Source organism: Streptococcus sp. SC1 (assembly GCF_030272855.1).
In the GTDB taxonomy this organism is placed as follows: domain Bacteria; phylum Bacillota; class Bacilli; order Lactobacillales; family Streptococcaceae; genus Streptococcus.
Genome location: NZ_JAQCMU010000002.1, coordinates 288,358 through 346,028, shown reverse-complemented (window position 1 = coordinate 346,028; position 57,671 = coordinate 288,358). Strand labels below are relative to the sequence as shown.

The window sequence follows — 57,671 nt, the reverse complement described above, 5'->3', positions numbered from 1 at the left end:
TGCAGCGATTAACTATGCGATCAATTTGTTAGTTGTTTTTGTTTTTGCGTTGATTAATGGCGTATCAATCACGCCAGGATGGCTAGTTATTATCCCGCTGTTTCTGGAATTAGTTTTGATTTCAGCTGGTTTTGCCTTTATGTTGGCGACACTTTTTGTTAAATATCGTGATATTGGACCTATTTGGGAAGTGGTTTTGCAGGCAGGCCTGTATGCGACACCGATTATTTATTCACTGACTTATATACTGAAGGGTGGGCATGTTTTGGTCGCTAAACTGATGATGCTTAATCCAATGGCTCAGATTATTCAAGATCTTCGTCATTTTATCGTTTTCTCAGGCAGTACTCGGGGCTGGGATTTGATGGATCATTACTGGATTGCTCTGATTCCTTATTTATTGCCAGTAGTGATATTTGGGCTTGGATATTATATCTTTAATAAAAATGCTAAGAGATTTGCGGAGATTTTATAATGTCAAATAATATTGCAGTAAAAGTTGACCATGTCAGTAAGTTTTTTAAACTGCCAACAGAGTCAACACAAAGTTTAAGGACAAGCCTAGTCAACCGTTTTCGAGGCATCAAGGGTTACAAAGAGCAGAACGTTCTTAAGGATATTTCCTTTGAAGTGGAAAAGGGAGATTTTTATGGAATTGTTGGGCGAAACGGTTCTGGCAAGTCCACTCTTCTGAAAATTATTTCAGAGATTTATATTCCCGAAAAGGGAACAGTGACCATTGATGGCAAGCTAGTTTCCTTTATCGAGCTGGGTGTTGGATTTAATCCAGAGCTGACCGGCCGCGAAAATGTCTATATGAACGGTGCCATGCTGGGCTTCTCAACTGAAGAAGTAGATGCCATGTATGACGACATCGTTGAATTTGCTGAGCTGGGTGAGTTTATGAATCAAAAACTCAAAAATTATTCTAGCGGGATGCAGGTTCGTTTAGCCTTTTCAGTTGCTATCAAGGCTCAAGGGGACATTCTGATTTTGGATGAGGTTCTGGCTGTGGGGGACGAAGCCTTTCAGCGCAAGTGTAATGATTATTTCATGGAACGGAAGCATTCGGGAAAGACAACTATTTTAGTAACTCACGACATGAATGCTGTTAAAAAGTATTGTAATAAAGCTGTTTTGATTGAGAACGGCTTAGTCAAAGTTGTCGGAAATCCTGATGATGTAGCTAACCAATACAGTTTAGACAATGCAAGTGACACCAAAGCCATGAACGAAGATTATGTCGCTGAAACGGAATCTGTTGCAGTTTCCGATTTAGAGGTTCGTCTATTGAGCTCTCCTCAGACAGCGCCAACTGAAGAAATTGAATTTGAGATTAGCTATCAAGTCAATCAAGATATGCCAACCTACATAGCCTTTTCACTGACTGATATTGACCGCACAATTTGGTTGTATAATGATAATTCAATGGATAATTTGACAGAAGGAACAGGCAAGAAGACATTTAAGTACAAATGCCATCTTTCCCAAATCAATCATGCAAAATTGAAATTGCAGGTTTCTGTACGTGATGAAGAGAATCAGATTTTAGCCTTTGCAGATTCTAAGAATACTCCAGTCCTTATCATCAGCCGACGGGATATTGAAGATGACGATACCTCTGCAAAAGACTCAGCAACGGGATTGATTCAGCGTAATGGGGTCTGGGAAATCTCTCAATAAAATGATAAGGTGTTTTCATGGAACGAATATTACTCTATGTTCATTTTAATAAATATAAGCGCGTGAGTAATCATGTCTTCTACCAATTAGAACAGCTCAAGCCCCTGTTTTCCAAAATCCTTTTTATTTCAAATAGTCATATCGAAGAAGTAACTAAGAAAAAGTTGCACGACGAATTTGGGATAAGCAATTTGCTGGAGCGGGAGAATCAAGGCTATGATTTCGCGGCTTGGCGGGATGGAATTAGCTCCGTAGGTTTTGAAGAGCTCAAAAACTACGACTCTCTGACTCTGATGAATGATACTTGCTTTGGTCCACTCTGGGATTTGGAGCCTATTTATAAGCGTTTTGAGGCGGATACTCAGGTTGATTTTTGGGGTATGACCAACTTTCGAAAAACAAAGTATTTTGAAGAACATTTGCAGAGCTATTTTGTTACCTTTAAGCAGCAGATATTGAGGGCAATTTCTTTTCAAGAATTTTGGACAAAAGTAAAAGATTTTACTGATGTTCAAGATGTGATTAACCACTACGAGACGAAATTTACCCAATATTTTACAAGGGCAGGCTTTACCTATCAAGCTTTATTTGATACTCGTCTAGAAGAAGTAGCGGATTTAATTCATCCAGACTTTACTTATTATAAGCCTTTTACTATTCTTGAGAAAAAGGTTCCCTTTTTGAAAGTAAAAGCTATCACTGGCAATCCTTTTTCTGCGAGGTATCTGCTGGAAGAAATTAAAGAGAGAACTTCTTATCCTGTTTCTTTAATTTCTGAGCATATATTTGAATATATCGGTCCAGATGCATCCTGCCTTTTGCAGGATAAGCAGCTTTCGAAAGACGATCAAAATAACTCGCCAGAAAAGTCTGTGCTGCTCCATATTCATGTGACAGACCTTCAAGTCTTCGAGCAATTTAAAGAAAAATGGGAAGATCTCTCTCTACAATACCAATTTATGGTGACGACAGCTGACGAAGAAATCTTTGATCAGATTTTGGAAACTGTATCAGACCGTTATCAAGTTCTTCTAGGCAAAGAAAAAAATTCTATGCAGGCGATGCTTGAACAGAGCGACTTATTACAGAAATTTGCTTTCGTTGGGCATATTTCTACTGTAAATTTAGTAGATAGAATACCTCAGCTTGATAATGTGATGCGTAGAGAACTGATGGAGATGATGTTTGAAAATGCCAATGCTAGTATTAAAGCATTGGAACAAGATGCTAAGCTTGGTCTCGTTATCCCAGATCTTCCAAGTTTAGTCAGATATGGCTTGTTTGAGCAAAAAACATATCGGAAAGAAATGGCTGCAATTTGGCAAGAGCTCCATTGCCAGAAAAATTTTGATTTTGAACAATATCCTGTTTTCACTAGGGTGTATGGTAGCTTTCTTTGGTTTAAGCCTTCTGCTCTGATTAGACTTTTTCAAAACGACTACCAGTTATCAGCTCAAACTGAACCTCAAGTTTTAGAAAGTTTGTTAGTTTATTTGGCTTGGGAACAGGATTATGATTTTAAAATCATGTCTGGAACTCCATTGCCTGCTCTATTAGACTTACAAAGAGAAGCAGAACAATTAATCCAGCAGAAAGGACAACTGGCTCATAAGAGCCTAGCAAAAAAAGTTAGAAGGTATTTATCGAATCTTTTTAAAAGTTAGATAATAGTTTCTGTAGAAAGAATAATGAAATTTTTAGTCAATTATTATAAGCAGATTTCCTATTTGCTTATCAGTTTTTTAGTTTTGGATACCATAGCTGTTGCGACTTTATTCTTATTTCAAGTAAATAAGGGTTTAGATAATTATGCCAGCCTCGGTTTGGTTTTTCTCGTTTTAATAGTGGTTTTATTTGGTGTAGGTCAGATTGTTGCCCAACTGCTAAATCGAAAATTATTAGTTTGGTCTTTTCTCGTTTATGGAATCTACGCCCTGTTTTCTTATTTGCTGACGGTGACGCAGCATGTGAATGATTTTGATTTTAAAGCAGAGAATGTTTTCAGTAATCACTTTGTAGAAGTTAACGGTTTACCTTACTTGCTGCTAATATTTTTATTTGCTTATCTCATTAACCGCTTTTCTTCTCTACAAAAATATCATTCCCGAAGCTTTCTATCTGTTGATGAATTTAATATTGGTTTTCTAGAGATACTTTTTTTGTCCCAATCTTTTCTTCTCTTATCGCTAACAGATAGTAAGATGACCGCTATTTTTCAGCAACAGACTTTGTTGATGAATTATCTTTCAGATAGCGGCTTTGAAATTTCTCAGGATTCGATTTTTAAGTTAATTGGTTTTATTATTTTACTCTTTTTCTTATTTTCGATTCCTAGCTTTTTAGCGGTAAAGGGATTGATAGATATTTCGAGAAATAAAGGAAGCCTTTCAGTCGCAGTCTTAAGTAGCGCAGCTTTTTCTGTTATCTTTAACTACACTATCCAAAATAGTATTCGAGCGGATGTTTCTGTGTTAGAACTTCATTTATTTACTGGGGCAAGTCTCTTTCAGATAGCAGTCTTTTTTGCACTATTTATTTTTATCTATCTTGCTTTTAATCAAATTTTTCTACCCACAATTATCATATTGGTGATAGGTGTTAGTTCAACGATTGCCAGCAGTTTGAAATTTCAATATCGACAAGAACCAATTTTGCCAAGTGATATTAGTTGGTTAAAAGATCCGAAGCTCTTATTTGATTTTCTTGGCGGTAATTATGGGATCTATGCGATTGCTAGTGTGGTAGCTATTGGTTTTTTCTATTGGTTTTTCCGTAGGAAAATTTTACATGGAAAAATAATCGCCATGGTAAAAATTCAACTTATTTCACTGGTTATTCCTATTGTTTTTTTCTTAGGTGTTTTACAGATATTCTCTTCGAAAGAGAATGGCAAAGTTGCCGATAATATTCCAGTTGTGTCCATTTTGAATAATTACCATGATTTGACTTGGTTTGGTAATACAGTTAATTCGCAAATGCGGTCGGTTTCTTTTGTTTGGTTTACTCAATTATCTGATAAGCCTATGATTCAGCCGGCGGGATATTCTAAAGAAAAAATTCAAGAATTAGAAAAGAAATATGGGTCACTAGCTGATTCTATCAATCAGGAACGTAAGCAGAAAATAGAAGAACAGACGGTCATTTATGTTCTTAGTGAGAGCTTTTCTGACCCAGCACGGATTTCTGGTGTATCTATGTCACAAAATCCGATTCCAAATATTCAGGAAATCATGTCTAAGACTACCAGTGGGTTGATGCAATCAGATGGCTATGGTGGTGGAACTGCAAATATGGAGTTCCAAACGCTGACTGGTTTACCATTTTATAACCTATCACCCTCTGTCTCTGTCATTTATACAGAAGTTGTACCAAAGATGAACAAGCTTCCGGCAATTAGTGATTCTTATTCTTCTCAAAATCGTACAGTGATTCATTTAGCTTCACCAAGTAATTATTCCAGAAATATCATATATAAAGATCTGGGATATGATACCTTTATTCATTATGGAACTCAAGGATTACAGGGAGATCATATTGGTGGAAACTATAGTGATAAAACGACCTATAATCAAGTTCTAGACCGTCTAAAAACAGACCAAAGTCAATTTTTCTCAGTTATGACGATGCAAAACCACATGCCTTGGACGGAAGTTAATCCGATTTACATGTCTGCTAGTTACTCAGGTTTCACGGAGGCAGGAAATAAATCCTTATCCAGCTATGTAAGGATGCTCTACCACACAGATAATGCGACCAAGGAGTTTCTAGATAAGCTTTCTAAAATTGATAAAAAGATAACAGTAGTTTTTTATGGTGATCACTTGCCAGGTCTATATCCTCAATCAGCTTTTAAGGATCATCCCGAAAATCAATATTTGACCGATTACTTTATCTGGAGCAATTATGAGACACCTAAGTTGAACTATCCTTTGGTTAATTCTAGTGATTTTTCAGCCCTACTACTTGAGCAGACAAATTCGAAAGTATCTCCTTACTACGCCTTATTGACTGAGGTTCTCCATAAAGCCAGTGTGGACAAGAAAGCACTGGATTCATCAGCTCAGGAAATTGCAGATGATTTGAAATTGATCGAGTATGATATGGTTGGTGGGAAAGGATATCTTTCGAAGGATTTCTTTGCTGTACCAGCAAAATAAAAAAATAGAATAGGTTTACCAATTCTATTTTTTATTATTTTATGCTAAACTAGTAGTGAGGGGGTGAAGATATGATAAAGTTTTTTGGAAAAGTCCGCTATCATTGGCAACCAGAAATGTCAGTGTTAGTGATTTATTGGTCTTTGTCAGTCATTCCGATTTTTATAGGACTGGCCTTGATGTACGAAAGCTCCAGTGTTCCGACTCTTGTCCTCTTTTCATTCTTTTTGTTTATGGTCTTACTGGCTATCGGTGTGCATAGATATTTCACGATTTATGATGACGGTATTTTGCGCATTATTACGGCAAATCCTTTCACGCCAATCAAGATTGATATTTCAACGATTGAGAAGCTAGAGGTAACAAAGACGTCTATCACCCTTCATTTTACAGGGAAGAGTCGTAGCAGGACCTTCTGTATGCGGAAGTGGCCCAAAAAATATTTTGTCAACGCCCTAGCTTTAAACGATCATTTTAAAGGCGAAGTGGAATTAGTAGACAATCTGACTCTTCTAGATTATTTTGAGGTCTACTATGGTGACCAATCTAAGAAAAATTAGTCTTTTAGTAGGGCTCGGGTTGGACAGTTTTTAATAGCCTCGAGAATCTCGGGCTGACTCTCAACCTCTTTTTCTAAGAGCTGGTCGTCTTGATAAAATTTGACAATGCCATTATCATGATAATCAAAGAGATCTGAGTAGGTCTGGCAGAGTCCGCAAGCAATGCAACGTTCGGGAATGAGTGTAACTTTCATACTCATATTGTAATAAGATTTTTAGAAAAACTCAAGGAGGAAGTCATGGAAAAAGAACCATGGGAAGCAGATGTATATGATAATGGAGCAGAGAAATTGAATCGCAGAAAGAAAAGTCAGGCGAGTCGAGTTGATCGCTGGCTGACCATATTAGCGGCTATTTTTCTAGTGATGGTCATTGCTATGGCACTCTTTTTCGCCTATCTATCTACTGGTGGAAGTAATAAAAAGACTGTTATGGATGGATTTTATGGCACTTCTAATGCAGCTGCATCTTCAAGTAGCAGCGCGGAACAACTAGCTCCATCAGAACAACCAAGTGAATCAGAAGAAAAGCCAACTCAGTCTTCAGAAGGTACCTTGACTGTTCAGCCTGGTGAAGGAGAGGCTGCGATTGCAGCGCGTGCAGGTATCTCTATTGCAAAATTGGAGCAATTGAATCCGTCGCACATGTCTACTGGTTCTTGGTATGCCAACCCAGGTGATATTGTTAAGATTCAGTAGGAGCGGGTTATGAAACAGATTCAGATTGCGATTGATGGACCTGCGTCAAGTGGAAAATCCACTGTTGCAAAGATTATTGCCAAAGATTTTAATTATACCTATTTGGATACGGGTGCCATGTACCGTGCAGCCACTTACCTAGCTTTACAAAATCATTTGACTGAAAATGATGTAGATGAGATCGTAGCTTTGCTCGAGACTTATTCGATTAGTTTTGGTCGTTCGGAAAATGGTGAGCAGCTAGTGTTTGTAGGAGATGTTGATGTCACTCATCCAATTCGAGAAAATGAAGTAACCAATAATGTGTCGTGGGTAGCAGCTATCCCGGAAGTGCGTGAAAAATTGGTTCATTTGCAGCAGTTGATTGCTGCACAGGGCGGCATCGTCATGGATGGCCGTGATATTGGAACGGTCGTCTTGCCAGATGCAGAGTTGAAGATTTTCCTAGTTGCTTCAGTTGAGGAAAGGGCAGAGCGCCGCTACAAAGAGAATCTCGAAAAGGGGATTCCAGCTGATTTGGAAACTCTAAAAAAAGAAATAGCGGAGCGGGACTACAAGGATAGTCATCGCGAAGTATCACCCTTGAAACCAGCGGCTGACTCCATTCATTTTGATACGACAGGCATTGGAATTGCTGAAGTTGTCAAATTTATTGAAGAAAAAGCGAAAAAAATTATTGACAAATAAAAAGAAACTTGGTATGATAGTGGAGTTGAGAAAAGCAGAAGTGAGAACTTCTCGCCTTGCGACTAACGTTGTCTGGCTCTACAGGATTCAGTTTCAGTAATGAAATACTATCATGTAGTGCGGGTTTGCGTTAGCAGGTCCGCACTTGTTTTTCTCTAAAAATAAAAAAAGAGGTGAAAACCATAGCAAAACAAGACTTATTCATCAATGATGAAATTCGTGTGCGTGAAGTTCGGTTGATCGGTCTTGACGGCGAACAATTAGGTATTAAACCGCTTAGCGAAGCGCAATCTCTTGCGGATGAAGCAAATGTCGATTTAGTCCTGATTCAGCCACAAGCTAAACCACCTGTTGCGAAAATTATGGACTATGGCAAGTTCAAGTTTGAGTATCAGAAAAAGCAGAAAGAACAACGTAAAAAACAAAGCGTTGTCACTGTGAAAGAAGTACGTCTCAGTCCTACCATTGATAAAGGGGACTTTGATACAAAACTTCGTAACGCACGCAAGTTCCTTGAAAAAGGAAATAAAGTTAAGGTATCCATTCGCTTTAAAGGCCGGATGATTACCCACAAAGAAATTGGAGCTAAGGTCTTGGCAGACTTTGCTGAAGCAACTCAAGATGTTGCGATCATTGAGCAAAAGCCTAAGATGGATGGACGTCAAATGTTCATGCAAATGGCACCGATTAGTGACAAAAAATAAACTGTCAAAAAGTTAGAAAAAGGAGATTTTATCATGCCAAAACAAAAAACACACCGCGCATCAGCTAAACGTTTCAAACGTACAGGTTCTGGTGGCTTGAAGCGTTTCCGTGCTTACACTTCTCACCGTTTCCACGGAAAAACTAAAAAACAACGTCGTCATCTTCGTAAAGCATCTATGGTGCATGCAGGAGATTTCAAACGTATCAAAGCAATGCTTACAGGTCTTAAATAAGAGATTTTGTAACAATTATCTAGGAAATATTTGGAGGAAATAAAACATGGCACGTGTTAAAGGTGGCGTTGTATCACGCAAACGTCGTAAACGTATTTTAAAATTAGCTAAAGGTTACTATGGAGCAAAACACATCTTGTTCCGTACTGCAAAAGAGCAAGTAATGAACTCTTACTACTATGCATACCGTGACCGTCGTCAGAAAAAACGTGACTTCCGTAAATTGTGGATCACTCGTATCAATGCGGCAGCTCGTTTGAACGGACTTTCATACTCACAATTGATGCATGGTTTGAAATTGGCTGAGATCGAAGTGAACCGTAAAATGCTTGCTGACTTGGCTGTTAACGATGCAGCAGCTTTCACAGCTCTTGCAGATGCAGCTAAGGCTAAACTTGCTAAATAAGAATACAAAAAGTTGAAACATTGTTTCAACTTTTTTCTTGTCAGGATGACAATCGCCAAGTGTTTTAGTATAATATAATGAGAATGGATGGAGGACTGAATGATGATGTCAAATCGGCTAGCTTGGGATGAATACTTTGCAGCACAGGCACTTTTGATTGCCAATCGTTCGACCTGTAAGCGTGCCAAGGTCGGTGCGGTCTTAGTCAAGGATAATAAGGTCATATCGACCGGCTACAATGGCTCCGTTTCAGGAACAGAGCACTGTATTGATCATGAGTGTTTGGTCATCGATGGTCATTGCGTGCGAACCTTGCATGCAGAGGTCAATGCAATTTTGCAGGGAGCTGAGAGGGGCGTTCCTAAGGGATTTACGGCTTATGTGACTCATTTTCCCTGTTTAAACTGTACCAAGCAACTGCTTCAGGTTGGCTGCAAGCGCGTGGTCTACATCAACCAATATCGCATAGATGACTATGCCCAGTACCTTTACAAGGAAAAGGAAGTGGAACTGGTGCATTTGCCGCTAGAAGATGTGAAAGAGGCCATTGCTCAGACAGAGTTGGTATAGTTTGCTTGAAATGTTTAGCACTAATCATCCGCTTAGATCGAATAAATCTAAATGATAAAGTTATAGTTTTGAACTATAACTTTTCTTTTGAAAATGATTCAGCATAATTTTGAAAATCATGATATAATGGAGAGGTTATATAGTCCCGATAAGATGGTAGGAAACTTCTATCAGTACTTTGTAACTCGCAAACAATGACGGCTCCAAAGTTACTCGTCATTCAAGGGTTGCCGCTATATTGCGGTCACCCTATGCGCCTTACTAGCTCAGAAATAAAAAGGTATCGTTTTTATTTCTTTCGCGTCGTAACTCGTAGGTGACAAGATTTTCATCATTTTGGAGTTTGTTCATTTGTTTAATATTTTTTAAGGGGGGACATTTCTATGTCAGAACGTAAACTTTTCACGTCTGAGTCTGTATCGGAGGGGCATCCTGATAAGATTGCAGACCAAATTTCCGATGCTATTTTGGATGCTGTCTTGAGTCAGGATCCAGACGCCCATGTGGCTGCTGAAACAGCCGTTTATACGGGCTCGGTTCATGTTTTTGGTGAGATTTCGACCACAGCTTATGTGGATATCAATCGTGTGGTTCGTGATACCATTGCAGAAATTGGCTACACCAATACAGAGTATGGCTTTTCAGCAGAGACGGTCGGTGTTCATCCATCTTTGGTGGAGCAGTCGCCAGATATTGCTCAGGGTGTCAATGAAGCTCTGGAAGTTCGTGGGAATGCGGATCAAGATCCATTGGACTTGATTGGTGCTGGCGACCAGGGGCTTATGTTTGGCTTTGCAGTGGATGAAACACCAGAGCTCATGCCATTGCCTATTTCTCTCAGTCACAAACTGGTGCGTCGTTTGGCAGAACTGCGCAAATCAGGTGAATTGTCTTATCTGCGACCAGATGCCAAGTCTCAGGTTACGGTCGAATACGATGAAAATGATCGCCCAATTCGTGTAGATACGGTAGTTATTTCTACCCAGCATGATCCTGAAGTCAGCAATGAACAGATTCATCAGGATGTTATCCAAAAGGTGATTGCTCAGGTGATTCCAAGTGAATACTTGGATGGTCAGACCAAGGTCTTTATCAATCCTACTGGACGCTTTGTTATCGGTGGTCCTCAAGGAGACTCTGGCTTGACAGGCCGTAAGATTATTGTGGATACCTATGGTGGCTATTCTCGCCATGGAGGTGGCGCCTTCTCTGGTAAGGATGCAACCAAGGTCGATCGCTCTGCCTCTTACGCGGCGCGTTATATCGCTAAAAATATCGTAGCTGCTGGTTTGGCTAAAAAAGTAGAAGTGCAGTTGGCCTATGCTATTGGGGTAGCTCAGCCCGTTTCAGTTCGCATTGATACTTTTGGAACTGGCTTAGTTTCTGAAAGCAGACTTCAGAACGCTGTCCGTCAGATCTTTGATTTGCGTCCGGCGGGGATTATCCAAATGTTGGATTTGAAACGACCAATCTATCGGCAAACTGCTGCTTACGGTCATATGGGTCGAACAGACATCGATCTTCCTTGGGAACGCACAGACAAGGTAGCTGCTCTCCAAGCGGCTTTGCAATAAAATAGTAGCTCTCGGTTTAAACTGAGGGCTTTTTTGTCTAGGAAAATGGATAAAACTATGATATAATAAAGAGTAATACCGTGAAAGAGCTAAATTTTAAAACATGAAAAAAATTGTAATTAATGGTGGTCGCCCTTTAAAAGGAGAGGTGACTATTAATGGTGCTAAAAATAGTGTTGTGGCCCTTATCCCAGCTATTATTTTAGCTGATAATATTGTTACTTTAGATGGTGTACCGGCGATTTCGGATGTTGATAGCCTCATCGAAATCATGGAAATCATGGGAGCGACTGTCAAGCGGTCTGGAGATTGCCTAGAGGTTGATCCTAGAAACATCAAGAATATGCCGATGCCATCTGGTAAAATCAATAGTCTACGAGCTTCTTATTATTTTTATGGAAGTTTGCTAGGCCGCTTTGGAGAAGCGACAGTTGGGCTTCCTGGGGGCTGTGACCTTGGTCCTCGTCCGATTGATCTCCATCTCAAAGCTTTTGAAGCAATGGGCGCTCACATGACCATGGAAGGCAATTACATGAAATTGTCAACAGGTGGTAAGCGCTTGGCTGGAGCTAGTATCTACATGGATACCGTTAGTGTCGGTGCTACGATTAATACGATGTTGGCAGCAGTCAAGGCTGAGGGGCGCACGGTGATTGAAAATGCGGCGCGTGAGCCAGAAATCATCGATGTAGCTACGCTACTTAATAATATGGGAGCTCATATTCGTGGGGCTGGGACTGACATTATCACGATTGAAGGTGTAGACAGCCTTCATGGAACGCGCCATCAGGTGATTCCGGATCGGATTGAAGCTGGGACCTATATTTCTTTGGCGGCGGCAATTGGACAGGGTGTTCAGATCAATAATGTCCTTTATGAACATTTGGAAAGTTTCATTGCGAAGCTAGAGGAAATGGGTGTGCGCATGACCATTTCAGAGGATAGCATCTTTGTAGAAGGGCAGAAGGATTTAAAAGCTATTAACATCAAGACTTCGCCTTATCCTGGCTTTGCTACGGATTTGCAGCAGCCGATCACTCCGCTTCTGCTGACAGCTCATGGCCATGGAAAAATCGTTGATACCATCTATGAGAAACGGGTTAACCATGTCGCTGAATTGGCAAAAATGACTGGTAAAATCTCAACCGCTAGCAATCAGATTGTCTATGAAGGACCAAATCAGCTGCAAGGTGCTTCTGTGAAAGCAACGGATTTGCGTGCGGGTGCAGCCTTGGTTATTGCTGGTCTGATGGCTCAAGGCCGAACAGAGATTACCAATATTGAATTTATTTTACGCGGTTATTCCAATATTATTGAAAAATTAAGAAGTCTGGGTGCGGACATCCAGCTCATCGAAGAATAAGCGTTCATCGCTTATTTTTTATAGGGGAAGCCTATGAATTTGTGGACACAGTTAGCAGCTTTTTCTTTTATTGAAACGGAGCATTCCTTTTTACGCCCGATTCTTTTTGGAGATGCAGAATCCCTTTATAAAATTGCTTCCAATCCGGATAATACCGAATTTATCTTTCCGACTGAAAGTAGTTTACAGGAAAGTGAATATGTCATCGCCAATTATTTTATGAAAAATCCCTTGGGAATCTGGGCAATTTGCGATAAGGAAACGAATGAAATGATTGGTTCCATTAAATTTGAAAAAATGGACGAAATAAAAAAAGAAGCTGAACTAGGATATTTTTTGAGGAAAGACTACTGGGGACAGGGCCTGATGACCGAAGTTGTCCGAGAATTGGTTTTTCTTTCATTTACGAAATTCGATTTTAAGCGTCTGACTATCATTACGCATGAAGAGAATATTGCTAGTCAGAAAGTTGCACTGAAAGCTGGTTTTAAGCTCTTCCGTCAGTTTAAAGGAAGCGACCGCTATACGAGAAAGATGAGAGATTACACCGAATATCGCTACGAAAAAGGAGATTTCAATGAGTAAACACCAGGAAATTTTGGCTTATCTTGAAAATCTTCCAATTGGCAAGCGAGTCAGTGTTCGGAGTATTTCAAATTACTTGGGGGTCAGCGACGGAACTGCCTACCGAGCGATCAAGGAAGCTGAAAATAGAGGAATTGTCGAGACCAGACCCAGAAGTGGGACTATCCGAGTGAAGTCGAAAAAAGTTGTTTTAGAGCATCTGACTTACAAGGAAATTGCGGATATTACTGGATCAGAGGTGCTTGCTGGCGAAAGAGGACTAGAAAAAGAATTTAACAAGTTCTCCATCGGAGCCATGACCGAGCAAAATATCCTACGTTACTTAAACGAAGGCGGTCTTCTTATTGTCGGGGATCGAACGCAGATTCAGATTTTGGCTCTTGAGAATGAGAATGCCGTGCTGGTAACGGGAGGCTTTGAAGTTGATCCAGAGGTTTTAAAACTGGCCAATCGTATTGAAATTCCAGTCCTAAGAACCAAGCATGATACCTATACCGTGGCGACCATGATTAACCGTGCCCTGTCCAATATCCAGATTAAAACTGATATTTTGACAGTAGAGCAGGTTTATAGAGCCAGTCACGAATATGGTTTCTTGCATGATACAGATACCGTTCGTGACTATCTGGACTTGGTTCGTCGTAATCGTACCAGTCGTTTTCCAGTCGTCAATCAGCATCAAATGTTGGTTGGTGTTGTGACGATGCGGGATGCGGGAGATAAATCTCCTTTGACTACCCTGGATAAGGTTATGACCCGAAAAATCTTCATGACAGGTCTTTCAGCAAATATTGCCAATATCAGTCAGCGCATGATTGCAGAGGATTTTGAAATGATTCCGGTGGTACGTAGTAATCAGACTCTCCTTGGGGTGATTACACGTCGGGATATTATGGAGAAAATGAGCCGTTCACAGATTTCCAGTCTACCGACCTTCAGTGAGCAGGTGGGCCAGAAGCTTCATCGGCAAGAAGATATTTTTTCTTTCACTGTCGAGCCTTTCATGCTGGAGCAAAATAGAGTCTTGGCTAATGGCGTCCTGACGGAAATTATCACTCGGATTACGCAGCAGTTGATGACGAGGAATAGTCAGAGCTTAATCGTCGATCAGATGATGATTCATTTCTTTCAGGCTGTTCAGATTGATGATGTCCTGCAGATTCGACCACGTATTATTCATCAGACGCGGCGGACAGCAGTGATTGATTATGATATCTACTTAGATTCGCTCATCGTTGCCAAAGCAACGATTACTGTAAAAATTACTTAGTAAAGAGGTTAATAATGATTACTATAAAATCACAACGTGAGATTGATTTAATGGACAAGAGTGGAGATTTCTTAGCTTCTGTTCATATCGGCTTGAGAGATTTGATCAAGCCAGGTATTGACATGTGGGACATCGAAGAATATGTCCGCAAGCGCTGTAAAGAAGCCAATGCTTTGCCCCTTCAGATTGGCGTAGAGGGCAGCATCATGGATTATCCTTATGCGACTTGTTGTTCTCTCAATGATGAGGTGGCCCATGCCTTTCCTCGCCATCAAAAATTGGTAGAAGGTGATATCATCTGTGTGGACATGGTTGTTGGCTTAGTCGACAAGGATGAGCTGGATGTATCTAAGTTGGACTTTAACAATGTAGAGCAGATGAAGCAATATACAGAAAGCTTCCGTGGCGGTGTCGCAGACTCTTGCTGGGCTTATGCTGTTGGACAGATTAGTCCAGAAGCGCAGCAGCTTATGGATGTGACCAAGGAATGTCTCTACCGAGGAATTGCAGCTGCACAAGTTGGTAATCGCATTGGAGACATTGGTGCAGCCATTCAAGAATACGCTGAAAGTCATGGCTATGGAGTGGTTCGTGATTTGGTTGGTCACGGGGTTGGTCCAACCATGCATGAGGAGCCAATGGTGCCGCATTACGGCCGTGCGGGACGTGGCCTGCGTTTGCGGGAGGGAATGGTTCTGACTGTCGAGCCCATGATCAATACAGGTACTTGGGAAATTGACACAGACTTTGAGACCGGTTGGGCGCATAAAACCCTAGATGGCGGTCTTTCTTGCCAATATGAGCATCAATTTGTCATTACCAAAGATGGTCCTGTGATTCTAACCAGCCAGGGCGAAGAAGGGACTTATTAAGTATAGAGGGCTGGGCTTGTCTCGGTCTTTTTGAATAGGAGAGAGATGTGACAGGATTCATCAAAAAGATAAGAGAAAATGAATTTCTCAGAGCGTTTTTCCATTTTTATCAGGCGTCGGAGGCAGATATTACCAGCATTGCTGTGGCCTACTATTTTCTGATTTCGATTTTTCCTTTGTTATTGATTGCGGCAAATATTCTGCCCTATTTTCAAATCCAGCCAGATGAGCTATTGGTTGCGCTGAAAGACTTACTGCCGGAGTCATTGTATCTGACGATCGCCAAGGTTGTTCGTGATGTGCTGACCAAGCCATCGACAGGTTTGCTGAGTATTTCTATCCTGTCTGCCCTGTGGACTTTTTCCCAGAGTATGACTTTTCTGCAAAAGGCTTTTAACAAATGCTATGGTACGAAGCAAGGGCGGGGGCTTATCTGGGAGCGGATCTTTGCTTTTATCATGAGTCTAGGCTTGCAAGTCTTGCTAGGCTTGTCGCTCGTTTTGACCATATTCGGTCGAATGCTGGTTGGCTTTCTTTATGATTTCTGGCACTTTGACCGCGGCCTCTACCAGCAGTTGCTGACCATGACAGAGCCTACGATTTATCTGATGCTCTTTCTCTCGCTGATTCTGCTTTATTTTTCTTTACCCAATGTGAAAATTCCTAAAATCCGCTATGTTCTACCAGGTGCGACCTTGGTTCTCGTTGTCATCTATAGCCTCATGAACCTTTTTACTGTTTATATTGAAGCTTACCTGGATCGCTTTTTAGATGTGCGTTTTGTCGGCTCAGTGGTGGTTGTGATTATTATGTTTTGGTTTATCCTGATTGCCAAGGTGCTGATCATCGGGGCTGTCCTCAATGCAAGCATCCAAAGCCGCTTCGTATCGCACTTTGAAAGTCGTAGTGGTGAGCTTATTCTGAGATTTGATGACGAAGGACAAGCAGATAAGGATACAGATGTATAATAGGTGAAATATGAAACAAACAATTTTTAATGCCTCGTTAGAGGAAAGTATGAATTTAGTGACAGATCAGTATATCAAAACTTCATTTGAGGATTTCAATGAAAAAGGTTATGAGGGAAAGCTTTTAGGATTTGTTACAATACAATTTATCCTATTTCTAATCTTTCTTTTTAGTATTTGGGTTGATTCTCAAAATTTGCAGTTTTTATTTATGAAAGTAAGTCTCATAAATGGTGCTTTATTGGGATTAGGATTTGTAGGGTTTGTTGGCTATTTAATTGATCTAACCAAAATAAAAAATCAGTCAATCCTATCCTATTATTACTTTAATAAATGGGTTGGTTTTATGACTTTTCTTCTTCTTTTGCAATGTCTAGTAATAGGTATAGCTGGAGCAGGAACGATAATAGGAATGATTTTATCTGGCGCATTATATACGGTTGCTTTTATTCTGTACTTTATTAGACTATTTCAAAATTTTCAGAAGAATACGCTCGAAATTTTATATCAAGAGTCTACTTACTCAAATAGAGGAGCAGATTTTCTCGACCGTTTTGTTGTATTTGCAAAAAGGTACGGAGGGCTTATCCTATTCCTAATAGTTATTTTCCGTATCTTTTTCCCAAACTCGGATCTTATTCAGCAAAATGGTACCTTTCGTTCAATTTTTGTAGCCATTAATCCAATAATATTTGTCCCCTTCCTTTACTTTCTGTATGTTTTAAGTGTGAACAATTTTCAAGGCTACTATCTCAAAAAATATTTGGAAGATTACCGCCAGTTATCTGACTACTCCATAGAAGACTGGTATGGGAAAGAATCGAAAAGATACAAAGAGTCGTTGGATCAGGAAGTTTAGTCAATGCTGGCTTACCCACTCGATTTTTATGGTGATGGTACCTCCTTTTACAATGGAACCTGAACCAAATAGGAGAAAATAAATGGATAAGATACAAAAAGATATTAATGAAGCACTAGAAACAGCACGAAGATTAAACTTAGTAAAGGCGATTTTTGGACTATCTCTATATTCTCTTATGGTTATGATTGGGACGTCTTTACCGATAAGTTTATTTCGAATGGCTAGTGAAGCTGGGCATGACCCAGCTATACCACTGACATCAATGGTTACACAGCTGACATCAGTAGAAAAAGGGCTCATTCCCCCAGATAGTTTCTTTGGCTTTCTTTTTTTGCTTTGTTGCGGTCATTTTACTTGTTTTTATATTATTTCTAAAAGAAATCGCATTAAAGCATACTTAATGACTCAGATTTTTCAATTATTTTTGCTCGTAATTTCATATTATAGTTGGTTTATAGCTGCCTTGTATTTAATCCCCCTAGTTGCAATTCGTATCGTCTACTGGATTGGATTTGTATTATCACTGATTTACCTTGTTTATATCCTTGTCACAAAGCAGCGTGCTAGAAAAGATTATTTTGATTCTCTAAATATCAAAAAATTTTTGAATGTTATTTTATTCTTATGGTTGTTGATGTATGGAATCAATCTCTTCACCAACGGACTCAATCATTTTCTGGCGTATCTCTTGCTTGCTTTATTGCCAATTTCACCTGTTCTCTTAGGACTATTTTTGGTATCATTTTTCAAATCCAATGTAGTAACGCTAGAGAACTTGAATACAGTCAATAAAAATCAGGAGAAATACCGTGAAGAGTATGGCTATACCATCGAGGAATGGTATGGGAAAAAGTCAAAAATGTACAAGGAACATGTTAAGAAGCAACGAGGCATTAGTAAATAAATATCTATCCGAAAATTTCCATCTGGTTTGACTTCAGGTGGTTTTTCTATGCTCTTCTCAAGCTGATTTGATATTGTAGTATTACATGATGTGAGTAATAAGGCTACACTAATGGATTTTAAAGGTGAAGATTGTACTCGAGAGAATCTAGCTAGTGATTGTACTGACCTTTATCAAAATATATCAAGAGGTTGCTTAACAAGCAATCAGCTAACCTTCCCAGTATCTATTTCTAACAAAAAGTGAGGCTAAGACTTGTTCCTAGCCTCTTTTTTGATGGTGTAGATAAGGGAAAGGCAGAAGCGTTCTGTGCAGGGGTTTAGTTCTATATAGAATTTTTCTAAGATAAGTATTTCTAAATGATTTTTATTGCATTTGCAATAAAAATCTGCTATACTATCTTCAGAAGGAGGAGGTATGTCAATTTTACGTGAGATTGGAATCATTGCTCGGGCTTTGGACTCTATCGCTAATATTGAGTTTCGTGACATAGATTTGGCGCGGGGGCAGTATCTCTATCTGGTGCGGATTGCGGAGAATCCTGGGATTATCCAGGAGGAGCTGTCAGACTTGCTCAAGGTGGATCGCTCAACGGTGGCTCGTTCAGTCAAGAAGCTAGAAAGTAAAGGTTTACTGGAACAGCGGCCAGCTGCCAATAACCGCAAGAACAAGGAATGGTTCGTCACTGAGAAGGGGGCAGTTCTCTATCCTTTTATCCTAGCGGAAAACGAATATTCGGAGCAGGTTTCGTTGGAAAAATTTTCAGAAAACGAGCGGAAAGAGTTAGAGAAGTTGCTGGTTCGCGTCCGAGAGAATATTACCAAGGACTGGGAGCTGGTCAAAAAAGGCCAGAAAAGAAATTATTGAGGTAGAACATGAAAATTACAGTTGAAAATGAATTTTGGGCTTTGTTTCCAGAAGCTCAGATTAGTGTTTTAGTGGTCAAGGGACTGGATAATAGAGTGGATGAAAGTAAGGATCCTTATTTCAAATCCCTGCTGGATAAGGGCGCAAAGCGAGCAGCAGACTTTATTCCAGATGAGAATTTCACTCAGAATGATGTCATTCAGGAGTGGCGGCAGGCTTTCAGCCAATTCAAGACTAAAAAAGGAGCGCGTTCCTCTATCGAAGCCCTACTCAAGCGGGTCAGTCAAGGACGGGAATTCAACCCAATCAATCCCTTAGTAGATATTTATAATAGTGTTTCCCTCTCTTATGCCGTTCCTTGTGGCGGAGAGGATTTGGACAAGGTTGCTGGAGGCCTTTATCTGGGTAAGGCCAAGGGTGGCGAAGCCTTTTTCCCACTGGGATCTGAGACTGATGCACCAGCTTTACCGGAAGAAATCATCTACTATGATGAAGAGGGAGCAGTCTGCCGTTGCCTTAATTGGCGAGAAGCGCAGCGAACCATGTTGACAGAAGAGACCAAGGACGCCATCTTGGTTATCGAAGCCATCAATGGAGAGCAGGCGGCGCGTGCCAAATCAGCTATGACTGAACTCCAGACTCTAATTGAGGACTATTTTGGGGTCAAGGGTGATATTACCTACTTGACAGCTGAAAATCCCAGCTTGGAAGTCTAAAAATTAAAACATCTGGATCAGAATTATCTGGTCCAGATTTGTTTTTATAGGAGAAATAAGCCGAGCCATCTTATTTTGCCTTGTTTTTGAAGACAAAAATTTTGCTGAAGACATAGTTGAGAACGATAATCAGCACTTGAGCTATCAAGGTTTCAATGGTGTTGACCATCTTAATATCGTTGTGAACGAATTGACCAATAATCTGCGGGAAGCTAGTGACAAAGATAAAGGTTAGCAGCAAGTTCAAGGCCATAGTTGCCAGTCGGGCTGTGAAAAATTTGACCAATCGTACTGGCCAGCCCTGTCTTTTTTGCTTGAAAACGATGGTATCGTTGGTCACAAAGGCAAAGAGAATGCCCAGAATATCACCGATTATCGTAGCCAGTAGTTCGTTTCCTGTCAGTTCATAGCAGAGCATCCGACTGACGACAGAGACAAGAGTGGTTGCCACACCAAAGAAAAGATAGGATAGAACCTCATTGTCAAAGAATTTTTTAATCAAAGTTTTCATAAGCATAGTCTATCACATTTCTAGGATTTATGCTATACTAGTGAAGTTGTCGATTTTTGGGAGATGATTTTCCCGTCTGACGCAACCCTTGGCGCTTAACTTCTTTCGCCAAGCATATTACACGCGCTCATGCGCTAAAGGAGAAAACATGAAACAAGAAAACTTGTCAGTTCGTGATTTGGTTCAGATTGCCATTGTTGCTGCTATTTATGTAGCCCTTACGATTACGCCCCCTTTAAATGCTATAAGCTATGGTGCTTACCAGTTCAGAATTTCTGAAATGATGAACTTTATGGCCTTTTACAATCGTAAATACATCCTGGGAGTGACCATCGGCTGTATGATTGCCAATCTATATAGCTTTGGAATCATTGACGTCTTTGTCGGCGGTTGGTCAACTTTAGTCTTCCTATCATTAGGTGTCTACCTTTTCAGTCGCTATAAGGATCAATACCTGATTAAAGATTTGCTTCGTTTGGATCATTTTTATTTTGCGATTTTCTTCTCTATTTCGATGGTGACGATTGCAGCAGAGTTGTATTTCTTACAGGGCTTGCCATTCTTCCTGACTTGGTTTACAACGGCTATTGGAGAATTTGCTTCTTTGATTGTTGGAGCTATCATTATTAACCAGATTGCTAAAAGGATTGATTTGACAAAATAAGACAGCAGAGAGCGGAATTTCCGCTCTTTTTATGTCTTCTTTTTTAGTGAGAATTCGGGACAAATAGAGGAAGATTTTGTGTATTTGTGATAAAATAGAAGTATGAAAGAAAGAATGTCAGAATTAGTCAAATTGCTCAATCGATACGCCCATGAATACTATACGGCAGACAGGCCAAGTGTATCAGACAGCGAGTATGACAGACTCTATCGTGAGTTAGTAGAGTTAGAAGAAAAGTACCCAACTGATATCCTACCTGATAGCCCAACGCATCGGGTGGGTGGGAAGATTTTAGAAGGATTTGAAAAATATCCACACCAGTATCCTCTCTTTAGTTTGCAGGATGCTTTTTCACGTGAAGAATTAATGTCTTTTGACCAGCGGATTCGCAAGGAATTTCCCCAGGTTTCCTATATTTGTGAGCTCAAGATTGATGGGCTTTCTATTTCCCTGACCTATGAAAAGGGAATCTTGGTAGCAGGGGCGACTCGGGGAGATGGCTCTGTTGGTGAAAATATCACGGAAAACCTCAAGCGGGTCAAGGATATTCCTCTGACTTTGAAAGAACCGCTGGATATTACGGTTCGTGGAGAATGCTACATGCCCAAGGCTTCCTTTGATGCGGTCAATCAGCTGCGGCAGGAGAATGGTGAGCCTGAGTTTGCCAATCCTCGAAATGCGGCAGCAGGAACCTTGCGCCAGTTGGATACAGCGGTTGTGGCCAAGCGCAATCTAGCAACCTTCCTCTACCAAGAAGCCAGTCCGACTGAGGCTGGCAGCCAGGAAGCAGTCCTGAATAAGCTGGCGTCTTTGGACTTCTCAGTCAATCCGATTCATTTTCTAGCGGATTCGATTGATGGCGTTTGGGAATTTATTGAAAAGATTGCTCAGGAACGGGATAGTCTGCCTTATGAGATCGACGGTATTGTCATCAAGGTCAATGACCTGGCGGTGCAAGAAGAACTTGGCTTTACGGTCAAGGCACCTAAGTGGGCCATCGCTTATAAGTTTCCAGCTGAGGAAAAGGAAGCCCAGCTTCTGTCTGTTGACTGGACAGTCGGTCGGACGGGAGTTGTAACTCCGACAGCCAATCTGACACCAGTTCAGCTAGCGGGAACGACAGTCAGCCGAGCAACCTTGCACAATGTGGACTATATTGCGGAGAAGGATATTCGTCAGAAAGACACAGTTATCGTCTATAAGGCAGGGGATATTATTCCTGCTGTCTTGCGCGTGGTGGAGTCCAAGCGGGTCTCAGAGGAGGCTTTGGAAATACCAAGTCACTGTCCGAGCTGTGAGAGTGAGCTGGTGCATTTCGAGGACGAAGTGGCTCTGCGTTGTATCAATCCGCTCTGTCCAGCCCAGATCAAGGAAGGCTTGATTCACTTTGCCAGCCGGGATGCTATGAATATTACTGGCCTTGGTCCAGCAGTGGTCGAAAAGGTCTTTGATAAGAACTTGGTCAAGGATGTGGCTGGAATTTATCGACTTTCTGTAGAAGATTTGCTGACCTTGGACGGCTTTAAGGAAAAATCAGCGAATAAATTGTATAATGCCATTCAAGCTTCTAAGGAAAACTCAGCAGAGAAATTGCTCTTTGGTCTGGGAATCCGTCACGTGGGAAGCAAGGCTAGTCGGATTTTGATGGAGAAATTCCACGATATGATCAAGTTGTCACAGGCCAGTCAAGAGGAAATTGCTTCTATTGACAGTTTGGGGACAGTTATCGCTCAGAGTCTGCATTCTTACTTTGAGCAGGAAGGCAGTCAGCTTCTGCTGCAAGAATTACAAGAAGCTGGCGTCAACCTAGACTATCTAGGGGAGAAAGTGGCAGCCGATGCCGCTCTCGCTGGCAAAACAGTCGTATTGACCGGAAAATTACAAAAATTAACACGGAATCAAGCTAAAGAAAAATTGTTGAGCTTGGGCGCAAATGTTGCTGGAAGTGTGTCTAAAAAGACAGATTTGGTGGTGGCAGGTAGCGATGCAGGCAGCAAATTGACCAAAGCTCAAGAACTTGGGATCGAGATTCGAGACGAGGACTGGCTAGATAGCTTATGAGGCTGAGTATGGAAAATAAAATAAAAAAAGCAAGATTAATTTATAACCCAACTTCTGGGCAGGAAATTATCAAAAAAAATATTGCCGAAGTCTTGGATGTCTTGGAAGATGTTGGCTATGAGACCAGTGCCTATCAGACGACTCCAGAGCCTTTCTCTGCTCAGCGAGAAGCTGAAAGAGCAGCAAGAGCAGGTTTTGATTTAGTTATAGCAGCTGGTGGAGATGGGACCATCAATGAAGTAGTGAATGGGGTTGCGGGCTTAGATGTGCGCCCCAAGCTGGCTTTCATCCCAACTGGTACTACCAATGATTATGCGCGTGCTTTGAAAATTCCGATGGGAGATCCAGTAGCGGCAGCCCGTATTATAGAAAAGAACCAGACGATTCAGATGGATATCGGCCGGGCTTATGGCAGCAAATACTTTATCAACATTGCGGCGGCAGGCACGCTGACAGAGCTGACTTACAGTGTCCCTAGTGAAGTCAAGACCCGTCTAGGCTATCTGGCTTATGTAGCCGAAGGAGCCAAAATGCTGCCACGCTCCAAATCCCGTAAGGTACGGATTGAGCATGACCATGGTGTTTTTGAGGGCAAGATTTCGCTTGTCTTTGCAGCCTTGACCAATTCTATCGGAGGCTTTGAAAAACTAGCGCCAGATACAAAACTGGACGATGGAAATTTCACCTTGATTCTTGTAAAAACGGCTAAGTTGTTTGATATGCTTAGTCTCATCATACAGGCAATTAATGGTGGCCAACATGTGACGGATGCTAATGTTGAATATCTGAAAACCAGCAAATTGAAGCTAGAAGTATTAGATAAAAAAGCACCCTTTATGTTGAATCTGGACGGTGAGTACGGAGGAGATACACCAGTAGAATTGGAAGTTTTACACAATCATCTGGAGTTTTTCGCCAATATAGATGAAATCGATGAGAGCGCTCTTTCCTTAGAAAAATTAGAATGAAGAGATAAATGAAAATGCTAGACTATAAGGTCATTGTCCATTACCACAATCCTAAGGGAGATTACTTTTCTTATGATTTGTGGCAGTGGCAGACAGATCAGTGGGGAAAAGAAGCACCTTTTTCTAAACTAGATTATTTTGGTATCCAGGGAGAACTATCTTTTAAAAGTTGGGAGCCTCTTAGTCAGGCTCATGTGATTGTCAAGCGTTCAGACTGGTCCAGCCAATCTTGCGACTACCACATTGATTTATTGCCAGTTCATTTGCCTACAGAGGTTTGGTTGATTGAAGGAGATCATCAGGTCTACTATTCCTTGCAAGCGGCGACGACGAGCCACCAATATTCGCGGCGACGTCCTCATAATTTCGATGTGGCCATGCGGTCGGATTATTTTGACGAATGCTGGGGCTACCAAGGTTGGCTTGGGCACCGTCTGCAGGGGCAAGTAAATGAATTTAAAGTTTGGGCTCCGACAGCCAAAAAGGTTGAATTGGTAGTTTATGAAACTTCCTATAATCAAGCAGCTGTTTATAAAGAATTCCCTATGGAAAAGGGCGAGATTTACTCGCACGATCATGCTAAAAATACAATCGGAGTTTGGTCGGTAGAAGTGCCGGAAGATTTAGCTGGTAAGGCCTATCAGTATCATGTTCATTTTGAGAACCAGCATTTTTTGACGCGCGATCCTTATACAATCGCTACCAGTCCAGATGGCAAGCGTTCAGCTATTGTTGCTGAACAGGACAAGACTGTTGCTGGTTTTAAGGTATGTCAAGGCAAGGAGGCAACTTGGCGTTTAGATAATCCGAATCAGGCGGTCATCTATGAGATGCATATCCGAGATATTAGCAAATCGCCCAGTTCTGGTGTCGCAGAGCATTTGCGAGGGACTTTTTTAGGTGCTTGTCAACGTGGCACTAGAAATAGTCAGGGAGATCAGACTACTTTTGATTACATTCGCAATCTAGGTATCAATGTCGTGCAGCTCCAGCCTGTTTCTGACCGACACAAGGACTATGACGAAAATGGCCAAGTTACCTATAACTGGGGCTATGATCCACAGAACTACAATGCACCAGAAACCAGTTTTTCTTCTAACCCGGATGATCCAAGTCAGGCCATCCGAGATTTGAAAACCATGATTCAGGCTTACCACGATGCAGGGATTTCTGTGACCTTAGATGTGGTTTACAATCATATTTATTCCACCTTTGACTCAGCCTTTCAGTCAACAGTTCCCGATTATTACTACCGGATGAATCCCAACGGTTCTTTCCAAAATGGTACCGGAGTCGGCAGCGAGACGGCCAGTGAGCATGAAATGTTCCGCAAATTCATGATTGATTCCCTTCGCTACTGGGTAGAAGAATTCAATGTGGATGGCTTCCGTTTTGATTTGATGGGAATCCATGATGTCACCACCATGAACATCATCCGAGAAGAAATGGATAAAATTGATCCACGGATTTTGCTTTATGGTGAAGGTTGGGATATGGGGACAGGCCTGATGCCAGAGGACAAGGCTAAGAAAGACAATGCTTATCAACTGCCGCGAATTGGCTTTTTCAATGATACTCAGCGCGATGCGATAAAGGGTGCTGAAGTCTACGGTGGGCTCAAAGCTGGTTATGTGAGCGGACAAGCGACTGAGGATATCATAGCAAAGGCCATTTTGGGTAGCAGTGAGTTGGGCTCCTATTTGACACCGAGTCAAGTTCTTAATTATGTGGAGGCGCATGATAATTTCAACCTGCATGACTTGCTGGTTGACTTGCACCCAGATGATGATGAGGTCACTCGGACCAAAAGAATTGAGCTGGCAACAGCTATGAACTTGCTTATGCAGGGAATGGCATTTATGGAATTGGGCCAAGAATTTTCCCGCACGAAACTAGTAGGAACAGGCGAAGAGGGCCAAGTCCTGCCTAGCGATCGTGACAGAGCAATGAATAGCTACAATGCTCCCGATGCTGTCAACCAAGTGAATTGGGAATTGATTAGCCAACATCAGGAGAGTATTGACTATATCAAGCAAATCATTCACTTAAAGACAAGTCAGAAGGAATTTTCTTATCAAACCTATGAAGAGATTTACAAACATGTCTTTGTAAGAGAAGCCTTTGCCGGCAGTGGTATCGTCATTTTTAAGATTAAAGATGAAAAACATTATGAAATCATTTTTAATGCAAGTGGACTGCCCTATTACCTTGAGAATGCGGATCATCTAAGTTTATTGGTCGGAAATAGTCGTCATAAGAGACCCTTCTATGTGGAGAATCTGACCGCTTCCGTTTTTGAAGTGATTGCATAGTATGAATAAAAATAAGAAAAGATTGAAGACGGCTTTGCAGCTCATGTTTTCAATCTTTTTTGTGCTTCAAAAATAAAAACTCTCCCCAAAACATTTTTCAATGTTTTAGGAAGAGTTGAGTAGCCTCATAGATTAGGGACTGGCACTTGAACTGGAGGAGCTAGAAGAGCTGGAGGACTCTCCGCTAGTTCCCTCTTCGCTGCTAGTGCTAGAGTGAAATTGTTCTGGGTGAAGTACTCGATAGCTTGGTGAATTAAAGAGATCCACAGAAGACACACCGCCACGTTTGGAATAAAGGCTAGTCGATTGATCACCTTTTTCTTTCTCAATGGCCTTGAGGGCTTTCAAAGAGTTGATGTAGTTGTAATCATCAGGATTGACTTTTCCTAGGTTATTGCCTGTGTAAAAGCGGAATAGGTCTCCTGTCTGAATAGCATCGCTCATTTTCAGCTGTGTATTTGCGGCTGTTCGGATAGCCTCTAGTTCAGCTGTTGTTGACTCGTCTGGCAGAGTGATCTCCTCACCAGTTTGTGTGTTGTAAATGCGGCCGCTATAACTTGTGTATTTTGGTGTTACAAAGTTATTGGTTGATCGGAAAGCCACGATTTGCTGGTGCTGAGGTGAGAGGAGGTCTTGCCCGACTTGAAGGTAATTTTTAGAGTCAATTCCCAATAAATGCTCCAAGGTTGGCAACATATCAATTTGTCCACCAAAGGTATCGATAATTTTTCCTTTTTCCATTCCAGGTATCACGACCATGTATGGCACTCTCTGCAACATGGCATTGTCGTAACTAGACCAAGTCTCAGAATTTTTATTGATCAAAGGTGCCAGAGCTGGATTACGGGAATTAGAAATTCCATAGTGGTCTCCGTAGAGGACAATGATTGAATTTTCATAGAGTCCAGCTTCTTTCAGGTAGTCAAAGAAGGCTTTGACAGCTGAGTCGAGGTAGTTTGCTGTTGCAAAATAGCCATTGATGGTTTCGTCTTTGGTGTCTGCCAGTGGGAAACCAATCTCATCGCCAATCAAGCTGGTCGTATAAGGATAGTGATTAGAGACGGTGATGTATTTGGCATAGAAAGGCTGCTGCAAATGTTCCAGATACTTGATGGAATCTTTGAACATAATCTTATCATTCAAGCCATACTGGAAGGAATTGGTCTCGTCTTGCTTGGTAAAGTAGGACGCATCGAAGAAATAATTATAGCCCCATTGCTTGTAGGCAGTGTTACGGTTCCAGAAGCTACCTGTATTTCCGTGGAAGACAGCAGATGTGTAGTCTCCATTTTTTGATAGAATAAAAGGTGCTGCCTGTTGGGTATTGGTACCGCCGTAGTTTACCATGAAGGAGCCCTGGTTGAGACCAAAGAGACCTGTTTCAATCATGGTCTCCGCATCGGAAGTCTTTCCAGCCTTAACCTGATTAAAGATATTTGAAAAAGCTAAAGTTGAGTTGGAGTGGTAAAGGGAGTTGAGGAAAGGCGTAACTTCGTATTCCTTGCCCTCCATCTGCAGTTTATAATCAATCAGAAACTGCTGGAAGCTCTCTAGATGGACATAGATAACATTACGGCCTTTGGCAATGCCGTAGTATTCAGAGTTTGGCTCAGCATAGTGGGATTGGATATATTGTTCAACAGGCTCTAGATCCTTGGCAGAGGCTTTGGAACGCTCTTTATTAGCAGCATAGGTTTGATTAGCGCTGTAGCCGAGGAAGGCAGGAAGACCAAGGGCACGAACGACATAGTAATTTGAAAATCCGCGTGTCAGGAGCTCAGGACGATCAATTTCTGCTAGGAAAAGATTAGCCGAAAAGAGCATCGCTGACAGGGATGTCACGGCAAAGCTGGCGCGGAAATTAAACCTACGATGATCCAAGCGAATATACTTTTTATAAAAAAGCCAGCCTAGAATTGGGAAATCAATGATATAGATAGCATCCCAAGGGCGGAAGAGCTCCATGGCTGCTGCCCCGAGGCCTGCAGACACCTTGCTAGAGGCCAACATGGTATTGACTGTCACAAAGTCGGTAAACTCACGGTAGTAGATGGAGTTTGAGACCAACCAGACAAAGAGCATGATGTAGATAGCCGTGCTGACACAATAAAAAAGCTTAGTCGGCTTGATATAAAGGGCGAGTCCAATCAGTAAAAGTCCAATTGGGAAAGGGTTAATCAGAGCCAGAAAAATTTGATAGGCTCCTTGAATATCTAAATTAAAATCAACGGTATAAGCCCACATGGTTTTTAACCAGTAAATCGTGAGCAAGCTCAAGACGAAACCGAGCCTTGTACTCATAAAATTGAGTAAATTCTTGGTTATTTTTTTCACAGAAAGATACTTCCTTGTCTTATTTCCTAAAAATTCTCTTCTTCTAAGTATATCACAATTTTTCAAGTTGAGGAAAAATTGAGGTGATTTAGTGTTTAGTTTATTTTATTTGTAAAGTAATTTAAATAAGGGTAATTATTCCCTAGCTTAAAGATTGTTCGCAAAAATATCTAAAATTAAACAGGCTTTGTTTCAATATTAATGATGGAAAGTGGGAATAGGGAAGCTTATTTGAAAGTCCGCCTGTTAAAATAAATATTTAATATATAAAATGTTGAAAATTTCTTCTACTAAAACAAGTATTATTTGAAAATAATAAATATGCTTTGAGAATTTTCACAATATTTGGTATAATAATGCTTATGAAGAAACTTACTGTTAATAAACAGACAGAGGAAAAGTTGAGAAAAGGAATTTTAGTTCTAGATAAGAATGATTTTCCAACTCTTTCATTCACCGACCAATGTGTGGAATTGCATAGTCAGCAGGGGAAGTTCTTGGGAACGGCTTATCTCTCCTTACAAAATAAGGGACTTGGCTGGCTGATTTCCTATGCTAAGGTAGAGCTGAACTCAGCTTTCTTTCAGCATTTGTTTGAAAAAGCTAAAGACAAGCGTTTCTATTACCGTCATGCGGAGGATACGACAGCCTATCGCCTGTTTAACCAAGAAGGTGACGGTTTTGGCGGTTTTACGGTTGATATCTATGAGAAATATGCTGTTTTCTCTTGGTACAATTCCTTTGTTTTTTCAATTAAGGATCAGATAGTGGCTGCTTTCCAGCAGGTATTTCCTGAGGTCGCTGGAGCTTACGAGAAGATTCGCTTCAAGGGCTTGGACTATGAGTCTGCCCATCTCTACGGAGCAGAAGCGCCAGCCTATTTTACGGTTTTGGAAAATGGCGTGCGCTATCAAGTCTTCATGAATGATGGCCTGATGACTGGGATTTTCCTGGACCAGCACGAAGTGCGGGGGAGTCTGGTTGACGGCTTAGCTAGCGGAAAAAGCCTGCTCAATATGTTTTCTTATACAGCAGCTTTCTCGGTGGCAGCTGCTATGGGCGGTGCCAGTCAAACAACTTCGGTGGATTTGGCCAAACGTAGCCGCGAGCTTTCCCAAGCGCATTTTGAAGCCAATAGTTTGGATTTAGAGCCGCATCGTTTCGTGGTCATGGATGTTTTTGATTATTTCAAATACGCCAAGCGTCACGAGTTGAAGTATGATGTGATTGTCCTTGATCCGCCGAGCTTTGCTCGCAATAAGAAACAGACTTTCTCTGTTGCGAAAGATTATCATCGTTTGGTGGCTCAGGCCTTGGAAATCTTGAGTCCGAAAGGAACATTGATTCTTTCGACCAACGCAGCTAATGTTTCTAAAAGTAAGTTTAAAAAAGAAATTGAAAAAGGATTTGCAGGAGTTCCTCACCGCTATCTAGCGGAATATGGCCTACCAGCAGACTTTGTATACAATAAGAAAGATGAGAATAGTAACTACCTCAAGGTATTTACAATTAAGGTGGACAAATGAAATTAGTCGTTTCAATCATGCCCAGAAGTTTAGAAGAGGCTAAAGCAATTGATGTGAGTCGTTATGATGATGCTGACATTATCGAATGGCGCGCGGACTTTTTGCCGAAAGAGAGCATTCTCAACGTTGCTCCTGCTGTTTTCGAGAAATTTGCTGGTCGTGAATTGCTCTTCACGCTGCGAAGTCGCGGAGAAGGTGGCGAAATTGAACTGTCAGATGATGAATATGTTGCTCTTATCAAAGAAGTAGCCAATTTTTATTCGCCAGACTATGTTGATTTTGAATACTATTCGCATAAAGATAAATTTGAAGAAATGCTCGAGTTCCCAAATTTAGTTCTCAGTTATCATAATTTTGAGGAAACGCCTGAAAATATGATGGAAATTTTGTCAGAATTGACGAGTTTGGCACCAAAAGTGGTCAAAGTTTCTGTCATGGCGCATAATGAGCAGGATGTCTTGGATCTGATGAACTACACTCGTGGATTTAAGATTTTGAATCCTGAGCAAGAGTATGTGACGATTTCTATGGGAAAAGTCGGAAAGATTTCTCGCTTAGCTGCAGATTTGACAGGTTCCAGCTGGTCTTTTGCCAGCGTTGAACAGCCGAGTGCACCAGGTCAGGTTTCCCTCGCAAACATGAAGGTTGTTCGGGAGATTTTAAATGAAAATTGATGGCCATACTCGTCTAGCAGCAGTGGTTGCTAAGCCGATTAAGCATAGCATTTCACCATTTATTCATAATACTGCCTTTGAGAAGACTGCTGTCAATGGTGTCTACCTTGCTTTGGAAATTGGAGCAGAGGATTTAGAGGCGACCATTACTAATATCCGAAGGTATAATATGTTTGGGATAAATTTGTCAATGCCCTACAAGCAGGAAGTCATCCAATATCTTGATGAATTGGCTCCCAGTGCCCGTCTTATCGGGGCTGTGAATACAGTGGTGAATAAAAATGGTACATTGATAGGATATAATACGGATGGCAAGGGATTTTTTAAGAGCTTGCCGTCTTTTGCTATTCAGGGCAAAAAAATGACCATTTTAGGTGCTGGAGGAGCCGCGACAGCTATTATCGCTCAAGCTGCTTTGGATCAGGCAGAAGAAATCTTTGTCTTTACTCGGCAGTCTTCCTATGATAAGACTGTCAGCAAGATGGCAGTTATCAGCCGCCAGACTGAGAGTAGGATTCATGTATTGAACTTAGAAGACTTGGCTACCTTGCAGGATAAAATCAACCAGTCAGACCTTTTGGTCAATGGAACAAGTGTGGGTATGGATGGAAAAACTTTGCCATTAGCTGAAAGTATTCAGCTGCCGAGCCAGATTTTAGTTGCGGATGTGATTTACAAACCTTTTGAAACACCTTTTTTAAAGTGGGCTCGAAGTCAGAAAGTAGTGGCAGTGAATGGTCTGGGTATGTTGCTTTATCAGGCCGCAGAAGCTTTTGAGCTTTGGACAGGACAACCCATGCCTTGTCAGGAAATTTGGCAGCAGCTAGAAGCTCTGTATAAATAGTCACTCGTACTCAGCTCCTCTATGGTTGGAGCAGGAAAAACAAGGAGGCGCTTATGAAATTGAATGTAAATCTCCCCCATCATCCCTACGATATTTTCATCGAAAAGGGGGCTTTGTCTCAGGCTGGCAGCTGGCTGAGTCAGCTTTGGCAGCCTCAGAAAGTAGTCATCATCACGGACAACCGAGTCGCTCGACTCTATGCGGAAAAGGTCAAGCTGAGCTTAGAAGCGGCTGGTTTTGAGGCCTTTGTCTTTGACTTTTTGGAGGGCGAAGCCAGCAAGAACTTAAAGACGGTCAACAAAGTCTATGAGTTTTTGGTCAAAGTTGGTCTGACCCGCAGTGATGGTATCGTGGCCTTGGGTGGAGGCGTTGTTGGTGATTTGGCAGGATTTGTTGCTTCGACCTATATGCGGGGCATTCATTTCGTGCAGATTCCGACCAGTTTGACAGCTCAAGTGGATTCTTCTATTGGTGGTAAGACTGGTGTCAATACACCCTGGGCCAAGAATATGGTCGGGACTTTTACCCAGCCTGATGGAGTTCTGATTGACCCTGAAGTCTTGCAGACCTTAGGGCAACGTGAATTGATTGAAGGCATGGGCGAGGTGGTCAAGTACGGCTTGATTGAGGATAAGGAACTCTGGGACGAGCTTTCAGAAATGGATGGCAGTCCTGAGTCAATTTTGGAGCATGCCGAAAGCATCATTTACCATTCCTGTGATGTCAAGCGTAAGATTGTGGTCGAGGACGAGCTGGATAATGGTGTTCGCCTTTACCTGAACTTCGGTCATACTATTGGGCATGCTATTGAAGCGACGGCGGGCTATGGGAAGGTTATGCATGGTGAAGCTGTGGCGATTGGCATGGTACAGGTTTCTCGTGTCGCTGAAAAGCAAGGCCTCATGCCAGCCGGAATCACAGAAGACATCATCCGTATGTGTCAGAAGTTTGGCTTGCCGGTGGATTATCAGCCTTGGAATGAGAATGCTCTTTATCAGGCCTTAACCCATGATAAGAAGGCTAGAGGCAACTCTATCAAGCTAGTACTGGTGCCCGAGCTAGGGTCGGCTAGTATTCACCAGATTCCGCTGGAAGAGATGAAAGAATTTCTGAAGAAATAAGTGCCAGATGGAGTTTAAGACGATTGGACAGTTTGGATAAAAATAGACAAGATGTCCAGTTCTTTCCATCCCAGAAATAGGAGAAAATGTATGAGATACTTAACAGCAGGAGAATCCCACGGACCACGCCTGACAGCTATTATTGAGGGAGTGCCGGCTGGTCTTCCTCTGACCGCTGACTATATCAATGCTGAGCTCAAGCGTCGTCAGGGTGGCTACGGTCGTGGTGCCCGCATGAAGATTGAAAGCGACCAAGTCGAGATTACGTCTGGGGTTCGTCATGGCTTGACTATGGGTGGTCCGATTACCCTCAATGTCACGAATCTGGATCATCAGAAGTGGCTGGAGATTATGAGTGCGGCAGATGTGGATGAAAAGAAAAAAGGGCTGCGCAAGATTACCAAACCACGCCCTGGACATGCGGACTTGGTTGGTGGTATGAAATACCGCTTTGACGATTTACGAAATTCACTGGAGCGTTCTTCTGCCCGCGAAACGACCATGCGTGTAGCAGTTGGAGCAGTAGCCAAGCGCTTGCTGGAAGAAATTGGTGTAGAGGTAGCCAGCCATATCGTAACCTTTGGTGGTATCGATATTGATGTACCGAATAATCTAACTGTAGCAGAAATCAAAGAAAAAGCTGCCCAGTCAGAGGTTTCCATTGTCAATCCCGAGCGCGAAGAAGAAATCAAGGCCTACATTGATCAAATTAAGAAAGACGGGGATACCATCGGTGGTGTCATTGAGACTGTTGTTGGTGGTGTGCCGGTTGGTCTGGGCTCCTATGTCCAATGGGACAAGAAGCTGGATGCCAAGATTGCTCAAGGAGTCGTGTCCATCAACGCTTTCAAGGGAGTTGAGTTTGGCGTGGGCTTTGAAGCCGGCCGTCTCAAGGGCAGTCAAGTCATGGATGAAATCCTTTGGTCTGAGGAAGATGGCTTCACTCGCAGGACCAATAATCTAGGTGGCTTTGAGGGCGGTATGACCAATGGTCAGCCAATCGTGGTGCGAGGTGTCATGAAGCCTATTCCAACCCTTTACAAGCCACTGATGAGTGTGGATATTGAGACCCACGAGCCTTATAAGGCGACAGTGGAGCGGAGTGATCCTACGGCTCTGCCAGCGGCGGGTGTTGTCATGGAAAGCGTGGTGGCAACAGTTTTAGCCACCGAAGTTCTGGAGAAATTCTCTTCGGATAATCTGGAAGAACTAAAGGATGCGGTAGCCCGCCATCGGGAATTTGTCAAGAACTTTTAGAAGTAAGGAGAGGGCATGGAGAGAAAAACAGTCTATATCGCAGGTCTGGGACTGATTGGAGCTTCCTTGGCTCTGGGCATCAGGCGAGCTCATCCTGAGATTGAAATTCTTGGCTACAATCGCAGTGAAGAATCGCGCAGAGTTGCATTAGAACGTGGAATGGTAGATCGAGTGACGGATGATTTTGCTGCCTTCGCTCCATTGGCTGATGTGATTATTCTGGCTGTGCCTATCAAGCAAACCATAGCATTTATAAAGGACTTAGCGGAGCTGAACCTGAAGGAAAATGTTATCATCTCAGATGCTGGATCGACCAAGGCTGAGATTGTGGCAGCAGCAGAAAATTATTTGCAACATAAGCCCGTCCGCTTTGTCGGTGCTCACCCGATGGCCGGAAGTCACAAGACCGGAGCCAAGGCAGCCCATGTCACTCTCTTTGAAAATGCCTATTATATTTTCACGCCCTCTAGCCTGACCAAGTCTGGTACGCTTGAGGAAACGCAAGACTTACTGAGTGGCCTTCATGCCCGTTTTATTCAGGTAGATGCAGCCGAGCACGACCGAGTGACTAGTCAAATCAGCCATTTTCCTCATATCCTAGCCTCCAGCCTGATGGAGCAAGCGGCAGCTTATAGCCAAGAGCATGAACTAACCCAGTCTTTTGCAGCCGGTGGTTTTCGAGATATGACACGGATTGCGGAGAGTGAGCCGGGTATGTGGACCTCTATCCTCTTGACAAATCCTCAAGCCATTTTGGAGCGGCTGGAAGATTTTAAAACCCAGTTAGACAAGGTGGCCGCAGCGATTGAGGCTAAGGATGAGTCCGCAATCTGGGAATTTTTTTACCGAGGACGGCAAAGCCGCAAGCAAATGGAAATTCATAAGCGAGCGGGTGTGGACAGCTTTTATGACCTCTTTATTGAAGTTCCTGACGAAGAAGATGCGATTTTGGGTATTCTGGAGCTCTTGCGCGGAATTTCAGTCGTCAATATTCGGATCAACGAGGAAAACCGTGAAGATATCAACGGTATTCTGCAAATCACCTTTAAAAATCGCCAAGATTTGGAAAAATCTGCTACAATAGTAAGAGAAAATACGGATTACTTAGTGTCCGAAGACTAATATAGATTGGAGAACTCTATGTCAAATATTTATGATTTAGCCAATGAACTCAGCCGAGGACTTCGCGAAATGCCAGAATACAAAGCTGTGGTAGAAAGCAAGCAGGCTATCAATGCGGATAGTGAAGCCAAGGCTATTTTTGATGACTACCTAGCTTTCCAGAAAGAGCTGCAGCAACTGGCTCAAACAGGTCAAATGCCGACTCCAGACATTCAAGAAAAGATGCAGAGTTTTGGAGATAAAATCCAAGGCAATGATTTATTATCAGCCTTCTTTAACAAGCAACAACAACTCTCTATCTACTTGTCTGATATTGAACGGATTATCTTTGAACCAATTCAGGAACTATTCTAATAGAAGAAGTTATAAAATTAGATGAAACCAAGAAGCCAGATTTGGCCTTCTTGGTTTTTCTATGCTTTAGAAAGGCTATTAAGTCTGAAAATGAGTATTTTTAATTCAAGAAAGAGGTAGAAAACTTAGGTGATCTCTATAAAATCAGATTATAGCTACAATTAAAATATATTGACTCTACTTTCTATTTACTATTGCCCCAAAGGCTGATATACTAATAAAAAAGCGCTTACAAGAAAAAATGAAAGGAACTGGTATGACTTTAGAAACAAGAAAGATTGCGATTCAAGATACATATGGCGACCGATTTCAACATTGCTGGGGCTGCGGCCCTAAGAATGAGCTAGGCCTACATTTAAAGACTTATCCTAGCTTAGATGGGAAGGAATGTATTACTAGAATACGACCAGAATCTCACTACACTGGTGGTGTGCCGGCCAATCTTTTTGGTGGTATGATTGCTATGATTTTTGATTGCCATGGAACGGCTTCAGCAGCTTGGTTTGCCCATCAAGAAAAAGGCTTGGACTTGACCCAAGATACAGTCATTGGACGCTTTATCACAGCCCGCTTAGAAGTTGATTACCAGAGCCCGACGCCCATTGACCAGGAAATCATCGTCACTTCGTGGCTTGAGGAGTTGGGAGCAAGGAAAGCTATTATAGTGATGGAGATGTCGGTAGCAGGACAGCCAAGAGCCAAGTCTAGAATGGTAGCAGTTGCAGTGAAAGATCATATGTAGTCAAATTCCCTTGGTACCTTATATCAAGGGAATTTTAGCATCTTTGGAGTAATTTTATCTTGATTTTTGCAATTAGGACATTATTTTGGTATAATAGTTACTTGTCTTGGGGTCGTTACGGATTCGACAGGCATTATGCCGCACATTTTGCGACTCATCTAGCGGATGTAAAACGCCAGTTAAATATAACTGCAAAAAATAACAATTCTTACGCTTTAGCTGCCTAAAAAACAGCCAGCGTGACCTGATTCGGATTGCTTGTGTCTGATGACCGGTCTTATTATGAGCAAGCTACGGTAAAATCAAGTCTAGGGATTTTACAAGAGATTGATAGACTCGCTTAGCTTGGGCTTGAGCCATGTGTCAAAGCTGAGTTAAATGAAGACATGGCCTATGGTCGTAGACAAATGTGTTGGCAGGTGTTTGGACGTGGGTTCGACTCCCACCGGCTCCATTTTTGGTTTCTAAACCTTTCTAAAATTTCTTAAAGCGTTGATTTATCAGCGTTTTTCATTTTATACTTTCTAAACCTTTTTAAAACTTTTTGAAAAAAGGAGTTACAAAAAAGGAGGCGCTACCTCCTAAAAATCAATATAATTTGCAAAGCGCTTCTTTGAAAATAGAGTAGAGCGCATGAAACAGATGTCCTTTATAATGGTCTTCAACCTATCAAAATAGACCAACAGATATCCCGCTCTATTTTTGCAAAAATTAAACGATTTGATAATCTCCTAAAATATGATATACTAGTAAAGTTGAAGGAGTTTTCGGATTTTTTAGAAAGAGTTAGGAAAAGGACTAGAAAACAAAAGTGTATTGATTTTAAAGCTTTCCTGACTTCTCCACTAAACTCCATAGGGATATGTAAATGAGGTTTTTGATGATATGAGTTTTTTTGGAAAAATCTTAGGGAAGAGTCAAGATAGTCATCTACCCATTGAGGAAGTTTCTGTTGATTTAGAAAATCTTCCGAATGAATGGGGCTCTTTTTCGACCCTTATTGATGACCGAATGGCTAGTATCCGTCTAAATTTAGCGTTGAATTCTATCGCTCCCTATTCATCCTATACTTATGCACTACGTTTGAGGATTGCCATTTTGAATGTTGATCCAGAGACAGGGTTTCCAGATTATGACGAATTTTCTAATTTGAACCTCATCGAAGATCGTCTTTCAGAAGCGATGAAGCGTATTGCGTCTATCTATGTTGGAGTAGTCATCACAGATGGTCATATAGAGTTTTATTACTATTTGAAAGATAGAGAGCGACATATGCCGATTATTGCTCAAGTAATGGAGCAATTTTCGAAGTATCAATATAATTCAGCTACTCTGGTGGATCCTGAATGGAAACAATATTTTGACTTCTTGTATCCAAATGAATATGAGTACCAATCTATTTTAAACCAGCGTATCTGGTATCGCTTAGATAAAGAAGGGGATGACCACAGTCAACTAAGGGAAATCACTCATAAGTTTAGTTTTGAGACTTACGATGATCGTGTTTCCTTTATGGGGGATGCCTCTGCTCTTGATTATGATATTTCTTCTAGGAAAAAAGAAGAAGGCGATCCTCGACCTTATAAACTAGAAATATCCCGATTTGATACCACAGAGCTCCCTAGCATCAACCAACATGTTTGGGAATTAATAGAAATTTCGAAAAAATATAACGGAAAGTATAGCGGCTGGAGCTGCAATGTGGTATAATGGATAAAGTTTTGAGAAAGCAAGTCTTTCTCTTTTATGGAAGATTACTCAAGAGGCTTAAGAGGCTGTGTTGGAAACGCAGTAGGCGTGTAAAAGCGTGCGTGGGTTCGAATCCCATGTCTTCCGTTGTATTTCAAGAAGCGCCTAAAGGCGTTTTTTTGATAGCAGGACGAAGAACGATAATCACTTTGTTTCATGCTAGACCCGCAGAATGTAGAAGTAAGGATAGTATGCAAGCAATCAGATGGATTCGTTTCCATCTTTTTTATTTGAGAAAAACCTTGAAATTTTTCTGAAAAGGAGTAAACTGTACATAGAAAGTTTCGGAGGTTCTGCATGAAGTTATATGTCCAGTTGATGATTATTTTCTCGATTTCCATCATTGGAGAGGGGATATCAAGTGTCTTTCATCTTCCCATTCCAGGTAGTATTATCGGCTTAATCTTGCTATTTCTTGCTTTGCAGTTTAAGTTATTGAGGCTCCGCCACGTCAGTATGGTCGGCAATTTTCTGTTAGCCAATATGACTATTCTTTTTCTGCCGCCAGCGGTTGGTATTATGGATAAATTTCACGTGATTGCTCCTTATCTGTTGCCTATTGTTTTGATTATTCTTGGTGCCATTGTTTTAAATGTGATCGTCATTGCCCTTGTCGTACAGTTCATCAAGCAGCATTTTGAAGGCGATTATGAGGAAGGAGGGATGGATCATGTCTAATCTATGGAGTAACCCGCTATTTGGCCTCGCTTTGTCCATTTTGGCCTACCTCATTGGGATGCTGATTTTCCGTAGATTTCCTCATCCTTTGACAACGCCTCTCCTTTTAGCAGCGATTTTGGTCATTGCCTTTTTGAAATTAACGGGAATTTCTTATAAGGACTACTATGTCGGTGGGGCTTATTTGAACAATTTAATCGTACCGTCTACGGTTGCTTTAGGAATTCCGCTTTATAAAACTTTTCACTTGATGAAACACCATGCTCGCAGCATCTTGCTAGGAACCTTTGTGGCTGTAGTGGTCAATACGACTTTCACGGCTCTGCTGGCAAAATTCTTTGGGATGGACTTCTTTTTAGCGATTTCCCTATTCCCAAAATCTGTCACAACAGCGATGGCGGTAGGAATTACTGATAAAATGCAGGGCTTGACCACTGTTACCTTGGTGGTCGTTGTGGCGACAGGTATTTTGACAAGTGTCATGGGACCGACTATTCTTAAACTGCTAAAAATTAAGGATCCAGTAGCAGTTGGCTTGGCCTTAGGTGGTACAGGGCATGCAGTTGGGACCGGAACAGCTTTCAAATATGGACATGTTGCTGGAGCTATGGCAGGTCTTGCAATCGGAGTGACAGGGATTATGTATGTAATTGTCAGTCCAATCGTCGCAGCCATTATCTTAAAATAAAAAAACATGAAGCAGTATTTCTCGGAAATCTTGCTTCATGTTTTTATTTTATCTTAGTTGATAGCTGCTAGGAGGGCATCTGCTTGGGCAGAAAGCTCAGCAAGCTTGTCTTCTGAAAGGACTAATTGGCCAGTTCCCCAAGCTTCTGGGTTGATACCGACACCAGTAAATTGGTCAACCACATTCATGCGAATAAATGGAAGGAGGCTACGGTAGTGCTTGAAGACTTCGTCAGGTGAAGTGCCGTTTGCAACAGATGAAACAGTCACCACTTTGGCATTGAGGGCAGAAGGACCGCTTGGATCTGACAAATCAAGTGCGCGTGAAGTCCAGTCGAGCAAGTTTTTTACAACACCTGGGATAGCCCAGTTGTAGACAGGTGAGAAGATCCAGATAGCATCAGCTGCAAGGATTTCTTCACGAACCTTGGCAACAGCAGCTGGAGCTGGACTTTCGAGGTCTTGGTTAAAGAATGGTACATCTTTGTAATCAAGATAAGCTACCTCAGCTTTACTAGCTAGAGCTTTTTCTGCTTGAGCTGCCAACTGATGATTGAATGAACCTTGACGAAGTGAGCCAACAATAAATAGTACTTTAGACATAAATGTGTCCTCCATTTTATCTTTATTTAAGAGGTGCCCCTCTTGTTACTATCTATGTTACAACAATTGTCACTAATTAGCAATAATTCAGCTCAGCTTTTTGAAAGTTTTTAAAATCCGCACCAAATCTTCTTTGTCGTTTTTGGAGAGGAATGCAGTCATATGACGGATATTGGCGATGTGCTCTGGCAAGACAGCCTCGATCTTTTTCTGGCCTTGGTCGGTTAGTTGGATGAGAAAGGAGCGGCGGTCATTGGGATCGCAGCTGCGACTTATCCAGCCATCTCTCTCCATGTTTTTGATAACGACTGTCATATTTCCCGATGTAGCCAGCATGCTATCAATCAAATCTTGAATCCGCAACTCTCCTTTGCTATATAAGGTTTCCAAGACGGAAAATTGGGTAGGCGTCAAATTGTGCTTTTTAAAAATTTGAGCTTCGAGATTACGAATGGTGCGCTCCGCCTTATGAAGAACGATAATTGTCTTGAGGTCAAGTAGAGTATCCTTGTCTAGGTTTTCAGTTATTTTCATAGCAATATTTTATCAATAAGTAGTAATAAATGCAAATGTAATAAAAGTCCTAGAAAAATCAGGCTATTTGTAGTATAATGATTCAGTGAAACATAAAATTAAAGAAAGGGCTAAATTTCCTATAAGGCACTATGCCATTGGGCTTTTCCTAGTCCTCACGGCGCTTGTTTTTTCATTTTTTGCAATCTTGCACTTTGCTATCGAGCCTTGGCAGTCAGCCAAGGAAGGCTCTCAAAAAATCGCTAAGGAATATGCAGATTTGGAAAGTCTGACGAGCTTTGCGATTTACAATGGCAAAGAGTCCTACTATAGCTTGATTGGGAAAACTAGTAAAAAAGAGGAAGAAGCTGTTCTGATTTCCAAAAATTCCAATAAAATCCATGTCTATCGCTTGCAAGATGGGATGAGTCAGGCAGAGGCAGAGCAGCTGGCCAAGGAAAATGGAGCGACCTCTATTGACAAGACTACTTTTGGTTACTTAGACGGTCAGCCTGTTTGGGAAATTAAGTCTGGAAGCACTTATTACAATATCGGATTTGAAAGCAAAACATTGCTCAGCAAGGAGGGGCTATGAAATTATCCAATCGTGTTTTAAATATGGAAGAAAGTGTGACCTTGGCAGCGGCAGCTAGAGCCAAAGCTTTAAAGGCTGAAGGCAGGGATATCCTTTCTTTGACCTTGGGAGAGCCGGATTTTCCGACGCCTAAGAATATCCAGCAAGCAGCGACTGCAGCGATTGAAGATGGCAGAGCTAGTTTTTATACGGTAACAAGTGGCCTGCCTGAGCTGAAAGTAGCGGTTGTAGACTATTTTGCCAAGTATTATGGCTATGAGATTCAGCCAAATCAAGTAACAGTGGCAACGGGTGCTAAGTTCACTCTATACACCTTCTTTATGAGCGTGATTGATCCAGGGGATGAAGTCATCATTCCGACGCCTTATTGGGTCAGCTATGCCGATCAGATCTTGATGGCTGAAGGAAAGCCTGTTTTTGCTCAAGCGACAGAGGAAAACAACTTTAAGGTGACAGTTGCCCAACTGGAAGCCGTCCGCACTGAGAAGACCAAGGTCTTGGTTCTGAACTCTCCGTCTAATCCGACTGGTATGATTTATACAGCAGAAGAGCTGCTGGCTATCGGGAACTGGGCTGTTGAGCATGATATCCTGATCTTGGCCGATGATATTTATGGTCGTTTGGTCTATAATGGCAATAAGTTTACGCCGATTTCCAGTCTATCTGAGGAAATTCGCAAGCAAACAGTCGTCATCAATGGTGTTTCCAAGAGCTACTCTATGACGGGCTGGCGGATTGGCTATGCAGTAGGTGAGCCTGAAATTATCTCAGCCATGAGCAAGGTTGCAGGGCAAACGACTTCTAATCCAACAGCGGTGGCGCAATATGCAGCTATTGAAGCCTTGACGGGCAGTCAGGATACGGTCGAAAATATGAGATTGGCTTTTGAAGAACGCCTGAATACTATTTATCCTTTGCTGGCTCAAGTGCCTGGCTTTGAAGTTGTCAAACCTCAGGGAGCCTTCTATCTCTTCCCAAATGTTAAAAAAGCGATGGAAATGAAAGGTTATACCGATGTGACAGCCTTTACCACAGCGATTTTAGAAGAGGTAGGTGTGGCTCTAGTGACAGGAGACGGATTTGGTGCGCCAGAAAATGTCCGCCTCAGCTATGCGACTGACATGGATACACTAAAAGAAGCGGTTCAACGCCTCAAGAATTTTATGGAGAAGTAAGAATGATTGATCATTTTGAAATTAAAGTAAAGGATTTACAGATTTCAAAAGACTTTTATACAAGCTTTCTTGCTCCTCTTAGCTACGAATTGGATTTTAGAACTGACTCTCTACTCAGTTTTGTTGCCCCCAATAGTCCTCATCCTGGTGGAGATTTTTGGTTAGGGAAAGGGGAGCAGTCTCCTATTCACTTCGCTTTTTTTGCAGAAAACCACGAGCAGGTTCGAGCTTGCTACGAGGCGGGTTTGAAGGCGGGTGGAAAAGATAATGGTGCACCTGATTATCGAAGTGATCATCTACCTTACTATGCAGCCTTTGTCTTGGATCCAGATGGAAATAATGTCGAAGTAGTCTGCCACAAAGAATAAAAATAGAAAAGAGAAAAAACGTGTCGAAGAAAAATGTAACAATTATTGATGTGAAAAATCATGTTGGTGAAGAAGTAACGATTGGTGCTTGGGTGGCCAACAAGTCAGGAAAAGGGAAAATCGCTTTCTTGCAGTTGCGTGATGGTTCTGCCTTTTTCCAAGGTGTAGCTTTCAAGCCTAACTTTATTGAGAAATTTGGCGAAGAAGTAGGACTTGAGAAGTTTGATACGATCAAACGCTTGAGCCAAGAAACGTCTGTTTATGTGACAGGGATTGTCAAAGAAGACGAGCGCTCAAAATTTGGCTACGAGCTTGATATTACAGATATCGAAATTATCGGTGAATCAAATGACTATCCAATCACGCCGAAAGAACACGGAACTGACTTCCTCATGGACAACCGTCACTTGTGGCTACGTTCTCGCAAGCAAGTAGCCATGATGCAAATCCGTAATGCCATCATCTATGCTACCTATGATTTCTTTGACAAGAATGGTTTTATGAAGTTTGACAGCCCGATCTTATCAGGAAATGCAGCAGAAGACTCAACTGAGCTCTTTGAAACAGACTACTTCGGAACTCCAGCTTACTTGAGCCAATCTGGTCAGCTGTACCTCGAAGCAGGGGCAATGGCTCTGGGACGTGTTTATGACTTTGGACCAGTATTCCGTGCAGAAAAATCAAAAACTCGCCGTCATTTGACAGAGTTCTGGATGATGGATGCGGAGTATAATTTTGTTACTCACGATGAGTCACTCGACTTGCAGGAAGCTTATGTCAAAGCCTTGATCCAAGGTGTTCTTGACCGGGCTCCTCAAGCTTTGGAAACATTGGAACGTGATGTAGAACTCTTGAAGCGCTACGTTGCGGAGCCTTTCAAGCGCGTTACCTACGATGAAGCGATTGACCTCTTGCAAGCCCATGAAAATGATGAAGATGCAGATTACGAGCACCTTGAGCATGGTGATGACTTTGGTTCACCGCATGAAACATGGATTTCAAACCATTTTGGTGTACCAACCTTTGTCGTGAACTACCCAGCAGCTATCAAGGCCTTCTATATGAAACCAGTTCCTGGAAATCCAGACCGCGTCCTCTGTGCAGACTTGCTTGCTCCAGAAGGCTACGGTGAAATCATTGGTGGCTCTATGCGTGAAGAAGACTACGATGCTCTTGTTGCTAAGATGAATGATCTTGGTATGGATACGACAGAATATGAATTCTACTTGGATCTTCGTAAGTATGGATCTGTTCCACACGGTGGCTTCGGTATCGGTATCGAGCGTATGGTAACCTTTGTAGCAGGTACCAAGCATATCCGTGAAGCCATTCCATTCCCACGTATGCTGCACCGTATTAAACCTTAAAATCAATAAAAACGCCCGTGTGGCGTTTTTTCAACAATGAACTATGAAATAATCCAAATATAGAATTTTATAGAAAGAAGAGGTAGGAGTCATGTAAACAGCAGATTAACAAGTGATAAAGGATAGAAATTAAAAAACACTTGTTAAAGGAGAAAATATGTTTAAAAGAAGTTATCGGAAAAATATCGGCCTTATGGCCGGAGTAGAATTTTTTGCCTTTCTAGGCATTACTAGTTTTTGGATTTTATTTCTAAGTCAAAACGGCATGTCCCTTTGGCAGATTGGGCTTTTGGAAAGTATTTTTCATGCCACTAGTGTCATCTGTGAAATTCCGTCTGGGATGTTGGCGGATCGCTTTTCCTACAAGACCAATCTTTATCTGAGCCGAATAGCCGGGATTGTGTCTTCGATTCTCATGTTGGCGGGGCAGGGGAACTTTTGGGTCTATGCACTGGCCATGATGATCAGTGCTTGGTCCTATAATTTTGATTCGGGTACAAGCGCAGTAATGGTCTATGATTCGTCCGTAGAGGCGGGACTAAAGGAACGTTACCTATCCATCTCCAGCTTTATGTCGGGGGTGGCTGAAGCGACTCGGTCTTTGGGAACGGTCTGGGCCGGATTTTTTGTCCATGGACAATTGCATCTGACCTACTATATCATGATTGGCACCTCTGTCATCGTTCTTTTCTTGACTTGGATGCTGAAGGAGCCGAGTGTCAAAGCAGAAAAAGCTGAGCGTTTGACTATGAAAAAGATTATCTGGGCTGTCAAAGAGGAGTTGCAGAGAAATCCCAGCCTTTTTATCTGGATGATTCTGTCCCAAATCATCGGAACGCTGATGTGTATGTTTTATTTTTACTATCAAAATCAATTGCCTGACTTAAAAGATTGGCAGATTTCGGTAGTCATGCTAATTGGCAGTGCTTTGAATATCTTGGCGGTCTATCTGGCGAGTATGATTGGAAAGAAATATTCTGCCTTAAAACTCTTTCCTTCAGTGGTTCTTCTAACTGGAGCAAGCTACCTGCTGTCCTATTTTGGAACTCCAGTCATTTATATTTTGATTTATCTAATCAGCAACGCCTTGTATGCTCTTTTCCAGCCGATTTTTGACAACGATTTACAAAAGCAGCTGCCAAGTGAAGTACGGGCGACCATGCTTAGTGTCTACTCTATGATGTTCAGCCTGAGTATGATTGTCATTTTCCCTGTGACAGGCTGGTTGATTGATTACCTTGGCTTCAATTGGACTTTTATAGTTTTGGGCGGCTTCTTATTAGCAGCGACACCGTTTTTGCATATGGGTCTAAAGAAAATAAGCCAGAACTTACAAGAAATCTAATATCAATGTTCTCTTTCTGCTGGTCAGAAGGAGAATATTTTTTACCCTTTGAAAATTATGGTAAAATAGAAACAGTTTAATGGAGAAGTAGGCAGTATGAAAGATTTATTGAAATATTTCAAGGGCTATATCAGGGAGTCTTTGCTAGGGCCCTTGTTCAAGCTTTTGGAGGCCAGTTTTGAACTGTTAGTTCCGCTTTTGATTGCGGGGATTGTGGACGAGACCATTCCTAGACACGACAGCTCCCATCTCTACTGGATGGTTTTTCTTTTGATGGGCTTGGCTGCGCTGGGCGTGGTGGTAGCAGTGGTGGCCCAGTATTATTCGTCAAAGGCGGCAGTGGGTTTTACTCGTCAGATGACAAGCGACCTCTATCAAAAGATTCTGCGCTTGCCCAAGGCTAGTCGGGATGAGCTGACGACCTCAAGCTTGGTGACTCGGCTGACAAGCGACACCTATCAGATTCAGACGGGCATCAATCAATTTCTTCGTCTCTTTCTGCGGGCGCCTATCATTGTTTTTGGCTCTATCATCATGGCCTTTACTATCAGTCCGGCCATTACCTTGTGGTTCTTGCTCATGGTGGCCATTTTAACGGCTATTATCGTCTTCATGTCACGTCTGATGAATCCTCTCTACGCCAAGATTCGTCAGCTGACAGACCAACTGGTCAATCTGACTCGTGAGCAACTGCAGGGCATGCGGGTTATAAGAGCTTTCGGTCAGACCCAGCGTGAGATTCAGAGTTTTCGCAATCGCAATGAGCTCTATAAGACATGGCAAATTAGGACGGGAGCTCTGGCTAGTCTGATTAGCCCTCTGACCTTTCTTACGGTCAATGGTACTCTGATTGCTGTGATTTGGCAGGGGAATGCCTTTATCGGAAAGGGCATGCTGACCCAGGGGATGCTAGTGGCCTTGGTCAATTATTTATTGCAAATTTTGGTGGAATTGCTCAAGCTGGCGATGCTAGTCAACTCACTCAATCAAAGCTATATCAGCGCAGGTCGCATCAGTCAAGTCTTCGAGCAAGCAGAAGAAGATGTCCTGCAGGAATTAGTGCAGGAAACAGCTCTGCCGAATCAAGCCATTAAAGTCCAGCAGGTTAGTTTTTCTTATCCAAATGCAGCTAGTCCAGCCTTGACTGGTCTGACTTTTGATTTGAAAAGCGGTCAGACTTTGGGGGTTATTGGCGGGACAGGTTCAGGGAAGTCTACTCTGGTTCAGCTGCTGGCTCATCTCTATCCAGTGGCTGCTGGTCAGTTGACCATCTTTTCCCAAGGAAGCAGTCCCAAAAATTTGAGCGAATGGCGGTCTTGGATCAGTCTAGTACCTCAGAAGGCGGAGCTTTTCCAAGGAACTGTTCGCTCCAATCTAACCTTGGGCTTATCAACCAAGCCAACGGACGCAGACTTGTGGCAGGCTTTAGAGATTGCTCAGGCGGCGGACTTTGTTTCTCAGAAGGAAGGTGGCTTGGATGCGACTGTAGAGGCCTTTGGTCGGAATTTTTCTGGCGGCCAGCGTCAGCGTTTAACCATTGCCAGAGCTGTCTTGCGGAGGGCCCCTTTCTTGGTTTTAGATGATGCGACCTCAGCTCTGGACTATCTGACAGAGGCTAGACTCTTGCAGGCTATAAAGAAAGAATTGACTGAGACCAGTCTGGTCTTGATCTCTCAGCGGACCAATAGTTTGCGCTCAGCGGATCAAATCTTAGTGCTGGATAAGGGAGAACAGGTGGCTATTGGTCGCCATGAGGAACTCTTAACTAGCTCTGCCATTTACCGAGAAATCCATCACTCACAGCATAGTCAAGGAGAGGAGGGCAAGCATGAAGCATAAGACATCACCTAGCAGCTTGAGGCGTTTGACTCGAGATTTGCTGCAGTCGCGCTGGCTCTTTCTCCTAGCTAGTCTGGGAACGGTGGCTCAAGTGGCTCTGACTGTTCTTCTTCCAGTTTTAATCGGGAATGCGGTCGATAGCGTTCTTCTACCTCAAGCGGAGCAGCATGTGGTGCCGATTTTGGGCCAGATGCTGCTAGTTATCATAGCCAATACGCTGATTCAGTGGCTCAATCCCTTGCTCTATAATCAGCTGGTCTATCGCTACAGCCAGCAGCTCCGTCAAGGCGTTATCAAGAAAGTACACTATCTGCCATTGGCCTATCTGGATCGGCAGGGAACTGGCGACTTGGTCAGTCGGGTGACGACTGATTTGGAGCAGCTCAGCAATGGCCTACTGATGGTTTTCAATCAATTTTTTGTGGGTTTGCTGACAATCTTAGTGACCATCATTAGCATGGCCAGATTAGACTTTTTCCTCCTGCTTTTGGTTCTGCTTTTGACGCCCCTTTCTCTCTTCTTAGCTCGCTTTATTGCCAGAAAGAGTTTTAGCTTTTTCCAACGGCAGACACAGGCCAGAGGAGCGCAGACCCAGCTGATTGAGGAAAGTCTGACCCAGGAAAGTTTGATTCAGGCTTTTAATGCTCAGGATCAGTTTGATATAGCTTTTACTCGCAGTAATCAAACCTATGCAGACTATTCTCAGGTAGCTATTTTCTATTCTTCGACGGTTAATCCTTCGACTCGTTTTATCAATGCCTTGATCTATGCTTTGATTGTGGGCTTTGGGGCTGTCCGAATCATTCAGGGAACAGGCTTTACGGTTGGGCAGCTGGTAACTTTTCTCAACTACGTCAACCAGTACACCAAGCCTTTCAATGATATATCGTCAGTCATGTCGGAATTGCAGAGCGCTTTAGCTTGTGCGGAGCGAATTTACAGCATTTTAGACCAAGAGGAAATAGCAGAGTCTGGTCAGGAAATCCTCCAGTCGGAAGATGTCAAAGGACAGATTAGCTTTGAGCATGTGGCTTTTGGCTATGAGCCTGGAAAAGAGCTGATTCAGGATTTGAATATAAGGATTCCAGCAGCTAGCAAGGTCGCAATTGTCGGGCCAACTGGTGCGGGCAAGTCTACTTTAATCAATCTCCTCATGCGCTTTTACAATGTTGATAGTGGCCTTATTTCTTTAGACGGTACTCCCATCACGCATTACACTAGAGCCTCTTATCGTCAGCAGTTCGGTATGGTACTGCAAGAGACTTGGCTCAAGACGGCGACCATTCATGACAACATAGCTTTTGGCCGGCCAGACGCCAGCCGAGAAGAGGTTATTGCAGCTGCCAAGGCGGCCAATGCTCATTTCTTTATCCAGCAGCTGCCTCAGGGGTACGACACCTACCTAGCGGATGCTGGGGACTCTCTTTCTCAAGGTCAGCGGCAGCTCTTGACCATTGCCCGTGTCTTCCTTTCCGTTCCAAAAATCCTAATCTTGGACGAGGCGACTTCCTCCATTGATACCCGGACAGAAGTCTTGATTCAGGAGGCTTTCAGCAAGCTCATGGTGGGTCGTACTAGCTTCATCATTGCCCATCGCCTGTCCACTATTCAAAATGCTGACATCATCCTCGTCATGGTAGATGGTGATATCGTCGAGCATGGTAATCATCAGGAGCTCATGGATGCCAGAGGTGTTTATTACCAAATGCAGACAGCGCAGGAGCAGAAGGAAGAGCTTTATTAAAGTTCATAGATTGATACTAAACAAAACGAAAAGAGTTGGAATTTCCAACTCTTTTTGCTTATAGTTTAACTTCCTCCAACCCTGTTTCTGTCAGTTTATAAATCTTCTGGCAGACTTCTTTGAGAAAGATTCGGTCGTGGGAGACAGCGATAATAGCACCAGGATAGGTCGTCAATAGCTGGCGAACTTGAGGCTGAGAGGTGGGAGAGAAGTTGCGGGTTGGTTCGTCCAGAAGGAGGACATTGGGACGGTCTAGGACCAGTTTGAGCAGGAGGAGCTTGGCTTTTTGACCGCCGGAAAGCTGTCCAATCGGGTGGCGGGCCTCGTCGCGCGTGAACTGGAGACTGGCTAGATGGGTCAGAATTTTCTCCTCCTGAGCCTTGTCGCCAGAGGGAGCCAGAAAGTCCAAAGGACTGCTCTCATCAGTCAGCAAGTCTCCATAATGCTGGGGCATGTAGCCGACCCGCATATCTGTCCGCTCACGCAGAATCTTCCATATTTCTTTAAGCAGAGTAGACTTGCCTGCGCCATTAACACCAATCAGTCCGATTTTTTCCTGGCCGCAGACCTCCAGAGTCAGGTTCTCCGCTAACTGTCGTCCGTCTGTTTCCAGTTTCATTCCTTCTAATTTGAGGATTCTTTTGGTCAATGGCAGAGCTTCTATGTCTGAGAAGTGAAGGCTGATGGCATCTTCCTGTGTCGGGATTTCGGTCATTTCAGCACCTGCCTTTTCAAATCGTTTGCCCTGTGAGAGGACGTTTTTCATCTTCTTGGCTAGTAGTCGGCCTTGGACATCATTTTTGGTATTTCTCAAGGCATTCTCAACATTTTGCTTAACCCGTCGGTGTTTTTCCATGGTTTTGGCGTGTTCTTCCCGCTCTTTCCGCGCCAGTTGCCCCTGTTTCTCAAAGGCCTCCTGACGCTGCTGGCGGTAATTTTCATAGTCCAGACTCTTGACGCTAGTTCTAGCCTCCTGTTTCTTTTTGATTCGCTCCAGATGAACAATCTTGGTCGCAGCTTGAGCAAGAAAGTGCTCGTCGTGAGAGACGAAAAGGACCGTTCTCTGGCTGTGGCTGATAAAGTTTTCCAGCCAAGTCAGAGTTTCAAGATCGAGGTCATTAGAGGGCTCGTCGAGAAAGAGAATATCCCAATCGCTGGCTAGTTTCTTGATGAGTTGGACCTTGAGCTTTTCTCCTCCAGATAGACTGGCGAGCTGCTGCTGACTGGCAAAACGCTGGCTGTCAAAGTTGAGCTCCCCAGCATAGCGATAGAGCTTGGCATAGTCTAGCTCAGTCTCAAAATCAGCAAAGAAATAGTCATTGAGCGTCAGTTGGGCATCCTCTGAAGGCAGTTGCTGGGGCAGATAAACAGCAGCAGTATAGGACTTATCAATCTGTCCGCTGTAGCTGACATAGGAGCTGACAAGTCGCTCGTCTAGCAGGAGCTTGAGCAGGGTGGACTTGCCATTGCCCTCCTCTCCGATAATACCGACCTTGTCTCCTTGATTGATGGTCAGTGTCAGATCTTTGACCAGCTCCTTCAGGTCTTTTAAGTGGGTAATGGTTAGATTTCTTATTTGCAGCATAGATATCTCCTTTATTTTTTAAAACAAAATACAGCCCTGCTTTATTTAGCAGAGCTGTTAAGATTGCACAAAGAAGACACAGGAGTGTCCAAATAGGGGCATTCGTTTTTAGAGTTCTAGCTTGCACTGTCAGAGGAGCGACAGGATTAATCAAAAGATAAGGCATAGATGCTTGAAAGCACAAAAAAACGAAAGTCCCGCGGATATGCAGAAACATGACAAAATCTACTAAATAAAGTTTCCTTTAAAAAATAGACTTAATTTTTCATGTCTCCGTGTACCTCCGAAATCATTCTACCTTTAGTCTAGCAAAAAGGGCAACATAAGTCAATAAAAATCCTGAAAGATTACTTTCAGGATTCATCATGTTTATACGTTAAGCACCTTGTCCAAGAAGTCCTTGAGACGTGGATGCTGAGGGTTATCGAAGATTTGGTCTGGTTTGCCGTCTTCTAGGAACTCACCGTCAGCGGTAAAGATGACGCGATTAGCAACCTGACGGGCAAAGCCCATTTCGTGAGTCACAATCAGCATGGTCATGCCCTGCTGAGCCAGATCCTTCATAACGTTGAGAACGTCACCAACCATTTCAGGGTCGAGAGCAGAAGTCGGCTCGTCAAAGAGCATGATATCTGGGTTCATAGCCAATCCTCGAGCGATGGCCACCCGCTGTTTTTGTCCTCCTGACAGGCTATCTGGTTTGGCATCAGCCTTGTCTGCCAGCCCAACCTTCTCCAAGAGCTCCATACCAAGCTTGTCTGCATCAGCTTGGCTCATTCGCTTATGCTCAACAGGAGCAAAGGTGATATTTTGCAGGACGGTCATGTGTGGGAAGAGGTTGAAGTGCTGGAAGACCATTCCGATATCTTCACGAACATGGTCCACATTGGTAGCCTTATCTGTCAAGTCATAACCGTTGACAGTAATGGTCCCACTAGTTACTTCTTCAAGTAGGTTCAGGCTGCGTAGGAAAGTTGATTTACCTGATCCAGAAGGACCGATAATACAAACAACATCTCCCTCATAAAATTTAGCACTAATCCCTTTTAGGACTTCATTTTCCCCATAGTATTTATGTAAATCATTAACATCAATTTTTAATTTAGCCATTAGTGAATCCTCTTTTCTAAGCGTTTAGCCAATCTTGTTAAGAGTGTGATGATGACCAAGTAAAGCACTGCTAGGATAGCATACATCTTGAAGCTCTGATAGTTACGGGCGATGATAATTTTACCTGTTTGGAAGAGCTCAACAAGTCCGATAGCTGATACGATAGTTGTATCCTTGAGAGCGATGACGAACTGGTTGACAAAGTTTGGTAGCATGATCTTAGTTGCTTGAGGCAGGATAATCTTGCGCATGGTCTTTCCATACGAGATCCCCAGACTTCGGCTAGCTTCCATCTGTCCGACCGGAACGGCTTGAATCCCTCCGCGAACAATTTCAGCGATATATGCACCAGCATTGAGTGACAGAGCAATTGTTCCTGCAACGAAGTCGTTGATTGGACTTTGGTGACCAGTCATAGATTCAATGAGGTTTGGAATTCCCCAGAAGATGAAGGCAGCCAGAATCATAAGTGGAATACCACGAATAACGTCAACAAAAATTTCTGAAATGATGCGAAGCGCTTTGATAGGGCTGACGCTGAACATCCCAAAGATAATCCCGATCACCATGGCAATCGCAAAGGAAATCAATGCTAAAGCAATGGTAATTCCAAGTCCGCTTAACAGTTGTTTGTAGTTGTTTTGGAGAAGTCCCCAGATAGTTGTTTCATCAACGGTTGTGGAATTATCCTTCTCAGATGAGAGATATTTATCAAGGATTTCTTGGTATTTACCATTCGCTTTTAGATTAGCCAAACCATTATTGAACATCTCGATGAGTTCAGGGTTAGTGCCTGCTTTTACTGCAAAAGCAACTTCACCACTAGGGGTTCCTTCGATTGGCGTTTTCATTTTTTTGCCTTGATTGATGGCATATTTGACAACTGGCTCATCGTCCATAATAGCAGCGACAGAGCCAGAGTTCAGACTATCATACATAGAAGAACCGTCTGAAAAAGTTTTGATTTTGTAACCGTATTTGCTTTGATTTTCGACGAGGAAGGTTTGAGAGGCCGTACCGTTCTTGACTCCGACGGTCTTTCCTTTCAAGTCTTCATAGGAGCTAATAGTGCTTGATTCTGTCACCGCAAGGATAGAGTTAGCAGTGTAGTATGGTTCAGAGAAATTAAAGGTTTCTTTGCGGGCCTCTGTCACAGACATCCCAGCAATCATCCCGTCAGCTTGACCAGATTGAACGGCATTGATAGCAGCGTCAAAACCAGGGTTAGAGATTTCCAGTGTAAAACCTTGGTCTTCGGCAATGGCTTTGATCAAGTCCATGTCAATACCAGTGTATTGGTTGCTATCATTTTGGAAAACGAAAGGAGCAAAAGATGAGTCGCTGGCAATCGTATATTTAGCTTTGACTGGAGTAGCTTTTTGTCCAGACTTGGTTGTGGTCTCTGGCACTGCTGAGTTTGTTGAAGTTTTGGAAGCAGCAGTCCACTTGTTGATGATGTCTTTCAAAGTGCCATCTTTTTTCATCTGAGCCAAGGCTTCGTTAAACTCAGTGACTAGGTATTCGTATTTGCTGCCTTTTTTGACACCAAATGCGAAGCTACCAACGGCCTCACCCTTCATTGAGATTTTCAAATCTTGTCCTTGGCTGATTGCGTACTCGATAACAGGTTGGTCATCCATAGCTGCATCAACGGCTCCAGCTGTTAGGCTGTTATACATAAGGTCGCCTGTATCAAATGTTTTGATAGTAAAACCGTATTTGTCCTTGATCTTTTCAAGGAAACGTTGTGCGGCTGTACCGTTTTTAACTCCGACAGCCTTTCCTTTAAGTTGATCGTAAGATTTTACTGTATTAGCCTTGGTCGTTGCGATGACAACTTTTGTGTCATAATATGTATCAGACATGGTAAAGACTTTTTCGCGTTCAGCAGTCTTGGTCATACCTGCCATAATGGCATCGGCCTGTCCTGCTTGAACGGCATTGACAGCAGCGTCAAAGCCAGGGAAGGACATTTCATATGCCCAGCCCTTGATTTCAGCAACTTTATTGATAATATCTATATCAATCCCTTTATAGGTTTGATCGGAATCTTTAAATTCAAATGGGGCATAAGCCGTGTCAGATACGATTTTGATGGTATCTGCATGAATAGTTGTTCCTAATGCAAAGATAGGGAACAATGCTAGCAGAAAAGCTATGATTTTTTTCTTCATACTTTCTCTCCTTTGTTAGAATATTGTCTGATTATATCAGAAAAATTTGAAAAAGGCAAATATTTTCTGTTTTGATGTCATATCTTCTAACATAACAACGAATATTGGCTCTTATACTATTATGATAAAATGTGTTATAATAGATAAATCAAGAAAGGAGATTTCTATGTTTAAATCACGCATGTTAGATAATGTGAAGCTGTCGCGCTATATTCCGCCGATTTGGTTAGCAATTCTGATCTCTATTGGCTTTATCCAGATAGGAGAAATCCTTGCAGTCATTGGAATGATTCCGATTGGGATCGTCATTGGAACTGTGCTTGCCATGGTAAATCCGACAGCTGACCGAGCAACAGTTATGGAAGTGTTCGGGCATTATGGTATCTTTTTTCAGCTGGGTAGTTTTTTCTTTATGGCTTTACTTGTTTTTCTGTGGGTCAAGTTTCGAGAAAAGAGACCTTTCTCCAGTCTGGGCTTCTTTAAGGAAGGATGGCTGAAAGAACTGGGTAAAGGATTTCTGATTGGTTCGATACAGTTTTCGCTTATCGTTGCCCTACTCTTGCTGACAGGATCTGGGAGACTGGAATTAGCAGAGCTTAGTTTAGAGCCAGTTCTCTTTATTCTTGCCCTGATACCTTTTTGGATTCTGCAAGGTGGCACGGAGGAGTTGGTGACGCGTGGCTGGCTTTTTCCAGCGGTTAGTGCCAAATCAAATATCCTTGTTGGTGTCTTGGTTTCCAGCACTTTATTTGGGGCGATGCACCTCCTCAATGCTGGTGTGACTGTCCTTTCCATTGTTACTATTATCTTGGATGGGATTTTTGCCTGCCTACTTATGATCAAGTATGATAATATGTGGGTCTTGGCTGGTATGCATGGCGCTTGGAATTTCGTCCAAGGAAATGTCTATGGCATCCAGGTCAGCGGGAACGGAGCTACTGCCTCTGTCTTTAATTACACTTCTCAGACTTCTATTGATTGGCTTTCAGGAGGAGCTTTCGGTGCTGAAGGATCTATTTTTGCCAGTATCGTTCTGATTGGCTGCATTGCCTATCTTTACTGGTCACTCAAGAAAGAAAATGGCCTGCCTCAGGCATTGATGTTTAAGAAATAAAGACATCGCTCAGCTTAGCTGGGCGATTTTTGATGTTAATGAATGATCAGAATGCAAGACTAGCCGTTCTTAGAGATGTAGCTACTAAATCAGAGCCAAAGGCAGAGAAAATGTGTCAAATATGGTAAAATGATAGAAGCACAAGTTAAGGAATAAAAGATGATTAACAGAATAACAGATAATAAATTTGAATTGGTGTCTAAGTACGAGCCTTCAGGTGACCAGCCTCAAGCTATTGAACAGCTGGTGGATAATATCGAGGGAGGCGAGAAAGCCCAGATTCTCATGGGAGCGACGGGTACTGGTAAGACCTATACCATGAGTCAGGTTATCGCTCGGGTCAACAAACCAACTCTGGTTATTGCCCATAATAAAACGCTGGCCGGCCAGCTTTATGGTGAGTTCAAGGAGTTCTTCCCTAATAACGCGGTGGAATACTTCGTTTCCTACTATGATTACTACCAGCCAGAGGCCTATGTACCTTCCAGCGATACTTATATCGAAAAGGATAGCTCGGTCAATGACGAGATTGATAAGCTCCGTCACTCAGCTACATCAGCCCTTTTGGAGCGCAACGACGTGATTGTCGTGGCTTCGGTCTCTTGTATCTATGGTCTGGGTTCGCCTAAGGAATACTCCGACAGCGTGGTAAGTCTGCGTCCGGGCTTGGAAATTTCCCGTGACAAGTTGCTTAATGATTTGGTAGATATCCAGTTTGAGCGCAATGACATTGACTTTCAGCGGGGGAAATTCCGCGTTCGAGGCGATGTAGTGGAGATTTTCCCTGCTTCTCGGGATGAGCATGCCTTTCGGGTGGAGTTTTTCGGAGATGAGATTGACCGGATTCGTGAGGTTGAAGCCTTGACAGGTCGAGTCTTGGGTGAAGTGGACCATTTGGCCATCTTCCCGGCCACTCACTTCGTAACCAATGAGGACCACATGGAAGTAGCCATTGCCAAGATTCAGGCGGAGTTGGATGAGCAGCTGGCTATCTTTGAGAAGGAAGGCAAGCTGCTGGAAGCCCAGCGCTTGAAGCAGCGCACGGAGTACGATATCGAAATGCTGCGTGAAATGGGCTATACGAACGGAGTTGAGAATTATTCTCGCCATATGGATGGTCGTAGCGAAGGAGAGCCACCTTATACCCTTTTGGACTTTTTCCCGGATGATTTCTTGATTATGATTGACGAGAGTCACATGACCATGGGACAGATTCGGGGTATGTACAATGGCGACCGCTCTCGCAAGGAAATGCTGGTTAATTATGGTTTCCGCTTGCCGTCTGCCTTGGATAATCGTCCACTGCGTCGGGAGGAATTTGAGAGTCATGTTCACCAGATTGTCTATGTATCGGCTACGCCGGGTGACTATGAAAATGAACAGACGGACACTGTTATTGAGCAGATTATCCGGCCAACAGGGCTTCTGGATCCAGAGGTGGAAGTCCGCCCAACTATGGGACAGATTGATGACCTTTTGGGTGAAATCAATGCTCGTGTTGAAAAGAACGAGCGGACCTTTATTACAACCCTGACTAAGAAAATGGCGGAAGATTTGACGGACTACTTCAAGGAAATGGGTGTCAAGGTCAAGTACATGCACTCAGACATTAAGACCTTGGAACGGACCGAGATTATTCGAGACCTGCGCTTGGGTGTCTTTGACGTTTTGGTTGGGATCAACCTTTTGCGCGAGGGAATTGACGTGCCTGAGGTTAGTCTGGTAGCAATTCTTGATGCTGACAAGGAAGGTTTTCTCCGCAACGAACGTGGCCTGATCCAGACCATCGGTCGGGCAGCTCGCAACAGCGAGGGCCATGTGATCATGTATGCTGACACCATGACCCAGTCTATGCAGCGAGCTATCGATGAAACTGCTCGCCGTCGGGCAATCCAGATGGCATATAATGAAGAGCACGGCATTGTACCGCAGACCATCAAGAAAGAAATCCGTGACCTAATCAGTGTGACCAAGGCTGCCCTGCCAGACAAGGAAGAAACGGTCGAAATCGAAAGCCTCAATAAGCAAGAACGCAAGGACATGATCAAGAAGCTAGAAGGTCAAATGCAAGAAGCTGCTGGGCTTCTGGACTTCGAACTGGCGGCACAGATTCGCGATATGATTCTGGAAATAAAGGCGATGGATTAGAGAGGAGAGAACGTATGAAAATTTTGGTTATTAATGGGCATCCTGATAAAGAGAGCTATTGCCAAGCAATTTTTCAGACAATTGTTGAGAATATTGATTTAAGTAGACATGAGATTGAGGTCATCAATCTCAACGAAGAGAATTTTGATCCTGTTTTACGTTACGGTTATCGGAAAAGGATGAAGGAGGATTTGTTTATTCTACGCTCTCAGAAATTAATCCAGTGGGCGGATCATTTCATCTTTGTTTATCCTATTTGGTGGAGTAGTATGCCTAGCCTGTTAAAGGGGTGGATTGATCGTGTATTTACCCCCGGAATTGCCTATTCAGCTAATCATCAGGGAAATTTCTTTTGGAATTACATTACTGGTAAGCAGTTTAAAAAACTTTTAAAAGGGAAAACAGCAGATATTTATGTAACTTCTGATGCCCCCACTAACTGGTATAAAATGTTCTCAGGATTGATTAGTATCCCTGATAGTTATGGTATTGCAGTATTGAAAAATGCAGTCTTGAATCATTGTGGAGTTAAAACTAGGAGAATAAGTGTTTTTGGTCAAGTCGCCCAAAACACAACAACTGCTATAGATCGTCAAAAATATTTGAAAAAAGTTTCAAATCAGATTAATAAAATGTAAAATCGCTTATCTTGATTTCTCCTGTAATGATCTGACAAATGTTTCATGCTCCCTCAGAATTTTATTATG

The 57,671-nt window shown here is 42.5% G+C and carries 54 protein-coding genes, 1 tRNA gene, 1 other RNA gene, 1 pseudogene, 1 riboswitch and 1 other annotated feature (2 of these 59 only partly in view); of the genes and pseudogenes, 49 read left to right on the top strand and 8 right to left on the bottom strand.

Annotated features, from left to right (window positions below):
* The 5 genes from PAN94_RS04585 to PAN94_RS04565 form a co-directional block, all read left to right on the top strand.
* Window positions 1–475: the 3' portion of an ABC transporter permease gene (locus PAN94_RS04585; protein WP_285874849.1), read on the top strand. Its footprint begins 335 nt before the window's first position; the window shows 475 of its 810 coding nt (coding positions 336–810); the start codon falls outside the window, past its left edge; the stop codon is at window positions 473–475.
* A complete protein-coding gene (locus tag PAN94_RS04580; protein WP_061909423.1) occupies window positions 475–1,683 on the top strand; it encodes an ABC transporter ATP-binding protein in 1,209 nt (402 codons plus the stop codon). The genes PAN94_RS04585 and PAN94_RS04580 overlap by 1 nt, the downstream gene beginning before the upstream one ends.
* 17 nt (window positions 1,684–1,700) lie before the next feature.
* A complete protein-coding gene (locus tag PAN94_RS04575; protein ID WP_285874848.1) occupies window positions 1,701–3,347 on the top strand; it encodes a rhamnan synthesis F family protein in 1,647 nt (548 codons plus the stop codon).
* Window positions 3,348–3,371: 24 nt separating this feature from the next.
* Window positions 3,372–5,840, top strand: a complete 2,469-nt coding sequence (locus tag PAN94_RS04570) for an LTA synthase family protein (RefSeq protein WP_285874847.1) — start codon at window positions 3,372–3,374, stop codon at window positions 5,838–5,840.
* A gap of 71 nt (window positions 5,841–5,911) precedes the next feature.
* Entirely contained in the window at window positions 5,912–6,400 is a 489-nt protein-coding gene (locus PAN94_RS04565) for an EbsA family protein (protein WP_285874846.1), read from the top strand.
* Here the strand turns inward: PAN94_RS04565 and PAN94_RS04560 are convergent.
* Window positions 6,397–6,594 (bottom strand): ferredoxin, encoded by a 198-nt coding sequence (locus PAN94_RS04560; protein ID WP_306452468.1) that lies wholly within the window; start codon window positions 6,592–6,594, stop codon window positions 6,397–6,399. The genes PAN94_RS04565 and PAN94_RS04560 overlap by 4 nt on opposite strands.
* A gap of 45 nt (window positions 6,595–6,639) precedes the next feature.
* Between PAN94_RS04560 and PAN94_RS04555 the strand changes: the two genes are divergently transcribed.
* The 16 genes from PAN94_RS04555 to PAN94_RS04480 all read left to right on the top strand — a co-directional run bounded on the left by PAN94_RS04555 (window position 6,640) and on the right by PAN94_RS04480 (window position 19,680).
* Window positions 6,640–7,098: an SAG1386/EF1546 family surface-associated protein gene (locus PAN94_RS04555; protein ID WP_285874845.1), complete on the top strand. Its 459-nt coding sequence runs from the start codon at window positions 6,640–6,642 to the stop codon at window positions 7,096–7,098.
* Between the two features lie 9 nt (window positions 7,099–7,107).
* Window positions 7,108–7,785, top strand: coding sequence for a (d)CMP kinase (gene cmk, locus PAN94_RS04550; RefSeq protein ID WP_285874844.1), 678 nt, complete (start codon window positions 7,108–7,110; stop codon window positions 7,783–7,785).
* Between the two features lie 26 nt (window positions 7,786–7,811).
* Window positions 7,812–7,942, top strand: a sequence feature (ribosomal protein L20 leader region).
* A gap of 16 nt (window positions 7,943–7,958) precedes the next feature.
* Window positions 7,959–8,489 carry a translation initiation factor IF-3 gene (gene infC, locus PAN94_RS04545; RefSeq protein ID WP_015604487.1) on the top strand — a complete coding sequence of 177 codons (531 nt, stop codon included), beginning with the start codon at window positions 7,959–7,961 and terminating at the stop codon, window positions 8,487–8,489.
* A gap of 33 nt (window positions 8,490–8,522) precedes the next feature.
* Window positions 8,523–8,723 (top strand): 50S ribosomal protein L35, encoded by a 201-nt coding sequence (rpmI, locus tag PAN94_RS04540; RefSeq protein ID WP_005590589.1) that lies wholly within the window; start codon window positions 8,523–8,525, stop codon window positions 8,721–8,723.
* 46 nt (window positions 8,724–8,769) lie between these two features.
* Window positions 8,770–9,129: a 50S ribosomal protein L20 gene (rplT, locus tag PAN94_RS04535; protein ID WP_005590588.1), complete on the top strand. Its 360-nt coding sequence runs from the start codon at window positions 8,770–8,772 to the stop codon at window positions 9,127–9,129.
* A gap of 102 nt (window positions 9,130–9,231) precedes the next feature.
* The gene (locus tag PAN94_RS04530; protein ID WP_048765231.1) at window positions 9,232–9,699 is read left to right on the top strand and encodes a deoxycytidylate deaminase; all 468 of its coding nucleotides are present in this window, start codon (window positions 9,232–9,234) and stop codon (window positions 9,697–9,699) included.
* 383 nt (window positions 9,700–10,082) lie between these two features.
* On the top strand, window positions 10,083–11,273 hold the full coding sequence (gene metK / locus PAN94_RS04525; protein ID WP_285874842.1) for a methionine adenosyltransferase: 1,191 nt from the start codon (window positions 10,083–10,085) through the stop codon (window positions 11,271–11,273).
* Window positions 11,274–11,376: 103 nt separating this feature from the next.
* The gene (gene murA, locus PAN94_RS04520; protein ID WP_061909409.1) at window positions 11,377–12,636 is read left to right on the top strand and encodes a UDP-N-acetylglucosamine 1-carboxyvinyltransferase; all 1,260 of its coding nucleotides are present in this window, start codon (window positions 11,377–11,379) and stop codon (window positions 12,634–12,636) included.
* A 33-nt stretch (window positions 12,637–12,669) separates the two neighbouring features.
* The gene (locus tag PAN94_RS04515; protein WP_045499509.1) at window positions 12,670–13,221 is read left to right on the top strand and encodes a GNAT family N-acetyltransferase; all 552 of its coding nucleotides are present in this window, start codon (window positions 12,670–12,672) and stop codon (window positions 13,219–13,221) included.
* Window positions 13,214–14,491, top strand: a complete 1,278-nt coding sequence (gene spxR, locus PAN94_RS04510; protein ID WP_285874840.1) for a CBS-HotDog domain-containing transcription factor SpxR — start codon at window positions 13,214–13,216, stop codon at window positions 14,489–14,491. Before PAN94_RS04515 ends, spxR begins: the two co-directional genes overlap by 8 nt.
* A 14-nt stretch (window positions 14,492–14,505) precedes the next feature.
* Entirely contained in the window at window positions 14,506–15,363 is an 858-nt protein-coding gene (locus PAN94_RS04505; protein ID WP_285874839.1) for a methionyl aminopeptidase, read from the top strand.
* Window positions 15,364–15,410: 47 nt separating this feature from the next.
* Window positions 15,411–16,331 carry a YihY/virulence factor BrkB family protein gene (locus PAN94_RS04500; RefSeq protein ID WP_285874838.1) on the top strand — a complete coding sequence of 307 codons (921 nt, stop codon included), beginning with the start codon at window positions 15,411–15,413 and terminating at the stop codon, window positions 16,329–16,331.
* A gap of 10 nt (window positions 16,332–16,341) precedes the next feature.
* A complete protein-coding gene (locus PAN94_RS04495) occupies window positions 16,342–17,190 on the top strand; it encodes a hypothetical protein (RefSeq protein WP_285874837.1) in 849 nt (282 codons plus the stop codon).
* Between the two features lie 82 nt (window positions 17,191–17,272).
* On the top strand, window positions 17,273–18,097 hold the full coding sequence (locus tag PAN94_RS04490) for a hypothetical protein (protein ID WP_285874836.1): 825 nt from the start codon (window positions 17,273–17,275) through the stop codon (window positions 18,095–18,097).
* A gap of 417 nt (window positions 18,098–18,514) precedes the next feature.
* Window positions 18,515–18,964 (top strand): MarR family winged helix-turn-helix transcriptional regulator, encoded by a 450-nt coding sequence (locus PAN94_RS04485; RefSeq protein ID WP_285874835.1) that lies wholly within the window; start codon window positions 18,515–18,517, stop codon window positions 18,962–18,964.
* 8 nt (window positions 18,965–18,972) lie between these two features.
* Complete coding sequence (locus PAN94_RS04480) at window positions 18,973–19,680, top strand: B3/B4 domain-containing protein (RefSeq protein WP_285874834.1); 708 nt, start codon at window positions 18,973–18,975, stop codon at window positions 19,678–19,680.
* Window positions 19,681–19,750: 70 nt separating this feature from the next.
* Here the strand turns inward: PAN94_RS04480 and PAN94_RS04475 are convergent, their stop codons facing one another.
* Window positions 19,751–20,191 (bottom strand): GtrA family protein, encoded by a 441-nt coding sequence (locus tag PAN94_RS04475; RefSeq protein ID WP_062005949.1) that lies wholly within the window; start codon window positions 20,189–20,191, stop codon window positions 19,751–19,753.
* Window positions 20,192–20,219: 28 nt separating this feature from the next.
* Window positions 20,220–20,342, top strand: a riboswitch (PreQ1 riboswitch).
* Between PAN94_RS04475 and PAN94_RS04470 the strand changes: the two genes are divergently transcribed.
* The 4 genes from PAN94_RS04470 (at window position 20,340) to pulA (ending at window position 26,196) form a co-directional block, all read left to right on the top strand.
* A complete protein-coding gene (locus tag PAN94_RS04470; RefSeq protein ID WP_285874833.1) occupies window positions 20,340–20,855 on the top strand; it encodes a QueT transporter family protein in 516 nt (171 codons plus the stop codon). (Overlaps the previous riboswitch by 3 nt.)
* Before the next feature lie 102 nt (window positions 20,856–20,957).
* Window positions 20,958–22,916 (top strand): NAD-dependent DNA ligase LigA, encoded by a 1,959-nt coding sequence (gene ligA, locus PAN94_RS04465; RefSeq protein ID WP_285874832.1) that lies wholly within the window; start codon window positions 20,958–20,960, stop codon window positions 22,914–22,916.
* Between the two features lie 8 nt (window positions 22,917–22,924).
* Window positions 22,925–23,884: a diacylglycerol kinase family lipid kinase gene (locus PAN94_RS04460; RefSeq protein WP_045499540.1), complete on the top strand. Its 960-nt coding sequence runs from the start codon at window positions 22,925–22,927 to the stop codon at window positions 23,882–23,884.
* A 14-nt stretch (window positions 23,885–23,898) separates the two neighbouring features.
* Window positions 23,899–26,196 (top strand): type I pullulanase, encoded by a 2,298-nt coding sequence (gene pulA, locus PAN94_RS04455; protein ID WP_285875002.1) that lies wholly within the window; start codon window positions 23,899–23,901, stop codon window positions 26,194–26,196.
* A gap of 132 nt (window positions 26,197–26,328) precedes the next feature.
* Here pulA and PAN94_RS04450 read toward each other — a convergent pair whose 3' ends face one another.
* On the bottom strand, window positions 26,329–28,530 hold the full coding sequence (locus tag PAN94_RS04450; protein ID WP_285874830.1) for an LTA synthase family protein: 2,202 nt from the start codon (window positions 28,528–28,530) through the stop codon (window positions 26,329–26,331).
* A gap of 362 nt (window positions 28,531–28,892) precedes the next feature.
* Between PAN94_RS04450 and PAN94_RS04445 the strand changes: the two genes are divergently transcribed.
* From PAN94_RS04445 to PAN94_RS04385, 13 genes are all read left to right on the top strand, one after another.
* A complete protein-coding gene (locus PAN94_RS04445) occupies window positions 28,893–30,056 on the top strand; it encodes a class I SAM-dependent rRNA methyltransferase (protein WP_285874828.1) in 1,164 nt (387 codons plus the stop codon).
* Window positions 30,053–30,730 (top strand): type I 3-dehydroquinate dehydratase, encoded by a 678-nt coding sequence (gene aroD / locus PAN94_RS04440; RefSeq protein WP_285874826.1) that lies wholly within the window; start codon window positions 30,053–30,055, stop codon window positions 30,728–30,730. The genes PAN94_RS04445 and aroD overlap by 4 nt, the downstream gene beginning before the upstream one ends.
* A complete protein-coding gene (locus PAN94_RS04435) occupies window positions 30,720–31,574 on the top strand; it encodes a shikimate dehydrogenase (RefSeq protein ID WP_285874825.1) in 855 nt (284 codons plus the stop codon). The genes aroD and PAN94_RS04435 overlap by 11 nt, the downstream gene beginning before the upstream one ends.
* A gap of 53 nt (window positions 31,575–31,627) precedes the next feature.
* Window positions 31,628–32,695: a 3-dehydroquinate synthase gene (aroB, locus tag PAN94_RS04430; protein ID WP_285874824.1), complete on the top strand. Its 1,068-nt coding sequence runs from the start codon at window positions 31,628–31,630 to the stop codon at window positions 32,693–32,695.
* 90 nt (window positions 32,696–32,785) lie between these two features.
* Window positions 32,786–33,952 (top strand): chorismate synthase, encoded by a 1,167-nt coding sequence (aroC, locus tag PAN94_RS04425; RefSeq protein ID WP_285874822.1) that lies wholly within the window; start codon window positions 32,786–32,788, stop codon window positions 33,950–33,952.
* Window positions 33,953–33,967: 15 nt separating this feature from the next.
* Window positions 33,968–35,074: a prephenate dehydrogenase gene (locus tag PAN94_RS04420; RefSeq protein ID WP_285874821.1), complete on the top strand. Its 1,107-nt coding sequence runs from the start codon at window positions 33,968–33,970 to the stop codon at window positions 35,072–35,074.
* Between the two features lie 18 nt (window positions 35,075–35,092).
* Window positions 35,093–35,428 (top strand): YlbF/YmcA family competence regulator, encoded by a 336-nt coding sequence (locus PAN94_RS04415; RefSeq protein WP_048765128.1) that lies wholly within the window; start codon window positions 35,093–35,095, stop codon window positions 35,426–35,428.
* A 256-nt stretch (window positions 35,429–35,684) separates the two neighbouring features.
* Window positions 35,685–36,170 (top strand): acyl-CoA thioesterase family protein, encoded by a 486-nt coding sequence (locus PAN94_RS04410; RefSeq protein ID WP_285874820.1) that lies wholly within the window; start codon window positions 35,685–35,687, stop codon window positions 36,168–36,170.
* Window positions 36,171–36,278: 108 nt separating this feature from the next.
* Window positions 36,279–36,627, top strand: a transfer-messenger RNA (tmRNA) gene (ssrA, locus tag PAN94_RS04405).
* A gap of 428 nt (window positions 36,628–37,055) precedes the next feature.
* Window positions 37,056–37,880, top strand: a complete 825-nt coding sequence (locus PAN94_RS04400) for a DUF695 domain-containing protein (RefSeq protein ID WP_285874819.1) — start codon at window positions 37,056–37,058, stop codon at window positions 37,878–37,880.
* A 38-nt stretch (window positions 37,881–37,918) separates the two neighbouring features.
* Window positions 37,919–38,006, top strand: a tRNA-Ser gene (locus PAN94_RS04395).
* 210 nt (window positions 38,007–38,216) lie between these two features.
* Window positions 38,217–38,597 carry a CidA/LrgA family protein gene (locus PAN94_RS04390; RefSeq protein ID WP_045499562.1) on the top strand — a complete coding sequence of 127 codons (381 nt, stop codon included), beginning with the start codon at window positions 38,217–38,219 and terminating at the stop codon, window positions 38,595–38,597.
* Window positions 38,590–39,285 carry an LrgB family protein gene (locus tag PAN94_RS04385; protein WP_061422692.1) on the top strand — a complete coding sequence of 232 codons (696 nt, stop codon included), beginning with the start codon at window positions 38,590–38,592 and terminating at the stop codon, window positions 39,283–39,285. Before PAN94_RS04390 ends, PAN94_RS04385 begins: the two co-directional genes overlap by 8 nt.
* Before the next feature lie 53 nt (window positions 39,286–39,338).
* Here PAN94_RS04385 and PAN94_RS04380 read toward each other — a convergent pair whose 3' ends face one another.
* Window positions 39,339–39,887: an NADPH-dependent FMN reductase gene (locus PAN94_RS04380; RefSeq protein ID WP_285874818.1), complete on the bottom strand. Its 549-nt coding sequence runs from the start codon at window positions 39,885–39,887 to the stop codon at window positions 39,339–39,341.
* Window positions 39,888–39,974: 87 nt separating this feature from the next.
* Window positions 39,975–40,421 (bottom strand): MarR family winged helix-turn-helix transcriptional regulator, encoded by a 447-nt coding sequence (locus tag PAN94_RS04375; protein ID WP_285874817.1) that lies wholly within the window; start codon window positions 40,419–40,421, stop codon window positions 39,975–39,977.
* 85 nt (window positions 40,422–40,506) lie between these two features.
* Here PAN94_RS04375 and PAN94_RS04370 point away from each other — a divergent pair, with 85 nt between their 5' ends.
* The 7 genes from PAN94_RS04370 to PAN94_RS04340 all read left to right on the top strand — a co-directional run bounded on the left by PAN94_RS04370 (window position 40,507) and on the right by PAN94_RS04340 (window position 48,833).
* Window positions 40,507–40,995: a cell wall elongation regulator TseB-like domain-containing protein gene (locus PAN94_RS04370; RefSeq protein WP_285874815.1), complete on the top strand. Its 489-nt coding sequence runs from the start codon at window positions 40,507–40,509 to the stop codon at window positions 40,993–40,995.
* Window positions 40,992–42,170 (top strand): pyridoxal phosphate-dependent aminotransferase, encoded by a 1,179-nt coding sequence (locus tag PAN94_RS04365; RefSeq protein WP_285874813.1) that lies wholly within the window; start codon window positions 40,992–40,994, stop codon window positions 42,168–42,170. Before PAN94_RS04370 ends, PAN94_RS04365 begins: the two co-directional genes overlap by 4 nt.
* 2 nt (window positions 42,171–42,172) lie before the next feature.
* Window positions 42,173–42,538, top strand: coding sequence for a VOC family protein (locus PAN94_RS04360; protein WP_285874811.1), 366 nt, complete (start codon window positions 42,173–42,175; stop codon window positions 42,536–42,538).
* A 20-nt stretch (window positions 42,539–42,558) separates the two neighbouring features.
* Window positions 42,559–43,905 carry an asparagine--tRNA ligase gene (gene asnS, locus PAN94_RS04355; protein WP_285874810.1) on the top strand — a complete coding sequence of 449 codons (1,347 nt, stop codon included), beginning with the start codon at window positions 42,559–42,561 and terminating at the stop codon, window positions 43,903–43,905.
* Between the two features lie 157 nt (window positions 43,906–44,062).
* A complete protein-coding gene (locus PAN94_RS04350; protein ID WP_285874808.1) occupies window positions 44,063–45,250 on the top strand; it encodes an MFS transporter in 1,188 nt (395 codons plus the stop codon).
* A gap of 96 nt (window positions 45,251–45,346) precedes the next feature.
* Window positions 45,347–47,089, top strand: a complete 1,743-nt coding sequence (locus PAN94_RS04345) for an ABC transporter ATP-binding protein (RefSeq protein ID WP_285874805.1) — start codon at window positions 45,347–45,349, stop codon at window positions 47,087–47,089.
* On the top strand, window positions 47,079–48,833 hold the full coding sequence (locus PAN94_RS04340; RefSeq protein WP_285874803.1) for an ABC transporter ATP-binding protein: 1,755 nt from the start codon (window positions 47,079–47,081) through the stop codon (window positions 48,831–48,833). Before PAN94_RS04345 ends, PAN94_RS04340 begins: the two co-directional genes overlap by 11 nt.
* A gap of 58 nt (window positions 48,834–48,891) precedes the next feature.
* Here the strand turns inward: PAN94_RS04340 and PAN94_RS04335 are convergent, their stop codons facing one another.
* From PAN94_RS04335 to PAN94_RS04325, 3 genes are all read right to left on the bottom strand, one after another.
* Window positions 48,892–50,418, bottom strand: coding sequence for an ATP-binding cassette domain-containing protein (locus tag PAN94_RS04335; RefSeq protein ID WP_285874801.1), 1,527 nt, complete (start codon window positions 50,416–50,418; stop codon window positions 48,892–48,894).
* A gap of 369 nt (window positions 50,419–50,787) precedes the next feature.
* The gene (locus PAN94_RS04330; RefSeq protein ID WP_005590533.1) at window positions 50,788–51,528 is read right to left on the bottom strand and encodes an amino acid ABC transporter ATP-binding protein; all 741 of its coding nucleotides are present in this window, start codon (window positions 51,526–51,528) and stop codon (window positions 50,788–50,790) included.
* On the bottom strand, window positions 51,528–53,702 hold the full coding sequence (locus PAN94_RS04325; RefSeq protein WP_285874799.1) for an ABC transporter substrate-binding protein/permease: 2,175 nt from the start codon (window positions 53,700–53,702) through the stop codon (window positions 51,528–51,530). Before PAN94_RS04325 ends, PAN94_RS04330 begins: the two co-directional genes overlap by 1 nt.
* 166 nt (window positions 53,703–53,868) lie before the next feature.
* Here PAN94_RS04325 and PAN94_RS04320 point away from each other — a divergent pair, with 166 nt between their 5' ends.
* From PAN94_RS04320 to PAN94_RS04305, 4 genes and pseudogenes are all read left to right on the top strand, one after another.
* A complete protein-coding gene (locus PAN94_RS04320) occupies window positions 53,869–54,816 on the top strand; it encodes a CPBP family intramembrane glutamic endopeptidase (RefSeq protein ID WP_285874798.1) in 948 nt (315 codons plus the stop codon).
* A 159-nt stretch (window positions 54,817–54,975) separates the two neighbouring features.
* Window positions 54,976–56,964, top strand: coding sequence for an excinuclease ABC subunit UvrB (gene uvrB / locus PAN94_RS04315; RefSeq protein ID WP_285874797.1), 1,989 nt, complete (start codon window positions 54,976–54,978; stop codon window positions 56,962–56,964).
* A 14-nt stretch (window positions 56,965–56,978) separates the two neighbouring features.
* A complete protein-coding gene (locus tag PAN94_RS04310) occupies window positions 56,979–57,602 on the top strand; it encodes an NAD(P)H-dependent oxidoreductase (RefSeq protein WP_285874796.1) in 624 nt (207 codons plus the stop codon).
* A gap of 58 nt (window positions 57,603–57,660) precedes the next feature.
* Window positions 57,661–57,671, top strand: a pseudogene (locus PAN94_RS04305) (GNAT family N-acetyltransferase); its annotated part runs 139 nt beyond the window's last position; the annotation flags it as partial.

What these genes read in the sequence shown, in the direction of transcription:
- PAN94_RS04580 (WP_061909423.1), top strand. Translation starts at nt 475, where the DNA reads ATGTCAAATAATATTGCAGTAAAAGTTGACCATGTCAGTAAGTTTTTT.
- PAN94_RS04575 (WP_285874848.1), top strand. Translation starts at nt 1,701, where the DNA reads ATGGAACGAATATTACTCTATGTTCATTTTAATAAATATAAGCGCGTG.
- PAN94_RS04570 (WP_285874847.1), top strand. Translation starts at nt 3,372, where the DNA reads ATGAAATTTTTAGTCAATTATTATAAGCAGATTTCCTATTTGCTTATC.
- PAN94_RS04565 (WP_285874846.1), top strand. Translation starts at nt 5,912, where the DNA reads ATGATAAAGTTTTTTGGAAAAGTCCGCTATCATTGGCAACCAGAAATG.
- PAN94_RS04560 (WP_306452468.1), bottom strand. Translation starts at nt 6,594, where the DNA reads ATGAAAGTTACACTCATTCCCGAACGTTGCATTGCTTGCGGACTCTGC.
- PAN94_RS04555 (WP_285874845.1), top strand. Translation starts at nt 6,640, where the DNA reads ATGGAAAAAGAACCATGGGAAGCAGATGTATATGATAATGGAGCAGAG.
- cmk (WP_285874844.1), top strand. Translation starts at nt 7,108, where the DNA reads ATGAAACAGATTCAGATTGCGATTGATGGACCTGCGTCAAGTGGAAAA.
- rpmI (WP_005590589.1), top strand. Translation starts at nt 8,523, where the DNA reads ATGCCAAAACAAAAAACACACCGCGCATCAGCTAAACGTTTCAAACGT.
- rplT (WP_005590588.1), top strand. Translation starts at nt 8,770, where the DNA reads ATGGCACGTGTTAAAGGTGGCGTTGTATCACGCAAACGTCGTAAACGT.
- PAN94_RS04530 (WP_048765231.1), top strand. Translation starts at nt 9,232, where the DNA reads ATGATGTCAAATCGGCTAGCTTGGGATGAATACTTTGCAGCACAGGCA.
- metK (WP_285874842.1), top strand. Translation starts at nt 10,083, where the DNA reads ATGTCAGAACGTAAACTTTTCACGTCTGAGTCTGTATCGGAGGGGCAT.
- murA (WP_061909409.1), top strand. Translation starts at nt 11,377, where the DNA reads ATGAAAAAAATTGTAATTAATGGTGGTCGCCCTTTAAAAGGAGAGGTG.
- PAN94_RS04515 (WP_045499509.1), top strand. Translation starts at nt 12,670, where the DNA reads ATGAATTTGTGGACACAGTTAGCAGCTTTTTCTTTTATTGAAACGGAG.
- spxR (WP_285874840.1), top strand. Translation starts at nt 13,214, where the DNA reads ATGAGTAAACACCAGGAAATTTTGGCTTATCTTGAAAATCTTCCAATT.
- PAN94_RS04505 (WP_285874839.1), top strand. Translation starts at nt 14,506, where the DNA reads ATGATTACTATAAAATCACAACGTGAGATTGATTTAATGGACAAGAGT.
- PAN94_RS04495 (WP_285874837.1), top strand. Translation starts at nt 16,342, where the DNA reads ATGAAACAAACAATTTTTAATGCCTCGTTAGAGGAAAGTATGAATTTA.
- PAN94_RS04490 (WP_285874836.1), top strand. Translation starts at nt 17,273, where the DNA reads ATGGATAAGATACAAAAAGATATTAATGAAGCACTAGAAACAGCACGA.
- PAN94_RS04485 (WP_285874835.1), top strand. Translation starts at nt 18,515, where the DNA reads ATGTCAATTTTACGTGAGATTGGAATCATTGCTCGGGCTTTGGACTCT.
- PAN94_RS04480 (WP_285874834.1), top strand. Translation starts at nt 18,973, where the DNA reads ATGAAAATTACAGTTGAAAATGAATTTTGGGCTTTGTTTCCAGAAGCT.
- PAN94_RS04475 (WP_062005949.1), bottom strand. Translation starts at nt 20,191, where the DNA reads ATGAAAACTTTGATTAAAAAATTCTTTGACAATGAGGTTCTATCCTAT.
- PAN94_RS04470 (WP_285874833.1), top strand. Translation starts at nt 20,340, where the DNA reads ATGAAACAAGAAAACTTGTCAGTTCGTGATTTGGTTCAGATTGCCATT.
- ligA (WP_285874832.1), top strand. Translation starts at nt 20,958, where the DNA reads ATGAAAGAAAGAATGTCAGAATTAGTCAAATTGCTCAATCGATACGCC.
- PAN94_RS04460 (WP_045499540.1), top strand. Translation starts at nt 22,925, where the DNA reads ATGGAAAATAAAATAAAAAAAGCAAGATTAATTTATAACCCAACTTCT.
- pulA (WP_285875002.1), top strand. Translation starts at nt 23,899, where the DNA reads ATGCTAGACTATAAGGTCATTGTCCATTACCACAATCCTAAGGGAGAT.
- PAN94_RS04445 (WP_285874828.1), top strand. Translation starts at nt 28,893, where the DNA reads ATGAAGAAACTTACTGTTAATAAACAGACAGAGGAAAAGTTGAGAAAA.
- aroD (WP_285874826.1), top strand. Translation starts at nt 30,053, where the DNA reads ATGAAATTAGTCGTTTCAATCATGCCCAGAAGTTTAGAAGAGGCTAAA.
- PAN94_RS04435 (WP_285874825.1), top strand. Translation starts at nt 30,720, where the DNA reads ATGAAAATTGATGGCCATACTCGTCTAGCAGCAGTGGTTGCTAAGCCG.
- aroB (WP_285874824.1), top strand. Translation starts at nt 31,628, where the DNA reads ATGAAATTGAATGTAAATCTCCCCCATCATCCCTACGATATTTTCATC.
- aroC (WP_285874822.1), top strand. Translation starts at nt 32,786, where the DNA reads ATGAGATACTTAACAGCAGGAGAATCCCACGGACCACGCCTGACAGCT.
- PAN94_RS04420 (WP_285874821.1), top strand. Translation starts at nt 33,968, where the DNA reads ATGGAGAGAAAAACAGTCTATATCGCAGGTCTGGGACTGATTGGAGCT.
- PAN94_RS04415 (WP_048765128.1), top strand. Translation starts at nt 35,093, where the DNA reads ATGTCAAATATTTATGATTTAGCCAATGAACTCAGCCGAGGACTTCGC.
- PAN94_RS04410 (WP_285874820.1), top strand. Translation starts at nt 35,685, where the DNA reads ATGACTTTAGAAACAAGAAAGATTGCGATTCAAGATACATATGGCGAC.
- PAN94_RS04400 (WP_285874819.1), top strand. Translation starts at nt 37,056, where the DNA reads ATGAGTTTTTTTGGAAAAATCTTAGGGAAGAGTCAAGATAGTCATCTA.
- PAN94_RS04390 (WP_045499562.1), top strand. Translation starts at nt 38,217, where the DNA reads ATGAAGTTATATGTCCAGTTGATGATTATTTTCTCGATTTCCATCATT.
- PAN94_RS04385 (WP_061422692.1), top strand. Translation starts at nt 38,590, where the DNA reads ATGTCTAATCTATGGAGTAACCCGCTATTTGGCCTCGCTTTGTCCATT.
- PAN94_RS04380 (WP_285874818.1), bottom strand. Translation starts at nt 39,887, where the DNA reads ATGTCTAAAGTACTATTTATTGTTGGCTCACTTCGTCAAGGTTCATTC.
- PAN94_RS04375 (WP_285874817.1), bottom strand. Translation starts at nt 40,421, where the DNA reads ATGAAAATAACTGAAAACCTAGACAAGGATACTCTACTTGACCTCAAG.
- PAN94_RS04365 (WP_285874813.1), top strand. Translation starts at nt 40,992, where the DNA reads ATGAAATTATCCAATCGTGTTTTAAATATGGAAGAAAGTGTGACCTTG.
- PAN94_RS04360 (WP_285874811.1), top strand. Translation starts at nt 42,173, where the DNA reads ATGATTGATCATTTTGAAATTAAAGTAAAGGATTTACAGATTTCAAAA.
- PAN94_RS04350 (WP_285874808.1), top strand. Translation starts at nt 44,063, where the DNA reads ATGTTTAAAAGAAGTTATCGGAAAAATATCGGCCTTATGGCCGGAGTA.
- PAN94_RS04345 (WP_285874805.1), top strand. Translation starts at nt 45,347, where the DNA reads ATGAAAGATTTATTGAAATATTTCAAGGGCTATATCAGGGAGTCTTTG.
- PAN94_RS04340 (WP_285874803.1), top strand. Translation starts at nt 47,079, where the DNA reads ATGAAGCATAAGACATCACCTAGCAGCTTGAGGCGTTTGACTCGAGAT.
- PAN94_RS04335 (WP_285874801.1), bottom strand. Translation starts at nt 50,418, where the DNA reads ATGCTGCAAATAAGAAATCTAACCATTACCCACTTAAAAGACCTGAAG.
- PAN94_RS04330 (WP_005590533.1), bottom strand. Translation starts at nt 51,528, where the DNA reads ATGGCTAAATTAAAAATTGATGTTAATGATTTACATAAATACTATGGG.
- PAN94_RS04325 (WP_285874799.1), bottom strand. Translation starts at nt 53,702, where the DNA reads ATGAAGAAAAAAATCATAGCTTTTCTGCTAGCATTGTTCCCTATCTTT.
- PAN94_RS04320 (WP_285874798.1), top strand. Translation starts at nt 53,869, where the DNA reads ATGTTTAAATCACGCATGTTAGATAATGTGAAGCTGTCGCGCTATATT.
- uvrB (WP_285874797.1), top strand. Translation starts at nt 54,976, where the DNA reads ATGATTAACAGAATAACAGATAATAAATTTGAATTGGTGTCTAAGTAC.
- PAN94_RS04310 (WP_285874796.1), top strand. Translation starts at nt 56,979, where the DNA reads ATGAAAATTTTGGTTATTAATGGGCATCCTGATAAAGAGAGCTATTGC.